Origin of the sequence: Kitasatospora sp. NPDC087315 (assembly GCF_044744345.1) — a bacterium.
In the GTDB taxonomy this organism is placed as follows: domain Bacteria; phylum Actinomycetota; class Actinomycetes; order Streptomycetales; family Streptomycetaceae; genus Kitasatospora.
Genome location: NZ_JBIUYD010000006.1, coordinates 217,932 through 274,220 on the forward strand (window position 1 = coordinate 217,932; position 56,289 = coordinate 274,220).

Consider the following 56,289-nt stretch of genomic DNA (forward strand, 5'->3'; position numbering starts at 1 on the left):
GATAGCCTATTTTAGTGCTCGTTAAACCCCGGGGGGACACCGGTCCCGGGCCCCTCAACACCGGGCAACCTTTGTATTGGGGCGGGGGGCGGGCGCGGCGCGCGCCCGGCCTGGACCGATCTTCATCGCATCATCGGACAACACAATGAACCTACCCGCCGCGGCAGCAGGGCGCTAAGCTGCGAACTTCCGAGCCGGCACCTGACAGGCCGCGCCCCGGTTGGTGCTTCGGGCCGCCCCTCACCCGGATCCAGCCAACCGCGGTGTGCCCCGTCCTCTTCGGTGCCGGGGAACTCTGAAGGGATCTGAAGGAGGGGCGGATGGAGTCACATCTCGCACGGCTGGTTCGGACGGGCAGACGCCGGGCCGACGATTTCTCCCGCGGCTACCGGCGGGTGGCCCCCGGAGTCCTGCGGGTCAGCGTCGGGGTGGTGTACCTCTGGTTCGGGGTGCTCAAGTTCGTCCCGGGAGCCAGCCCCGCCGAGGACCTCGCCACCCGCTGCATGAGCCTGATGACCTTCGATCTGGTGCCGCCCGGCGTCTCACGGCCGCTGCTGGCACTCATGGAGGTCATCATCGGGGCCGGCCTGGTCACCGGACTGCTGCTCCGCGTGGTGCTGGCAGTCTTCTTCGCGCACATGACCGGGGTGTTCGCGACGCTCGTCCTGCTGCCGAACGACGTGTGGGTGCACGGCATCCCGCCCGTCCCGACGCTGGAGGGGCAGTACATCCTCAAGAACATCGTGCTGATCGCGGCCTGCCTGACCGTCGCCGGCCGACGAGAGGAACGGACCGAACCCGGCCCGGCACCCGAGCCGGCCCCGCGCGGCGGTCACCTCGTCGGCACCAGCGCCCGAGCCGACCGACAGGCGATGACGGGCTGACCGCGGACCAGACCGCGGCGGCCCCGGGGAGCCTCGGCCCGTCGCGGCAGGACGGGCTGCGGTGGCGGCCTCGCTCGGGTCGGGCGAAGCCGCCCCGGTCGAGCGCGGTGGTCGGGTTCGCCATCTGGATCGTGCAAGGCCAAGGCAGTGGCACCGGGCCCTGATACCGGTCTTCGCCGTCCTCGAAGACCAGGGCGGAGGCTGCAGAAACACTCTCGCCGTCTTCTGCGCAGGAGGTCGGCTGGGCCGGCTTCCTGCGAGAGGCAGGGGGCGGGGGTGGAGGGTGGAAGTCACCGGCACGCGAAGGGGCCCGCACGTTCGTGGCGAACGTGCGGGCCCCTCCGGGTGTCCGGCTAGCCGACCGAGGAGTAGGCGATGATGCCGCGGCGCAGCCCGTCCACCGCCTTGCGAGCGGTCCGGCGCAGCTCGACGTCCTCGCCGGCCGCGTCCTGGATCTGGCCGAGCACGTCGATCAGCTGCTTGGTCCAGCGGACGAAGTCACCGGCCGGCATGTCGGCTTCGCGCAGGACGGCGTCCAGGCTGTGGCCGAGCGCCCAGCGGTAGGCGACCCAGGCGAAGCCCAGGTCCGGCTCGCGCTGGCCGACGCCCTCGGCGGTGTTGATCCGGTGCTGCTCCTCCAGGGCGTCCAGGTGGCCCCAGATCCGGACCATCTTGCCGAGCGCCTCCTTGGCGCCGCCCTCGGGCACCTTGGGGGCGGCGGCGTCGTCGGCCTGCCGGGCCTCGTAGACCAGCGCCGAGGCGCAGGCGGCCAGTTCGGCGGCGGCGAGGCCGTTCCAGACGCCCTCGCGGATGCACTCGGAGGCGAGCAGGTCCAGCTCGCCGTAGAGCCGGCCGAGGCGCTTGCCGTCGTCGGTGACGGTGTCGCCCTGGAGGTAGCCGAGGTCGGCGAGCAGCCCGCAGACCCGGTCGAAGGTGCGGGCGATGGTGTGCGTACGGGAGCGCATCCTGCGCTCCAGCAGGTCGGTGTCGCGGTGCAGCCGGTGGTAGCGCTCGGCCCAGCGGGCGTGGTCCTCGCGCTCGTCGCAGCCGTGGCAGGGGTGGCGGCGCAGCTCGGTGCGGAGCCGGGTGATCTCCGGGTCGTCGGCGGCGGCGGCCCGGCCCTTGCGGAACCGCTCGGGCTCCAGGTGGCCGGCCTTGGTGCGCAGTGCGGAGGCGAGGTCGCGCCGGGACTGCGGGCTGCGCGGGTTGAAGGACTTGGGGATCCGGACCCGCTCGATGGCGACGACCGGGTGCGGGAAGTCGATCATGGCGAGCCGCTTGACCTGCCGCTCGGCGGTGAGCACCACCGGGCGCGGCCCGTCCTGGTAGTCGGGGTGGCGCGGACCGCCGCGCGGCGAGCGGCTGACCGGCGGCAGACCCGGGTCGAGGACGAGGGCGAGACCGGCGAACTTGCCGGTGGGGACGTGGATGACGTCGCCCGGCTTGAGCTGCTCGATGGACTCGACGGCGGCGGCGCGGCGCTGGCTGCTGCCCTCGCGGGCGAGCTCGTTCTCGCGCTCCTTGAGCTGCCGGCGCAGGCCCATGTACTCGTCGAAGTCGCCGAGGTGGCAGGTCATGGAGGCGCGGTAGCCGTCCAGTCCCTCCTCGTTGCGCTGGACCTGCCGGGCGATGCCGACCACCGAGCGGTCCGCCTGGAACTGCGCGAAGGACGTCTCCAGCAGCTCGCGGGAGCGGTGCCGGCCGAACTGGGAGACCAGGTTGACGGCCATGTTGTAGGACGGCCGGAAGGAGGACTTCAGCGGGTAGGTGCGGGTGCCGGCCAGGCCGGCCAGGGCCTCCGGGTCGAGGCCGCGCTGCCAGAGCACCACGGCGTGGCCCTCGATGTCGATGCCGCGCCGGCCGGCCCGGCCGGTGAGCTGGGTGTACTCGCCGGGGGTGATGTCGGCGTGGGTCTCGCCGTTCCACTTGACGAGCTTCTCCATGACCACCGAACGGGCGGGCATGTTGATGCCGAGCGCCAGGGTCTCGGTCGCGAAGACGGCCTTGACGAGGCCCTTCACGAAGAGCTCCTCGACGACCTCCTTGAACCGCGGCAGCATGCCGGCGTGGTGGGCGGCGATGCCGCGCTCCAGCCCGTCCAGCCACTCGAAGTAGCCGAGGACGTGCAGGTCCTCGTCGGGGATGTCGGCGCAGCGCTCCTCGACGATGGCGCGGACCTGGGCGCGGTCGGCGTCCTTGTTGAGCCGCAGGCCGGAGCTGAGGCACTGCTGGACGGCGGCCTCGCAGCCGGCCCGGCTGAAGATGAAGGTGATCGCGGGCAGCAGGCCCTCGGCGTCGAGCCGGTCGATGACGTCGACCCGGCCCGGCGTCCAGACCCGGCCGGGGCGGCCGTTGGGCATGGAACGGCCGCGGCCGCGGCCGAACTTGTCGCGCGGGTTGCGGTCCAGCTCGGAGCGGGCGAGACGGACCAGTTCGGGGTTGACGGCCTTGGCCGGGTTGCGCGGGGCGTCCTTGGGGCGGCCGTCGCGGTCCGGGTCGGCGAACAGGTCGTACATCCGGTTGCCGGCCATGACGTGCTGCCAGAGCGGGACGGGCCGGTGCTCGGAGACGATCACCTTGGTGCCGCCGCGCACGGTGTCCAGCCAGTCGCCGAACTCCTCGGCGTTGGAGACGGTGGCGGAGAGCGAGACCAGGGTGACGGACTCGGGGAGGTGGATGATGACCTCCTCCCAGACGGCGCCGCGGAAGCGGTCGGCGAGGTAGTGGACCTCGTCCATGACGACGTAGCCGAGGCCGTCGAGGGTGCTGGAGCCCGCGTAGAGCATGTTGCGCAGCACCTCGGTGGTCATCACCACCACGGGTGCGTCGCCGTTGACGGTGTTGTCACCGGTGAGCAGGCCGACCTTGGCGGCGCCGTAGCGCTTGACCAGGTCCCCGTACTTCTGGTTGGAGAGCGCCTTGATCGGCGTGGTGTAGAAGCACTTGCGCCCGCCCTGGAGGGCGAGGTGGACGGCGAACTCGCCGACGATGGTCTTGCCGGAGCCGGTGGGCGCCGCGACCAGGACACCCTCACCGGACTCCAGGGCCTGGCAGGCCTCCAGCTGGAAGTCGTCCAGCGGGAAGTCGTAGAGCTGCTGGAAGCCGTAGAGGGCGGTCGCCTGCTCCTTGGCCCGGCGGCGGAAGGCCGCGTAGGCCTCGGCGGGGCCGAGCTCCTGGTCGTCGTGGGGCTCGGGCACAGGGGTGTTCATCGCCGTCCGGGTGTGATTGGTGTGATCTCGCATCTCAGCGAGAGGTTACCCGTGAGGGCCGACATCGATAGCACCGTTTTTCTGCGCTACTGGATCACTTCTCTCTCAGATCCATAGTTGCAAATGTCTTCAAGCGATCACGAACGCGCCAGCTTCGGACGTCTCCGGTCATCTTCGCTGGAGTACCGCCCACCCTCCCTAGATTCGGACCACAGCCACCACTCACGGGAGGAATGACGATGGCGAACCTGGAGACATCCCTCAAAGAAGCCATGGGCATCGAGGGCGCGATCGGTGTGGCCCTGGTCGACTACGGCAGCGGCATGGCGCTCGGCACCCTCGGGGAGGGCGGCGAGTTCGACCTCAACGTCGCCGCCGCCGGCAACACCGACCTGGTCCGGGCCAAGATGCGGACCATGGAGATGCTCAACCTCCACGACAACGAGATCGAGGACATCCTGGTCAGCCTGACCAGCCAGTACCACCTGGTCCGGCCGCTCACCATGCAGAACGGCCGGGGCCTCTTCCTCTTCCTGGCGCTCAACCGGGCCCGCGCCAACCTCGCGATGGCCCGCCACCAGCTGAAGCGGATCGAGCTGGGACTGGAGCTCTGACCGGCCGGGCAGCGGGGAAGGGGGCGCCGTGGCGGTCGCGCTGTACCAGGCCAAGGCCGAGTTCTTCCGGATACTCGGCCACCCCGTCCGGATCCGGGTGCTGGAGCTGCTGCAGGCCGGACCGACGCCGGTCCGGGACCTGCTCGCCGAGCTGGCGGTCGAACCGTCCAGTCTCTCGCAGCAGCTCGCCGTCCTGCGCCGGTCCGGCATCGTCACCGCCACCCGCGAGGGCAGCACGGTGGTGTACGCGCTGGCCGGGGGCGATGTCGCCGACCTGCTCCGGGCCGCCCGGCGGATCCTCACGGTGCTGCTCGCCGACCAGCACCTGCTGCTCGCCGAGCTGCGCGCCGCCGCGGACCGGCCGGAACAACCGGGCTGACCGAATCAGCCGGAGCAGCCGGGCCGAGCGGGCCCGGCCGCGGCCCGGCGGGGTGCCGCGGGTCAGCCGCGCAGCAGCTCCGGCAGCCGCTCCGCCAGCGTCCGGTACTCGTGCGGCCGGTTGTACAGCTGCGCGCTGACCCGCAGCACCCCGCCGCCCGGCCAGGGGCGCACCGCGATCCGGGCGGACAGCCGCCGCCACACCTCCGCCATCACCGCCCGTGCCTCGGCGTCGCTCTCGCCCACGCCCCGCGGCAGGCGCAGCGCGCGCATCGACAGGCCAGGGGTGGCCGGCAGCGGCGTCAGCCCGGCGTGCCCGGCCAGCAGCCGCGCGCCGTGGGCGGCGAGCCGCTCGTTGTGGTCGCGCACCCGGTCGGCGCCCAGTTCGCGCAGCAGGTCGAACCCGGCCGGGGCGGCCAGCCACGGCGTGTAGTCGCAGGTGCCGCGCCACTCGACGCTGGCGGGGAAGCCCCGGTGGTGCTCCCAGGAGAGCGCGAGCGGGCGGACCCGGCCGGTCCACTCCGGGCGGACCGCGAGGACGCCGGTGGCGCGCGGGGCGAAGGCCCACTTGTGCAGGTTGCCGAACCAGAAGTCGGCCGCCCCGGCCACCGGCGCGGGCAGCATGCCGGGCGCGTGGGCGCCGTCCACCACGGTCGTCACGCCGTGCTCGCGCAGCGCGGTGAGCAGCTCCGGGCCGGCGATCCGGCGGGCGGTGGGCGAGCTGATCTGGTCCAGGACGGCGAGCCGGGTGCGGTCGGTGACGCCGGCGAGGACGGCCTCCCGGACGGCGTCCTCGTCCGGGAGATCCAGCGGCAGGTGGACGGTGTGCACCTCGGCGCCGGTCTCCCGGGCACGCCGCCGGACCGCCTCGGTGACGGCTCCGTAGCCGTGGTCGGTGACCAGGATCCGGTCACCCGGCGCGAGCGGGACGCTGTCCAGGGCGATCGCGACGGCCTCGGTGACGTTGGCGACCAGGGCGAGCCGGGCCGGGTCGGTGCCCAGCTCGGCGGCGATCCGGGTACGGGCGGCGGCGACCCGGTCGGGCAGGTCGGCGAAGAAGCCGTCCGGGTCGCGCTCCTGCTCGGCCCGGAGCAGCTCCTGGGCGCGCTGGACCGGGACGGGCACCGTGCCGAAGGAGCCGTGGTTGAGATGGGCCGCCTCCGGCGCCAGGGTGAACAGCGTGTCCGTCCCGGGCAGCGCGGCCGGGGGCTCGGCTGTCCGCAGGTCCTCGGTCACTGCGCCTCCTAAGTGATGTGTGACATTTCACATGACAGAATACTGGCCGGGCGAGGCACCGCGCGGAGACCATCGGGCCGTGACCATCACCGACCCCTTCCTCTCCCTCAGCGCCCGTACCGGCCGCTTCACCTACGGCGCTCCGCGGGCGATCACCCTCAGCGAGGACGGTACCCGGCTGCTGCTGCTCCGCTCGACCGGCCCGGAGGACCGGGTCGAGCGGCTCTGGCTGCTCGACCCGGCCGAGGGCGGCGAACGCCTGGTGGCCGACCCCGCCGCCCTCGCCCCCGGGCGGACCGGCGACCGGGCCGGCCTCCCGGCCGTCGAACGCCGCCTGCGCGAGCGGATCCGCCTCACCGCGGCCGGCATCGGCGCCTACGCCGCCACCGCCGACCTCTCCACCGCCGTCTTCACCCTCGACGGGCGGCTGTTCCGGGCCGACACCGCCACCGGCGAGTGCCGCGAACTCCCGGCCGCCGGGCCCGCCTTCGACCCCCGGCCCGACCCGGCCGGCGAGCGCGTCGCCTACGTCGCCGACGACGCCCTGTACGTCACCCCCGGCCCCGCCCCGCTCAGCCCGGCCGACGGCGCCCGCTGGGGCGTCGCCGAGTTCGCCGCCGCCGAGGAGCTGGGCCGCTCCCGGGGCCACTGGTGGCGCCCGGACGGCGGCGCCCTGCTGGCCGCCCGGGTGGACGAATCCGCCCTGCCCAGGCGCTACTTCGCCGACCCGGCACGCCCGGCCGAACAGCCCGAGGACTTCGCCTACCCGCAGGCCGGCGGGCCCAACGCCGACGTCCAGCTCTGGGTCCTCGGCCTGGACGGACAGCGGACCCGACTGCACTGGGCCGCCGCCGAGTTCCCGTACCTCTGCGCCGCGCAGTGGGCCGACGAGGGCGAGATCCTGCTCACCGTCGCCGACCGGCTCCAGCAGCACGTACTCCTGCTCAGCGCCGACCCCGCCACCGGCGAGACCCGCGAACTCTCGCGCACCACCGACGAGTTCTGGGTCGACGAGCTGCCCGGCACGCCCGCCCGGCTCGCCGGTGGACGGCTGCTCACCGTCCACGACACCCCCGGGGCCCGGGGCCTGGCACTCGACGGCAAGCCGCTGGACACCACCGGCCTGCAGATCCGCCGCGTGGTCGGCCGGCTCCACGGCAAGCTGCTCACCGAGACCGGCGAGGGCGACCCGGCCGACCAGCACGTCCACCTGATCGACCCGGACGGCGGCGCACCCGAGCGTCTCAGCACCGGCCCCGGCGTGCACAGCGCCCTCGCCGCCGCCGACACCCTGCTGCTCACCTCCGCCGACCCCGACGGCATCCGCCGCCGGCTGCTCCACCACGGCGAGGAGAGCGAGCTCACCGACCTGAGCGCCCGGTTGCCCTACCGGGTCGATCCCCGGCTCGCCCGGGTCACCGAACTCGGCCTGCCCACCGCCGTGGTGTACCCGCGCGACCATGTGGCCGGCCGCCGGCTGCCCGTCCTGCTGGACGTCTACGGCGGGCCCGGCTACCAGGCGGTGGCCACCGAGCCGCGCCGCTGGCAGCTGCGCCAGTGGTGGGCCGACCAGGGCTACGCGGTGGTCACCACCGACAACCGGGGCACCCCGTTCGTCTCGCCCGACTTCACCCGGGCGATCTTCCGGCGCTTCTCCCAGGTGGCGCTGGACGACCAGGTGGCCGCCCTGCGGGCGCTCGCCGACACCCACCCCGACCTCGACCTCGGCCGGGTCGGCGTCCGCGGCTGGTCGTACGGCGGCTACTTCGCGGCGCTCGCCGTGCTGCGCCGCCCGGACGTCTTCCACGCCGCCTGCGCGGGCGCGGCGCCCACCGACTTCCGGCAGTACGACACCGCCTACACCGAGCGCTACCTCGGTCTGCCGCAGCACAACCCGGAGGGCTACGCGGCCGACTGCCTGGTCGGGGACGCCCCGGCGCTCACCAGGCCGCTGCTGCTGATCCACGGCCTGGCCGACGACAACGTCCACCCCTCGCACTCCCTGCTGCTCTCCCAGGCGCTCACCCGGGCCGGCCGCCCGCACGCCGTGCTGCCGCTGCCGGGCGTCACCCACATGACCCCCGGCGGGGTGAACGAGGAGATCACGCAGGCCGAACTCGCCTTCCTGAACGGCGCGCTGCGGTAGCCGGCGGCACGGCGGTGAGCGGCGGCGCTCGGCACCGCCGTGGAGCCCACCGGAACTGAGATCTCGTCACATCAGGGGCGCCGCACGACCGGCCGGGTCGCGCGGCGCCCTTTCCGCCAGCGCCACCCCTTCCACGTAACCCGTGACATGTGAAATATTACCTGCGCCCACCCGACCACCCCTCCGGAAAGGACCGGTCAGTTGCGCAGACTGTCCGCGGCACTCGCGGCCGCGCTCACCACGAGCGCGATAGCGGCCACCCTCCTCGGCACCCCCGCCCAGGCCGCCTCCCCCTCCCCCGTCACCACCGCGGCCATCGCCGCCCGGAGCGCCGAGGCCGGCGGCGCCGAGGCCCCGCCCGCACCGCTCGCGCCACAGGAACGCGAACGCCAGGCGCTTCGCACCAAGGCGCTGGAACAGCTCAACAAGGGCGCCGTCGCCAGGACTCCGGACCGGCGGACGCCGGCCAAGGTGAAGATCGGCAACGACTACGTCCAGCTCGCGCAGGAGCGCAAGGACAAGGTCTTCGTCATCCTCGCCCAGTTCGGCGACCAGGTGGACACCACCACGCTCCACAACGGCCAGCCCCGCTACGGCGGCACGCCGGGCCCGCGCCACAACACCATCCCCAAGCCCGACAAGAGCGACAACCACACGCTCTGGAGCGGCGACTTCGACCGCGACCACTACCAGCGGATGTTCTTCGACGACCGGCCCGGCGCCGTCTCGATGCGCAACTACTACCGCACCCAGTCCTCCGGCCGGTACGACGTCGAGGGCACCGTCAGCGACTGGGTGACCGTGCCGTACAACGAGGCCCGGTACGGCAGCAACAAGGGCCCGCAGGGATCCGGCGCCTGGACCCAGGCCCAGGAGTTCGTCCAGGACGCCGTGAAGGCCTGGTACGACGGCGAGATCGCCAAGGGCCGGACGGCGGCGGACGTCAGGAGCCAGCTCGCCCAGTACGACGTCTACGACCGCTACGACCACGACAAGAGCGGCACGTTCAGCCAGCCGGACGGCTACCTGGACAACGTGATCGTGGTGCACGCGGGCGTCGACGAGACCTGGGGCGGCGGCGCGCAGGGTGCCGACGCGCTGTGGGCGCACCGCAGCTGGACCTTCCCCGACCCGGCCGGACAGACCGGCCCGACCGGCAACCGGATCGGCGGCGTCCCGGTCGGCGACACCGGGCTGTACGTCTACGACTACGTCCAGGCCGGCGAGAACAGCGGAGTCGGCCTGTTCGCCCACGAGTTCGGCCACAACCTCGGCCTGCCGGACCTCTACAGCACCGCCGGCGGCGACAACAGCGTCAACTTCTGGTCGCTGATGGCCTCCGGCTCCTACCTCGGCAAGGGCAGCAACACCACCGGCGGCTACCCCGGCGACCTCGACGCCTGGAGCAAGCTGCAGTTCGGCTGGCTCAACTACGACGAGGGGCAGGCCGCCACCCGCTCCAGCCACGCCCTCGGCGTCAGCGGCTACAACACCGACCAGGCCCAGGCCCTCCTGGTCCACCTGCCGGACAGCACCACCACCACCGAACTGGCCGACCCCTACCAGGGCGGCAAACAGTGGTGGAGCGACACCGGTGACAACCTCGACAACTCCCTGGCCCGCAGCGTCGATCTGCGCTCGGCCGGCGGACCGGCCGCACTGGACGCCGCCGTCTGGTACGACACCGAGCTCGACTACGACTTCCTGACCGTCGAGGCCTCCACCGACGAGGGCCGGACCTGGAAGCCGCTCGGCGGCACGGTCGACGGCGCCCCGATCGGCAACACGAGCGCCAACACCCCCGGTCTGAGCGGCGCGTCCGGCGCCTACCGGCAGCTGCACATCCCGCTCGACGGGTACGCCGGGCAGCAGGTCCGGCTGCGCTTCCACGTCACCTCGGACAACAACACCCACGGCAAGGGCGTGCTGGTCGACGCCGTCCGGATCACCGCCGGGGGCACGGAGCTGTTCACCGACGGTGCCGAGAACGGCGCCAACGGCTGGACGGCCACCGGGTTCTCGGTCATCACCGGGCGCGACGCGGTCAAGCAGCACCCGCGCGCCTACCTGGTGGAGAACCGCCGGTACGCGGGCTACGGCGCCTTCCTGAAGACCGGCCCGTACAACTTCGGGTACACGGGTGTCGCCGGTAAGCAGAACATCGTCGACAACTACCCGTACCAGGAGGGCGTGCTGGTCTGGCTCTGGGACACCGCCTACGGCGACAACAACACCGTGAGCCACCCGGGCGGCGGCCTGATCCTGCCGGTCGACGCGCACCCGGCGCCGATCCGGTTCGCCGACGGCACGCTGGTCAACGGCCGGGCGCAGACCTTCGACGCGACCTTCTCGCTGAAGCCCACCACGGCGTTCACGCTGCACAAGGGCGGCGTCCCGGTGCGGATCCCGTCCGAGCCGGCCGTCCCGGCCTTCAACGACCGCACCGGCGTCTACACCGACCCGGCCACCCCGCAGCTCGGGGTGAAGGTGCCGGACACCAACACGAAGATCGAGGTCGTCCGGGAGTCCCGCGACGGGCGGCTGACCACCGTCCGGGTCGGCCCGGCCTCCTGAGACCGGTACGCAGGCAGGCCCCGGCCCCCCTTCGGCGGAAGGGGGGCCGGGGCCTGCGCGTACTACCGCCTCCGCCTGGTCGCGCGGCACCGTCGAGCTGACGCCGAGGACGACCGCGGCCGGCGTCGGCGGCACCAACGAGGACAGCGGCACCGCACCGGCGCGACGGACCCGGTGGAGCCCGGTGCCACGGGTGGACCCGGCCGGGCGCGGCCCTCGTGAGGTTCCCCGCCGCGCCCGACCGGGGGTCGGTGAGGGGGCGCGGGCGCGCCCCCTCGGAGGGATGCCGTACCACTCGGCGTGGGGGTGACCGAGCGGTACGGCGGCCGGCGGCCCGGGGGCTCAGCCCTCCGGGAAGTGGCAGGCCGCCTCCCGGGCGCCCGGCCCGGCGATCCGCAGCAGCGGCCGCTCGGTCCGGCAGAGCTCCTGCGCCTTCGGGCAGCGCGGGTGGAAGGTGCAGCCGCTGGGCGGGTTGGCCGGGCTCGGCGGGTCGCCCAGCAGCACGATCCGCTCGCGCTCCCGCTCGGCGGCCGGGTCGGGCAGCGGCACGGCGGAGAGCAGCGCCCTGGTGTACGGGTGCGCGGGGCTGCCGTACACCTCAGCCTTGTCGCCGATCTCGACGATCCGGCCCAGGTACATCACCGCGACCCGGTCGCAGACCCGCTTGACCACCGAGAGGTCGTGCGCGATGAACACGTACGCCAGGCCCAGCTCGTGCTGGAGCCGCTCCATCAGGTTGACCACCTGGGCCTGGATGGAGACGTCGAGCGCGGAGACCGGCTCGTCGGCGATCACCAGCCGCGGCGAGGTGGCCAGCGACCGGGCGATGCCGATCCGCTGGGCCTGGCCGCCGGAGAACTCGTGCGGGTAGCGGTCCAGGTGTTCGGGGATGAGCCCGACCAGCTCCATCAGCTCACCGGCGCGCTTGCGTGCGTCGGCCGCGCCGGTGCCCTGGACCAGCAGCGGCTCGGAGATGATCCGGGCCACCGTCTGCCGGGGGTTGAGCGAGGAGTACGGGTCCTGGAACACCATCTGCAGGTCCCGCCGGTGCGGCCGGAGTTCGGCCTGGCTCAGGCCGCCGATCTCGGTACCGTCGAAGGTGACGGTACCCGAGGTCGGGTCGAGCAGCCGGACGATCATGCGACCGGTGGTGGACTTGCCGCAGCCGGACTCGCCGACCAGGCCGAGCGTCTCGCCCTTGCCGACGTCGAAGCTGACGCCGTCCACGGCCCGGACCGGCGCCCCGGCCCGGCCGGTCCGCCCCCGTCGGCCGGGGAAGGTCTTCACCAGGTCCCTCACGGACAACAGCGTCTCCGTCACGACCGGGCTCCTTCCGGCACCAGGGGCAGATGGCAGGCGGCCTGGTGGCCGGGCGCCAGCGGGCCGAACCCGGGGCGTTCGGCCAGGCAGCGGGCGTGCTCCTCGGCGGTGGCGGCGACGGTGCGGGCGCAGCGCGGGGCGAAGGAGCAGCCGGGGGCGGGGGCGATCAGCGACGGCGGGCTGCCGGGAATGGCCCGCAGCGGGGCGTCGTCGGTGTCGTCGAGGCGGGGCAGGGAGTCCAGCAGCCCCCGGGTGTAGGGGTGCGCGGGCCTGCCGAACAGCTGGTCCACGGGGGCCTGTTCGGCGGCCCGGCCGCCGTACATGACGAGCACCTCGTGGGCGACCCGGGCGACCACGCCGAGGTCGTGGGTGATCATGACGACGCCGAGGCCGCGGTCCTGCTGGATGCGGGCGATCAGGTCGAGGATCTGGGCCTGGACGGTGACGTCGAGGGCGGTGGTGGGCTCGTCGGCGATCAGCAGCTCGGGTTCGCAGGCGAGCGCCATGGCGATCATGACGCGCTGGCGCATGCCGCCGGAGAACTGGTGCGGGTACTCGTCGACGCGGCGGGCGGGTTCGGGGATGCCGACCTCGCCCAGCATCTCGATCGCCTTCTCCCGGCCGGCCTTGCGGTTGGCCTTGAAGTGCACCCGGTAGTGTTCGGCGATCTGCTCGCCGACGGTGTAGAAGGGGTGCAGGCTGGACAGCGGGTCCTGGAAGATCATCGCGATCCGCCGGCCCCGGACGGTGCCCAGCTGCCGCTCGGACAGGCCGTTGAGCTCCTGCCCGTGCAGCCTGATCGAGCCGGTGACGGCGGCACCGCGGTGCAGCCCCATGACGGCGAGCGAGGTGACGGACTTGCCGGAGCCGGACTCGCCGACCAGACCGAGGGTCCGGCCGGCCTCGACGGTGAAGGAGATGCCGTCCACGGCCCGGACGGTGCCGCGCGGGGTGTCGAAGGACACCCGGAGGTCGTCGACCTCCAGCAGCGCGCTCATCAGTACCTCACTCTCGGGTCGACGTAGGCGTAGAGCAGGTCGACCAGCAGGTTCGCCGCGACGATGAAGGTGGCCGCGAGCAGGGTGACGCCGAGGATGACCGGCTGGTCGGAGCGGACCAGCGCGTCGTAGAAGAGCCGGCCGATGCCGGGCAGACCGAAGATGGACTCGGTGATGACGGCGCCGGCCAGCAGGCCGCCGAGGTCCATGCCGAAGATGGTGAGGATCGGCGTCATGCCGGAGCGCAGCCCGTGTTTGACGGTGACGGTGCGGGCGGGCAGGCCCTTGGCGCGGGCGGTGCGGATGTACGGCTCGGCCATCGTCTCGATCATCGAGTTGCGGCTCTGCCGGGCGTACATGGCCGCGTACAGCAGGGCCAGGGCGATCCACGGCAGCAGCAGGTTGGAGGCCCAGGAGAACGGGTCCTCGGTGAACTTGGCATACGCCGGGTAGGGCAGCAGGCCGGCGCTCCGGACGACGCCCCAGATCAGCATGATCGAGGTGAAGTAGACCGGCAGCGAGGCGGTGCCCACCGAGAGCACCATCAGCGCCTTGTCGGTCAGGGTGCCCTTGCGCAGGGCGGAGGTGACGCCGGCGCCGAGGCCGAGCACCAGCCAGAGCACGGCCGCACCGAGGGCGAGCGAGACGGAGACCGGCAGGCGGTCGATGAGCAGGTCCCAGACCGGCAGCGAGTAGTCGTAGGAGTAGCCGAGGCAGGGGAACTCGCAGCGGACGGCGCTGGGCCCGCTGCCGTAGTCGCGCCCGGCGAAGATGCCGGTCAGGTAGGAGGCGAACTGCTCCCAGACCGGCTTGTCCAGGCCCATCGCCACCTTGACCTCGGCGACCCGCTCGGCGGTGCAGGTCTTGCCGCAGGCGGCCGCCGCCGGGTCGTTGGGCAGCAGGTAGAAGATGGTGAAGGTGATGGCGCAGACGGCGAGCAGGATGCCGGCCACGCCGAGCAGCCGTCGGCCGAGGTAGAGGATCACGACCGGCCTCCCCTCGGGTCGAGGATGTCGCGCAGCGCGTCGCCGAGCAGGGTGAAGGCGAGCACCGCGAGGAACAGGAAGACCGTCGGGATCAGGAAGTAGGTCGGGTCGGTCTCGTAGTGGTTGATGCTCTCGGCGATCATCTGGCCCCAGGACGGGGTCGGCGGACGCACGCCGACGCCGAGGTAGCTGAGCGCGGCCTCGGTGCTGATCATGCCGGGGATCAGCAGCGTGGTGTAGGCGATGATCGGGCCGGAGACGTTGGGCAGGATCTCCCGGGTGAGGATGCGCCAGGAGCGGGCGCCGCCGACCTTGGCGGCCTCCACGTACTCGCGGTGCTTGAGCGAGAGGGTCTGCCCGCGCACCACCCGGGCGATGCCGGGCCAGCCGAACAGGCCGATCACCAGGGTCATCAGCAGGATCCGGTTGACGTCCTTGGCCACCGACATCATCGCGATCATGAAGATCAGCGAGGGGAAGGACATCGTCAGGTCCATCAGCCGGGAGAGCGCCGAGTCGACGCGGCCGCCGAAGTAGCCGGCGGCGATGCCGGCCAGGGTGCCGGCGGCCACGACCAGGGCGGTGGCGGTGAACGCGATCAGCAGCGAGACCTGGCCGCCGTGCAGCACCCGGGCGAACAGGTCGCGGCCGGTGGCGGGTTCGACGCCGAACCAGTGCCGGGCGCCGATCCCGCCGAAGTCCCCGAGCGGCAGGCCGCCGAGGTACGGGTCGATGGCGCGCTTGTCGAACTCCTCGGGCGTCCAGCCGCCGAGCGCGCTGAGCGGGCCGGCCAGAGCGGCCATCAGCAGCAGGAGGCCGACCATCACCAGGCCGAACCTGGCCGAACCCCTGGCCCAGAGCTGGTCCCAGACCAGCCGCCAGGGGCCGCGGCCGGCGGCCTTCGCGGGGCCCGCCGCCGTGGTGGCCACGGCGGCGGGCTCAGTGGTTGAACTCATGGGTGACGGTCCCTCAGCCCTGGCTCTTCGAAGGGTCCTTGAGACCGATCGTGGCGAAGTCGAAGAAGCCGGTCCACACCGGGTGGCCGAAGGCGCCGGCGATGTTGGTGCCGACCAGCAGCGGGCGGCGCTGCCAGAGGACCGGCACCGCCGGGGCCTTCTTCATCAGGTCCTGGTCCAGCTGGAGCCAGGCGGCGCTCGCCTCGTTGAGGTCGGTCATCGCGTTGATCTGGTCGATCCGCTCCGAGGTGGCCTGGTCCCGGAACTGGCTGTAGTTGCCCTGGTTGCCGGTCTCCTTGATGGTGCGGCCGTCGAAGAGGAAGGGCAGGAAGGTGGCACCGGACGGGTAGTCCGGGCACCAGCCGCTCAGCGACAGGTCGGGGGCGTTCTTGGTGTCACCGATCGTGTCGCTGTAGACCGACGGGTCGGCGGTGTTGATGGTGACCTGGATGCCGGCCTTGGCCAGCGACTGCTGGAGCGCCTCACCGCGGGTCTTGTCGCCGGTGGAGACGGTCAGGCTGACCTTGAGGTCCGACTTCCCGGCCGCCGCGAGCAGTTCCTTGGCCTTGGCCGGATCGCCGGTCGAGGGGATCTTCAGCGGGTCCTGCCGGGCGCCGCCGGTCAGCGCGGGCGGCAGGAAGGAGCTGGCGTAGTCGGTCATCGCCGGGCCGCCGAACGCGGTCACCTGCGAGTCCTTGTCGACGGCGTACATCATCGCCTCGCGGACCTTGGGGTCGTCGAACGGCGCCCGGGAGTTGTTCATGTACAGCAGGTCGGTACAGCCGGTCCGCTCGGCCACCAGCCGCTCCTTGACGTCCGGCTTGGTGAGCACCTTGGCGACGGACTCCGGGCGCATCCAGGGCATCTCGACGGCCGAGGCGTCCGCGCCCTCGCTGGCGATCAGGCGGTCGTCGACCTGGCCGCCCTTGAGGCCCTGTACGACGACGATCTTGTCCGGGTACGCCTTGCGGACGGGGTCGCCGGACGGGTCCCAGTTGGTGTTGCGGACCAGTACCAGCTGCTTGCCGCGCTCGTACGTCTCGATCTTGTACGGGCCGGAGGAGAACGGGCGCAGGTCGTACTGGGTGCCCTTCTCCTGGGACTGCGGCACCGGCGAGAAGGTCGGCAGGGTCGCGGTGTAGGAGAACTCGGCGACCGGGCGCTTGAGATGGAAGATGATCGTCTTGTCGTCGGGCGTCTCGACACTGGCGAGGTGCTCACCGGTGAGCGGGCCCTTGTAGTTCTCGCCGCCGGCCAGGTACTGCGCGGCGTAGTCGGGGCCGCCGGTGAGGTCGGGGGCGAAGGAGCGCTCGACGTTGTACTTGATGTCGGCGGCCTTGATCGGGGTGCCGTCCTCGTACTTGACACCGTCCTTCAGGGTGAAGGCCCAGGTCCTGCCGCCGTCCGAGGGCCGGCCGACGTCGGTGGCCAGGTCGGGGACGATCTCGCTGCCGGCCGCGCCGGGCTCCGCTTTGAAGGTCACCAGGGTGCGGTAGAGCAGCCGGATGCCGAAGTCCATGTTCGGCATGGTCCAGTTGCGGGCCGGGTCGAGGTGGGCGAAGTCCTGGTTGGAGAGCACCGTGAGGGTGCCACCCTTGACCGGCGTACCGCCGACGATGGTGCCGGATGCGGCCCCCGGGGCCTTGGTGCTGCCGGCGGCCTCGCCACCGGTGTCGCTCTTGTCGTCCTTGCCGCACGCCCCGAGACCGAGGGTGAGTGTCGCTGCGAGGGCCGCCGCGAGGGCGGCGTGGGTGCGCCTGGTCATGTGCAACTCCGCAGTGGGGGGCCTGCCGTGAAGGCCCGTGGTCGGCCCCGGGGCTGATCCGGGACCCGGCCGGGGAGGACGACCTCAGGGGGTCTAGCCGCTCCGCGGTGTGACCCGTAACATAGTAATGTGAAATTGCACTGCACAAGGGGTGGCGCATCCCGTTACCGACCTGTGTCCGTGCAGCTCCCCCGCCCCGCATAGGAGTTCCCCCGGTGACCCTCCACCAGCCCGCGCTCAACATCGGCAGCCACGACCTCCCCGTCTCCCCCGCCCTGGACGCCTTCATGGGCACCGCCTGGGCCGCCACCCCGCTCCCCGCCGACCAGCGCGTCCCCGGGTTCGCGGTGCTGCCCGCCCGGCGGACCCGGCTCTCCGCGGCCTTCCCCGGCGAGCGGCTGCTCGTTCCCGCCGGAGAGCTGAAGGTCCGCAGCAACGACGTGGACCACCGGTTCCGCCCGCACAGCGCCTACGCCTGGCTCACCGGCCTCACCGGCGAGGACCAGGTCGGGCACATCCTCGTCCTCGAACCGACCGGGCCCGAGGGCCACGAGCCCGTCCTCTACCTGCGCCCGCGCTCCCCGCGCGGCGGCGCCGGCGCACACGGCTCGCAGTTCTACCGCGACCGCCGCTACGGCGAGTTCTGGGTCGGCCGCCGTCCCGACCTCGGCGAGGCCTCCCGGCTCACCGGCGTACGCACCGAACACCTCGACGACCTCGGCAAGCTGCTGAGCGGCCCGCAGCCCGCCACCCGCGTCCTGGCCGGCGTCGACTCCTCCCTCGACGCCGCCACCGGCCGGCCCGGCGCCCCCGCCCTCGGCCAGGCCGACGCCCAACTCGCCTCGGTGCTCTCCGAACTGCGCCTGATCAAGGACGCCTGGGAGGTCGAGCAGCTCCAGCTCTCCGTCGACCACACGGTGCTGGGCTTCCAGGACGTCGTCCGCGCGCTGCCCGCCGCGCTCCGCCACCCGCGCGGCGAGCGCTGGATCGAGGGCGTCTTCAACCTGCGCGCCCGCGCCGAGGGCAACGGCACCGGCTACGACACCATCGCCGCCTCCGGCGCCCACGCCTGCGTCCTGCACTGGATCCGCAACGACGGCCCGCTCGACCCCTCCGCCCTGCTGCTGCTGGACGCCGGCGTGGAGACCGACACCCTCTACACCGCCGACATCACCCGCACCCTCCCGCTCGGCGGCACCTTCTCGCCCGTCCAGCGCCAGGCCTACGAGCTCGTCCTGGCCGCGCAGGACGCCGGCATCGCCGCACTGCGGCCCGGCGCCCGCTTCCGCGACTTCCACCGCGCCGCCATGCGCGTCATCGCCGAAGGCCTGGCCGACTGGGGCGTCCTGCGGATCCCCGCCGAGCAGGCGCTCGCCGAGGACAGCGGCCTCTACCGCCGCTACACCCTCTGCAGCAGCGGCCACATGCTCGGCCTCGACGTCCACGACTGCGCCAAGGCCCGCGCCGAGACCTACCTCGACGGCGTCCTGGAGGAGGGCCAGGTCCTCACCGTCGAACCCGGCCTCTACCTCCAGCCCGACGACGAGACCCTCCCGCTGGAACTCCGCGGCCTCGGCATCCGCATCGAGGACGACCTCGTCATCACCGCCGACGGCGCCCACCTGATGTCCGGCGCCCTCCCGCGCACCGTCGCCGGCATCGAGTCCTGGATGTCCGACCTGCTCGGCTGATCCCGCGCACCGGCAGGGGGATCAGGCCACCTTGACCGTCCGATCCCCCTGCCGCACGGTCACCTCCACCTCGCCACCGATCGCCGCCGCATAGGCCCGCAGGTTGTCGAGGCTGTCCACCTGCCCGTGCTCGATCTGCGACACCCGCGCCTGGCTCACCCCCAGCAGCCCGGCCACCTCCCGCTGCGTCAGCCCCGCCTTCCGCCGCAGCTCCGCCAGCTCGTACCCGCGGATCCGCGCCAGCGTCTCCAGCCGCATCCGGGCCCGCTCCGCCTCCGCCTCGGGCGTGGCCAGCTCGGGAAACCGCTCCATCACCTCGGCGCGCACCTCGGTCCAACTACGGCCCTTCATGCGTTTTCTCCCTTCCGCTGTTCCTCGACGTAATCCGCGTACCGGGCCTCCGCCAAAGGAATGGACTCCTCGTACCACTCGGACCAACGCCCCGACTTGTCGCCCGCCACAAGAACGATGGCCTCCCGTTGCGTGTCGAAGACGAACAACATGCGCACCTCGCTTCCGCCGGACGACCCTGGCCTCAACTCCTTGAGGTTGTGCAGTCGGCTGCGATGGATACGGTCCACTGCGGGCCGCCCCAGCGTCGGTCCCACTTCGGCCAGCAGGTCGAGCGCATCGAGGATGTTGCTGGCGGTCTTGGGATCGTCGTCGCAGAGCTGCAAGTACCAGTCGTTCACCGGCCCAAGAAGAGTGATCTCCCACATACCCGCTACGTTAAGTTGTGTCTTATACGTTACCGGCCCCTCGCCCGGCTATCCACTCTTCCGGGGGACGACACGGGCTCCGGCCCGCGCCCCGGCGCTCACGCCCCGTCGAGGTGGGTGCGCTGGGCAGGGGTGAGGTCGAGGTCGGCGGCGTCGAGGGCCTCGTCGAGCTGGGCGAGGGTGGTGGCCCCGATGACGGGGAGGACAGGGATGTCACCGCCGAGGAGCCAGGCCAGGACGACCTGGCCCGGGGTGGCGCCGGTGTCGGCGGCGACCTCACGCAGGGCGGCGAGCCGGGCCGCCGAGTCCGGGTGGTCGTACTGCGGGGGCAGCGGCCGGGCCGGGGCCGCGTAGGCGCCGTGCAGCAGCGGGCCGTAGGCGAGCAGGGTGAGGCCGGGCTCGGCGCGGACGTAGTCGAGCAGTTCGGGGGTGACGGGCTGCTGGACCCCGAAGTCCGCGCCCGGCCGCGGCCGCAGGTACGTGTGGCGCTGCTGGAGACAGCTGTACCCGGCCAGGCCCCGGGTGCGGGCCAGCGCACGGGCCCGCTCCAGCCGCCAGGTCAGCTGGTTGCTGCTGCCCAGGACGTCGACCGTGCCCTCCCGGACCAGGGCCCCGAAGGCGTCGACCGTCTCCGCCAGCGGCGCCCGGCGATCGTCCAGGTGCCCGTACAGCAGGTCGATCCGCTCGGTGCCCAGCCGCTTCAGGCTGCCGTCGACGGCGGTACGGACCGCTGCCGCCGACAGCCCCTCCGCGTTGGCCGGCCACTCCCCCGGGCCGGCCGGGCGGGCGCCGACCTTGGTGGCCAGCACCACGGCGTCCCGGTTGCCGCGCGCCGCGAACCACCGGCCGAGCACCAGCTCGCTCTCGTCGCCGCAGGCGCCGTCGTGCCAGAAGCTGTAGTTGTCCGCCGTGTCGACGAAGGTGCCGCCCCGCTCGGTGAAACGGTCCAGCAGCGCGAAGGCGCGGGCCTCGTCGACCCGGGTGCCGAACGGCATCGCGCCCAGGCAGAGCACGCTGACCTCGGGCCCGGGGGTTCCGTCGGCGCGGCGTCCAAGAGTGCGGTGGCGCACGGTTTCCTCCGTGAAGAGCGGTGGGGTTCGTACCGGAAACCCTGGCAGCTGGAGCGCGGTCCAGGTCAACCGGCAACGGTGGCATGATCATTCGCATGAGTGCATCCGGCAGTGAGCTGTTGACGCCCGCGGAGGCGGTGGAGCGGTCCGGGTTCAGCCTGGACACCCTGCGGTACTACGAACGCATCGGCCTGCTGGGCAGTGTGCAGCGCGCCCGGACCGGTCATCGGCGGTTCAGCGAGCACGACCTCGCCTGGCTCGGCATGCTGCGCTGCCTGCGGGACACCGGGATGCCGATCGCCGGCATGCTGCGCTTCGCCGAACTGGCGCGCGGCGGCGACGGCACCGTGGCGCAGCGGCTCACCGTCCTGGAGGAGCACGACGCGCAGGTGGAGGAGCAACTCGCCCACCTGCGGCGGCAGCAGGAACACATCCGGGCGAAGATCGGCCACTACCGCGCCTTTCTCCACGCCGAGGGCGCCGGGGGCGCCGGGGGCGCCGGTCAGGACCGCTGAGCCGCCCGCCACAGCTCCTCGACGATGGCCGCCACCGGACCGGTGCGGGCCGAGCGGTGGCCGGTGCCGGCCCACAGGTGCATGGCGTCGGTGTCCGCCCGCGCCGTCGCCGCCGCGCGCAGCGGCTGGGTGAGGTGGTGCACCTCGGGGTAGGCGGGCGGGGCGTACGGCTCGTACCGCTCGATGAAGGCGTTGCGCAGGCCGCGGGCCGGGCGGCCGGTGAAGGCCCGGGTGACGACGGTGTCCGGGAGTTCGGCGAGGGCGGCCTTGTGCGCGGCCGAGGCGCCGGACTCGTCCGAGCGCAGCAGCGCCGTGCCCACCTGGACGGCCACCGCCCCGGCCCGCAGCGCGGCGGCGATGGCCGGACCGTCGGCGAGGCCGCCCGCCGCGATCAGCGGCAGCGCCGTCACCGCCCGTACGGCGGTGAGGAGTTCGAGCAGCGGGACGGCCCCCGGGCGGTCCGCCACCCGGTGGGTGGCGCGGTGTCCGCCCGCCTCCGGACCCTGCACGCAGAGCGCGTCCATCCCGGCCGCCTCCGCGTGCCGCGCCTCCTCGGGCGTGGTGACGGTGCCGATCTGGTACGCCCCGGCGGCCCGTAGCGCCCGCGCCTCCTCGGGCGAGGGCAGGCCGAAGGTGTACGAGACGACGGGGACGGGCCCGGCCAGCAGCGCGGCGATCTTGGCGTCCCAGTCGTCGCGGTCCGGTGCGATCGTCTCGGGGAGCCGGACGCCCCAGCGCTCGGCCTCCGGCAGCAGGTGCGCCCGGTACCCGGCGACGGCCGCCGGATCGCCGGGCGCGGCAGGGACGAAGAGGTTCACGCCGAACGGCCGGTCCGTCAACTCACGTGTCCGGTGGATCTGTTCGACCATCGCGGCGGCGCTGCGGTACCCGGCGGCGAGAAATCCCAGGGTGCCGGTCCCGTTCACGGCGGCCACCAGCTCCGGGGTGGAGGCGCCGCCGGCCATCGGCGCGGCGATGACGGGAACGGCGAGTTCGTCGAGACGGACGGCCATGAGGGGGTTCCTCCACTCCACACGTACACAAAGCGGTTCGAACCCGGCCCACCCTACGCCCGCCCGGCGGCGGCCGACCGCCGCCCGCACCCGGCACCGGATCAGCCCCCGCGCCGGATCAGCCCCCGCCCGCGCGCCTCCCGCACCGCCGCCGTACGCGAGTCCACCCCCAACTTGGTGTAGATGTGCACCAGGTGCGACTTCACGGTGGCCTGGCTCAGGTGCAGCTGCCGGCTGATCTGCTGGTTGGTCAGCCCGTCGGCGACCAGCCCCAGCACCTCCGTCTCCCGTGCGCTCAGCGCCGCCGAGGGGGTCCGCATCCGCTCCAGCAGCCGGTCCGCCACCGTGGCCGCCAGCGCCGACCGGCCCTCCGCCGCCGCGCGCACGGCCCGGGCCAGCTCCTCCGGCGGCGCGTCCTTGAGCAGGTAGCCGGTGGCCCCGGCCTCCAGCGCGGGCAGGGTGTCCGCGTCGGTGTCGTAGGTGGTGACGATCAGCACCCGGGGCGCGCCCGGCCGGGCGGTGATGGCCGCGGTGGCCTGCGCGCCGTTCATCGTCGAGCCGGGGCCGAACTGCAGGTCCATCAGCACCACGTCGACCTCGGCCTCCGCCGCCAGTTCGACCGCCCGCTCGGCGGTGGCGGCCTCGGCCACGATGACGAAGTCCCGCTCGCTCTCCAGGACGGCGCGCAGCCCGGCCCGGACCACCGGGTGGTCGTCCGCGAGCAGCAGTCGGATCAGCTGGTCGGTCACAAACGCTCCTCGGTCACGGACGCTCCTCGACAGCGGCGACGGGCAGCAGCACGGCGAGCGCCGTCCCCTCCCCCGGCGCGGACTCCACCGCGAAGGTACCGCCCAGCGCCCGCGCCCTCGCCCGCATCGACGGCAGCCCGAACCCGCCGTCCCCCTCCCCCGCCGCCGCGCCGGAGGCGACCGCCGCCGGGTCGAACCCGGCCCCGTCGTCCAGCACGTCCAGCGCCACCTCGCCCTCCATGTAGCTGAGCGTCACCTCTGCGTGCGAGGCCCGCGCATGCCGGACGGTGTTTCCGAGCGCGGACTGCGCGATCCGCAGCAGCGCGACCTCCTGCGGCACCGGCAGCCGCACCGGATCGCCCGCGACATGCAGCCGGACGGGCAGACCGCTGTGCGCCGTCGTGGTGGCGCAGAGCCGTTCGAGGGCGAGGGGCAGGGAGCCGCCCTCCAGGTCGGGCGGGGTGAGCGCGCGGACGAAGCGGCGGGCCTCGGCGAGGCTGTCCTGGGCGGCCTGCCGGGCCTGCTCGACATGGCCTGCGGCGGCCTCGGTGCGCTCGGGCAGGGCCCGCTGGGCCGCGCGCAGCAGCAGCTGGATGCTGGAGAGGCTCTGGGCCAGGGTGTCGTGGATCTCCCGGGCGAGGCGCTCCCGCTCGGCCAGCACCCCGGCGGCGTGGTGGGCGGCGGCGAGGTCGGCGCGGGCCTCGGTCAGTTCGTCGATGAGCCGGCGCCGCTCCTCGCTCTCCCGGTAGAGCGCCTGGTAGCCGAAGACGGTGGCCACCGCGACGGCCCCGCCGAGGGCCGGTCCGATGGCCGCGGCCAGGCTGAGGATGTGCAGGTGCCAGGAGTACGCGGTGATCGCGGCCACCGCGGTGAGCCCGACGGCGACGAGCCCCGACCGGCGGCCGAGCAGGTGCAGCTCCAGGAAGTAGAGCGGGAAGGCCAGCCAGACCCCGTCCGGGGTGGCGATCAGCACCCCGACCCAGGTCACGCCGAGCAGTGCCAGCCAGAGCGCGGCGGCCCGCCGCGACCGGCGGACGGCGCCGACCAGCGGGCCGGCCGCGTAGACGGCGGCCATCGCGGTGGCGGCGGCGATGACGGCCGCCGGGTCGCCGCCCCGGCCGACCACGGCGCGGGCGACGGCGAGCGCGAGCAGGCCCGCCACCAGCAGGTGCAGGCAGACCTGGAGTACGCGGGCGACGGGGGTGGTGCGGAATCGTTCGGTCGCCATCCGTCCAGCCTAGGATCCGCACCCGTCCTCAGGCATCAATCAAAAGGTTGAACTCCGCTTCTCACCTTTGATGCCGGGGATCCAATCCCCCGGGCGATGCCCCTCCGGCCCCTCCTCCGCCACTGTGGTGAGCGTCGGGGAAGAGCCTCACGGAAGAAAGGGCCATTCGTGTTCGTCGCCTGGAGGGATCTGGGGTTCGCCAAGGGGCGGTTCGCCCTGATGGGGACCGTCATCGTGCTGATCACCGTACTGGTCGGCCTGTTGTCCGGTCTGACGGCCGGGCTGGGGCGGCAGAACATCTCCGCGATCACCGGCCTGCCCGCCGACCACCTGGTCTTCTCGAAGCCGGCCGACGGTCAGAAGCTCTCCTTCACCGACTCCCAGGTCACGCCCGAACAGTGGCAGGGCTGGGCCCGGACGCCCGGTGTCACCGCCGCGGAGCCGCTCGGCATCACCACCACCAAGGCGGCCGCCGACCGGCGCACCGCCGCGCTCTCCGCCTTCGGCGTCCCGGACGGCTCCGGGCTGGCCCCGCAGGGCGCGCTGATCGCACCCGGTCGCGCCGTCCTGTCCGAGGCCGCCGCCGAGGACCTGGGCGGCCTGCGGCCCGGCGCGAACTTCAGCCTGGCCGGCCACCCGCTCCAGGTCGCGGCGGTGACCGGCGAGGCCTCGTACAGCCACACCCCCGTCGTCTGGACCAGCCTCACCGACTGGCAGGCGTTCGCCCCGGGCGGCGCCGGGCACGCCACCGTGATCGCCCTGACCACCGCCACCGGTGCGGACCTCGCGACCGCCGACGGCCAGTACGGCACCGAGACCCGCGGCCGGGACGACGCGCTCGCCGCGATCGGCTCCTACACCTCGGAGAACGGCTCGCTGCAACTGATGCGCGGCTTCCTGTTCGCCATCTCGGCCCTGGTCATCGGCGCGTTCTTCACCGTCTGGACGATCCAGCGCAGCGGCGACATCGCGGTGCTGAAGGCGCTCGGCGCCTCCACCCGCTATCTGCTGAAGGACGCGCTCGGCCAGGCCGTCCTGCTGCTGGTGCTCGGCACGGCCGTCGGCACGGCGCTGGCGGCGGCCGTCGGCGCGCTGATCGGCTCGACCGTCCCGTTCGTCCTGGACGCGCCGACCGTCCTGTTCCCGGCCGCCGTGATGATCGCGCTCGGCGCGGTCGGCGCGGCCCTGTCCATCCGCCGGATCACCTCCGTCGACCCGCTGACCGCCCTGGGGAGCGCCCGATGAGCCTGCACCTCGACCACATCACCCTCACCTACCCGGACGGCGACGGCCGGCTCACCGCCCTGGACGAGGTCTCGCTCACCGTCCCGAAGGGCTCGATCACCGCGGTGGTCGGCCCGTCCGGCTCCGGCAAGTCCAGTCTGCTGGCCGTCGCCGCGACGCTGATCACCCCGGACTCCGGCCGGGTGGTGGTGGACGGCGTGGAGACCACCGGCCTGGGGCGGGCCGAACTCACCGCGCTGCGGCGGCACCGGATCGGCATCGTCTTCCAGCAGGCGAACCTGCTGCCCTCACTGACCGCCGCCGAACAGCTCCAGGTGATGGCCCACCTGGACGGCCGCTCCCCGCGCGCCGCTCTCCCCCGGGCCCTCGAACTCCTCGACGCCGTCGGCCTGCGCGCCCAGGCCGCCCGCCGCCCGAACCAGCTCTCCGGCGGTCAGCGCCAGCGCGTCAACATCGCCCGCGCCCTGATGAACGACCCCACCGTGCTGCTGATCGACGAGCCCACCAGCGCCCTGGACCACGAGCGCGGCGCCGCCGTCATCGACCTGGTCACCGAGCTCACCCACCGCCGGGCCACCGCCACCGTCCTGGTCACCCACGACCGCACCCACCTGACCGCCGTCGACCAGATCGCCGAGGTCCACGACGGCCGCCTCACGACTCCGGCGGTGGCGTGACTACTTCTTCACGGCGAGGACGTCGTCCACCGACAGCGTCACCGACGCCCCGATCGACTCCGGCAGCGTGAACGACTGCCGCCCCCTACCGCGCCCGCAGGCGCAGCGCCGGACGGTCCGCCTCGGTCTCCTCCTGGCCTGCGGCCCAGAGGGAGCGGACGTGGCCGAGGTGGCGGGCCATGCAGGCCTCGGCGGCGTCGGCGTCGGCGGAGATCATGAGGTCGAGGAGCTCCAGGTGCTCCTCGGCGGAGGAGACCAGCTCGCCGCGCTGGTCGAGGCGGTTGAGGCCGTAGAGGCGGGAACGCTTGCGCAGGTCGCCGACGACCTCGACCAGGCGGGCGTTGCCGGCCAGACCGAGCAGGTCGAGGTGGAACTGGCGGTCGGCCTCCAGGTAGCCGATCAGGTCGTGCTTGCGGGCGGCGGCGACGATCGCCTCGGCCTGCGGGCGGAGCCGCTCCAGCTGCTCGGGGGTGGCGGTGCGGGTGACCCGGCCGACGGTGGGGACCTCGATCAGGGCGCGGATCTCGGTGAAGTCGTCGAGGTCGCGCTCGGTGAGTTCGGTGACCCGGAAGCCCTTGTTGCGGACGGCCTCGACCAGGCCCTCGCGGGCGAGGTCGAGCATCGCCTCGCGGACGGGGGTGGCGGAGACGCCGAAGTCGGCGGCGAGGGCGGGCGCGGAGTAGACCACGCCGGGGCGGAGTTCACCGGAGATCAAGGCGGCCCGGAGGGCGTGGGCGACCTGATCGCGCAGCCGCTCCTGGACGGAGATCAGAGTGCGGGGTTTGAGGTCGGCCATGGTGTTCCTCCGGAGGTTGCAGAACACCAGTGTACAATGTCACGTTACGTTGAGTGTGCAACAGTCCGCGATTCGGGCGGCCCACCGGACGGCCCGGCACACCGGCCACCGACGCCATGGTGGCAGCGGCCGCCGCGCGTGGCAACGGACGATACCGCACTCCCTGCCCCACCCCTCCCCGAACAGCCCGACCCGCTGCCCGGCATCCGCCGCCGGGCCGGTGGAACGCGGAAGCGGCCGGCACGGCGGGGGATCCCTCCCCACCACACCGGCCGCGGCCTCCGGCCGTCCCGTACAACACCGAACCACCACCCGGGGTAACGGGCCCGGGCGTCAGCCGGTGGCGGGGCCGCGCCTCACGCGTTCATCACAGCCCGATCCGGTGGACCGCCGCCGCGACGGCGAGGTCCTGCCAGGCCATGCCGACGCTCTTGAAGAAGCGCGGCCGGTCCGACGGCACCGGCACCTCGCCGCGCACCAGCTCGGCCAGGTTCCAGAGCGGTTCGTCGCCCGTGACACCCGCCATCAGCAGGTCGCCGGCCTCCCGCAGCGCGGCGGCCCGCGCCTCCACGTACAGCTCGGCGCGGCGGACCAGCACGCCGTCCACCTCCCGCGCCTGCGGCTCGTGCGAGCCGACCGCCGCCACGGCGGCGTGGTCGGGCACCAGCGCCCCGTCGAACAGCGGGGTACGGGCGGTGGTGCAGCAGACCACCAGGTCGGCCTGGGCCACCGCCTCGGGCGTCCCCACCGCGGCGTCCAGCCCGCGCGCCCGGGCGTACCGGGCCAGCGCCTCGGCGGGCGCCGCACTGCGGGCGACCACGGTGAGCCTGGTCAGCGACCGGATGCCGAGCAGCGCGTCCAGATGCCCGTACGCCTGCGGTCCGGCGCCGAACAGCACCAGGTGCGCGGCGTCCGGCGCGGCCAGCCGGCGCAGCGCGACGGCGGTGACGGCGGGCGTGCGCAGGGCGGTCAGGGCGGCGCCGTCCAGCAGGGCGACGGGCTGGAGGGTCGGCCCGTCCAGCAGCAGGTAGCTGCCGGTGATCCGGGGCAGCCCGATGCCGGGGTTGGCGGGCGCGACCCCGGCGATCTTCACCCCGGCGTACTCCGCCGAGGCCGCCGGCATCAGCAGCAGCTCCCCGGCGGGCACCGGCACCGCCGACCGGGCGGGCGCGGTCTCCGGGTCCAGCCCGTCGAGCAGCACCCGCTCGATCGCGTCGGCGGCCTGGGTGGGCGTCAGCCCGGCGGCGCCCGGCGCGGCGTACTGGAGCGGCTCAGCCGCCGCGCCGGACAGGGTGGGGGCCTCGCGGCGGTCGGCGGTCACAGCAGGAACCCCGTTCCCAGCGTGTCGTCCCCGTCGAGCAGGAAGCGGTGCTCGCCGGTGCGGTGGGCGGTGCCGGTGACCTCGGTGACGACGCCCCCGGCCCGCGGGTCGCCGCCGGGCAGGACCCGGCCGGTGAAGACGGTGCCGATGACCGACTCGTGCCACAGCTCCTCGCCGGGCGCGAGCCGCCCCTCGGCGGCGAGCACGGCGAGCCGCGCCGAGGTGCCGGAGCCGCACGGTGAGCGGTCGATCTGGCCGTCGGCGAAGACCGTGACGTTGCGCTGGCTCAACCGCTTGCCGACGTCCGGCAGTTCGTCGTACAGGATGACCCCGTAGACGCCGGACAGCCGTGGGTCCTCGGGGTGGGCGACGGCCTCCGAGCCGGCCAGCGCGGCCCTGATCTCCCGCCCCACGGCGGTGAGTTCGGGCAGCAGCCCGGGCTCGACCGACAGGCCGAACGCCGCCGCCGGCACCGAGGCGTAGCAGGCCCCGGCATGCGCGACCGCCACCTCCACGGTGCCGCGCGAGGTCTCCACCGGCAGCTTCAGCGCGCTCACCCGGGTCGGCACGTTGCGGAAGGTCACACCGGTGGTCCGGCCGCCCGCACGGTGCACCAGGGCGGTGACCCGCCCGGACGGGACGTCGATCCGCACCCGCGCCACGCCGTCCTCGGGCGCCGCGACGAGCCCGGAGTCCACCGCGAAGGCGCCGAGCGCGATGGTGCCGTGCCCGCAGGCCGTGGAGTAGCCGTCCTTGTGCCAGAACAGCACCCCGAGGTGCGCCTCGTCGTCGTCCGGCGGCACCAGGAACCCGCCGTACATGCCCGCGTGCCCGCGCGGCTCGCGGGTGAGCAGTTGCCGCACCTGGTCGAGCGCGCTCGGCCGGGGCGCGGTCGCCGTACCGCCCGCGCCGATCGCGACGGCCCGCCGCTCGGCGACGCCGTCGCCGGGGATCACCGGCGCCCCGCCCACCACGATCCGGAACGGCTCACCGGCCGTGTGGTAGTCGACCGTCTCCACCACGCCCTCCACCACGCCGGTCATCACGCACCCCCGGCCGGGAGCAGGGTGACGGTCCGGCTCGCGGTGTAGAAGTCCAGTGCGGCCCGGCCCTGTTCGCGGTCGCCGTGGCTCGCGCCCTTGGCGCCGCCGAACGGCAGGTGGAAGTCGACGCCGCTGGACGGCGCGTTGACCCGGATCATGCCCGCGTCCAGCCGGTCGGCGGCGGCGAGCGCGGTGTCCAGGCTGCGGCTGTGCACCGAGGTGGCCAGGCTGTGCGGGGTGTCGTTGGCCAGCGCGATCGCCTCGTCCAGGTCCGCGGCGGGCAGCAGGACGGCGATCGGGCCGAAGAACTCCTCGCGCCGCAGCGGGTGTTCGGCGGGCACGTCGGCGAGCAGGGTCGGCTCGACGTACCAGCCGGCCCGCTCGGGCACCGCCCCGCCGGTGAGCACGGTGGCCCCCTCGGCGCGCGCCGAGGCGACGGCTCCGGTGAGCCGGTCGCGGGCGGCGGCGGAGATGACGGGCCCGCAGGCCGTGTCGTCGACCAGGCCGAGCGCCTTCACCAGCGCGGCGCGCAGCGGCTCGTACGCCTCGCCGACGGCGATCACCCGGCTGGTGGCGGTGCACTTCTGCCCGGCGTACCCGGCGATGGCGGCCGCCAGATGGGCCGCGGCCTGCTCGATGTCGGCGTCCGGCAGGACCAGCGCGGCGTTCAGGCCGCCCAGTTCGGCCTGGACCGGCACCCCGCGCCCGGTGGCGGCGTGGACGACGGCCCGGCCGACCCCGGTCGAACCGGTGAACGACACCACGTCCGCCGCGTCGACCAGCGCCTCGCCCTCCTCCGCTCCGCCCGGCAGCACCGTCAGCACGCCCTCGGGCAGGCCCGCCGCCGCGGCCAGCTCGGCCAGCCGCAGCGCGCACGCGGTCGCCTCCGGCGCCGGCTTGAGCACGGCGGTGTTGCCGACGGCCAGCCCCGGCGCGGCCTTCCAGGTCGGGATCGCCAGCGGGAAGTTCCACGGCGTGATCAGCCCGGCGACACCGTACGGGCGGCGCCGGGTGAGCAGCAGGCCCGGTCCGGCGGCGGGCTCGTGGACGGCGCCGGACGGCTCGAAGGGCGCCTGCGCGTAGTAGCGCCAGATCGCGGCGGTCCTGGCGACCTCGCCGCGCGCCTCGGCGAGCGGCTTGCCGACCTCGCGGACGATCAGCGCGGTCAGCTCGTCGGCGTGCGCCTCGACGGCCTCGGCGATCCGGGTGAGCGCGGCCGAGCGGGCCGCGGCGCCGGCCGCGTGCCAGCCGGCCTGCGCGGTCCTGGCCCGTCCGACGGCGGCCCGGACGGCCTGCGCGCCGGGCGCCTCGACCGCGAGGACGAGGTCCGCGGGGTCGGCGGGGTTGAGGGAAGTGATGGTCACAGCGGGAACCCTTCGGTGGTTCAGAGCAGGAACCCGGCCGGGAACGGGTCGCTCGGGTCGAGGAAGTACTGGGCGGTGCCGGTGATCCAGGCCCGCCCGGTGACGGTGGGCACCACGGCGGGCCGCCCGGCCACCTCGGTCTCCTCGACCAGGCGGCCGGTGAAGGTCGTCCCGATGAAGGAGTCGTTGCGGAAGTCCTGGCCGAGCGGCAGCTCGCCGCGCGCGTGCAGCTGCGCCATCCGGGCGGAGGTGCCGGTGCCGCAGGGCGAGCGGTCGAACCAGCCGGGGTGGATGGCCATCGCGTGCCGGGAGTGCCCGGCGGTGGAGCCGGGGGCGAGCAACTGGACGTGGTGGCAGCTGTGGATGGACGGGTTCTCCGGGTGCACCGGCCGGTCGGGACCGGCGTTGACGGCGTCCATCAGGGCCAGGCCGGCGTCCAGGATCTCCTGCTTGCGCTCGCGCTCGAACGGCAGCCCGAACTCGGCGAGCGGCAGGATCGCGTAGAAGTTGCCGCCGTAGGCGAGGTCGTAGCCGACCGTGCCGTAGCCGGGCACCTCGATCTTGCGGTCCAGGGCGACGGAGTAGGAGGGCACGTTGCGGATGGTCACCGCCTTGGCGGCGCCGTCCTCGACCAGCACCTCGGCGATCACCAGCCCGGCGGGCGTGTCCAGCCGGACGGTGGTGACCGGCTCCACCACCGGCACCATGCCGGTCTCGACCAGCACCGTGGCGACGCCGATGGTCCCGTGGCCGCACATCGGCAGCAGGCCGGAGACCTCGATGTAGAGCACGCCGTAGTCGGCGTCCGGGCGGGTCGGCGGCTGCAGGATGGCGCCGCTCATCGCGGCGTGGCCGCGCGGCTCGTACATCAGCAGGGTGCGGAAGTGGTCCAGGTGCTGCTGGAAGTGCACACGCCGCTCGGCCATGGTGGCGCCGGGGATGATGCCGAAGCCGCCGATGATGACCCGGGTCGGCATGCCCTCGGTGTGCGAGTCGACGGCGTGGAACACGTGGCGGCTGCGCATGGGTGGCGACTCCCGTCGGGGTGGGGTGGGTGGGCCGGGGGCCGGCTGCCCCCGCAGCCGGCCGGTCCTTGGGGTGTTCGTGCTACGCGAGGCCCTCGGCCAGCGCCTTCTCGGTGGCCGCGCGGACGGCCGCCTCGATCTCCGGGGTGAGCGGCAGGCGCGGCGCGCGGGTCGGGCCGCCGGGGCGCCCGGCGATGTCCATCGAGAGCTTGATCGCCTGGACGAACTCGGTCTTGGAGTCCCAGCGCAGCAGCGAGTGCAGCGCCTTGTAGAGCGGCAGCGCGGTGTCCAGGTCGTGCTCGACGGCGGCCCGGTAGAGCGCCACACTGGCCTCCGGCAGGGCGTTCGGGTAGCCGGCGATCCAGCCGACGGCGCCGGCCAGGGCCAGCTCCAGCAGCACGTCGTCGGCGCCGATCAGCAGGTCCAGGCCGGGGGCCAGCTCGGCGATCTCGTACGCCCGCCGGACGTCGCCGCTGAACTCCTTGACCGCCACGATCGAGCCCTCGGCGTGCAGCTGCGCCAGCAGCGCGGGCACCAGGTCGACCTTGGTGTCGATGGGGTTGTTGTACGCGACGATCGGGATGCCCGCCCTGGCCACCTCGGCGTAGTGCCCGCGGACGGCGGTGTGGTCCGCGCGGTAGGCGTTCGGCGGCAGCAGCAGGACGGAGCCGGCGCCGGCCTCGGCGGCCTGCTCGGCCCAGCGGCGGGACTCGGCGCTGCCGTACGCGGCCACACCCGGCATCACGCGGGCGCCGTCGCCGGCGGCCTCGACCGCGACCTCGACGATCCGGACGCGCTCCTCGTCGGTGAGGGTCTGGTACTCGCCCAGAGATCCGTTGGGGACGACGCCGTCGCAGCCGGACTCGATCAGCCAGCGGACGTGGTCGGCGTAGGCGTCGTAGTCGACGGAGAGGTCCGGGCGCAGCGGGATCGTGGTGGCGACCATGACGCCGCGCCAGGGACGGGTGGCGTCGTACGCGGTGTTGGACACAGATGACTCCTTGGTGAGGTGTGACATTTTATTAGAGGGCGACGCCGGAGGCAAGAGCCCCCGGCGGCGAGTTCGTCGGTCCGCCGGCGCTCAGCCGTCTTCGGGCCCCGGCCCGGCGGCGAGCTGCGAGAGCGGCACCGGGCAGGCCAGCGGTCGCCGGTCGGCCGGCACCTCGCCGCCGCCCGAACCGCCGTCCGAACCGCCGTCCGAACCGCCGTCCGGACCGCCACCGGCCAGGCAGGCCACCGCCGGACCGCACATCCGGCCCTGGCACCAGCCCATCCCGGCCCGGGTGAGCAGCTTGACGGTCCGCGCGTCCCCCGCGCCCAGCTCGTCCACCGCCTCGCGGATCGCGGCGACGGGGACCTCCTCGCAGCGGCAGACGTCGGTGTCCGGGCGCAGCCACTCCGTCCAGCCCGGGCCGGGGCGGTGCGCGGCGGCCATCAGCCCGGCGAAGGCCCGCAGCCGGGCGCGGCGGCGCAGCAGCGCGGCGCGCACCGGGCGGTCGGCCACCGCGTGCGCGGCCAGCTCGCCCTCGGCGATCGCCAGGTCGGCGCCGCCGACGCCGCAGGTCTCGCCGGCCGCCCAGAGACCGGGGACGGTGGTGCGCAGCCGGGCGTCGACCTTGAGCGCGGCCGTACCGTCCGGGGTGGTCCTGGTCTCGGCGCCCAGCTCGGTGGCCAGTTCGATCTGCGGCAGCAGGCCGTGGCCGACGGCGAGGGCGTCGCAGGCGATCCGCCGTTCGGTGCCGGGCACCGGCCGCCAGTCGGCGTCCAGCCGGGCTACCGTGACGGCGGTGACCCGGTCGGTCCCGTGCGCCTCGACCACGGCGCTGCGCCGGCGCAGCCGGACGCCGTGGCGCAGCAGCGCGGCGCCGTGGCCGGCCCCCTCGACGAGCTTGGCCGGGACGGCGGCCAGCACGCCGGGGCGCCGGGCGTAGCCGAGGTAGTCGGTGGCCTCGACCACCGCGGGCACCTCGGCCCCTGCGGTGACCAGCGAGGAGGCGGCCGCGAGCAGCAACGGTCCACTGCCGGCCACCACGATCCGCCGGCCGGGCAGGACCAGGCCGGCCTTGAGCATGGCCTGCGCCCCGCCCGCGGTGACCACCCCGGGCAGTGTCCAGCCGGGGAACGGCAGCTGTCGCTCGTACGCGCCGGTGGCGAGCAGCAGGGCGGCGGCGCGGACGGTCGCCCGGTCGTCGGCCCCGGGCCCGAGGGTGGCGTGCAGCACCCACGCCGTGTCGCCGGCCCGCTCGGCCGCCCACACCTGGTGGCCGCCGAGGAAGTCGACCCGGCCGGCGGTCTCGTGGGCGGCGAGCCGGTCCGCCAGGCCGGTGTAGACCGACCAGCCGTGGTGCAGCCGGTCGGGCCGGGCGGCGCCGAGGCCGGGCGCGGGGTGGCGGTAGTACTGGCCGCCGGTGCGCGGGCCCGCGTCCAGCAGGGCGCAGCGCAGACCGAGGTCGGCGGCGGTCACGGCGGCGGCGAGCCCGGCCGGGCCGGCCCCGATCACGGCGAGGTCGTAGGACCGCTCCTGGCGGTCAGACGGCGAGGTCGGCACGGCCGTTGCCCTCCTGGGTGGTGACGGTGGTGCCGGGCTCGGCGGGGAGCAGGCAGGTGCGCTGGTTGGGGCGGCCGTCCACGGTGGCCAGACAGTCGAAGCAGGCGCCGATCCCGCAGAACGCCCCGCGCGGCCGGCCGCCCACCCGGGTGGTGCGCCAGGCGAGCACGCCGTCGGCCCAGAGCGCGGCGGCGATCGACTGTCCCGGCAGTGCGGGGACGGGCCGGCCGTCGAACTCGATGGTGTGGGCGGGGCCGGGTTCCGCCCCGACCAGGGCGGCGGGGGTACGGCGCATCAGCGGGTTCTCCGTTCCAGGTTCTCGGTCTCGGCTCAGCGGCTCAGCGGCTCGGCTGTTCGGCGGGTTCGCGGCGGTTCGGGCACGGCGCGAGGTGGTTCCGGTCCGTCGCACGGTTCACGAGGCGGCCGGGAACCGGTCGGCCCGGAACGGTTCGAGGTCCAGCCCGGGCCGTTCGCCGGTGAGCTGCCGGCTGATCAGCAGCCCGGTCGCCGGAGCCAGCCCGATGCCCGCGCCCTCGTGGCCGCAGGCGTGGTACAGCCCGGGCACCCGCGGGTCGGCGCCGATCGCGGGCAGATGGTCCGGCAGGTACGGGCGGAAGCCCCGGTAGGCGCGCAGCACGCTGACGTCCGCCAGGACGGGGAACAGCGCGGCCGCCTGCGCGGCGAGCCGGTGCAGCACCTCCACCGAGAGGGTCCGGTCGAAGCCGACCCGCTCCCGGCTGGCGCCGATCAGCACCGGCCCGCCGGGGGTGCCCTCGACCACGGCGGAGGTCTGCAGCGCGGCCGAGCCGCTGGCCACGTCCGCGACGTAGTCGGCCGCGTAGACCTTGCGCCGGACGATCCTCGGCAGCGGTTCGGTCACCAGGACGAAGCCGCGCCGGGGCAGCACCGGCAGGTGCACACCGGCGAGCGCGGCCAGTTCGCCGCCCCAGGTGCCGGCGGCGTTGACCACGGCGGGCGCGTCCAGCCGCCGCCGGTCGGTCTCGACGCCGAGCACGGCCCCGTCCGTTCCGGTCCGCACCGCCCGGACGGTCTCGCCGGTGTAGAGCAGGGCACCGTCCCGCCGGGCGACGCGCAGCAGGTGGGCGGCGGCCAGCGCGGGCTGGACCTGGGCGTCCTGCGGGTAGAGGAAGCCGCCGGCCAGCCCGGGGGCGAGGTGGGGTTCGAGTTCGCGCAGCCGCTCGCCGGGGATCTCCTCGGCGGTGACGCCGGCCGTCGCCTGCTTCTGGGCGAAGGCCCGCAGGGCGTCCTGCCGGGCCGGGGTGGCGGCGACCACCAGGCCGCCCTTGGGCTCGTACTCGACGGCGGGGCCGAGGACGGGCACCAGCTCCTGCCAGAGCCCGGCGCTGAACAGCGCGAGGTCGAGCTCGGGGCCGGGCTCCTTGTCGGAGACCAGCAGGTTGCCCTCACCGGCACCGGTGGTGCCACCGGCGACCGGCCCGCGGTCGACGACGGCGACGGCGAGTCCGGCGCGGGCGGCGTAGTACGCGCAGGCGGCGCCGACCACACCGGCACCGACCACGAGGACATCCAGGGGAGGTCTCTGGGACTTGGACACGGCAGTAATATGTCACATGCCATCGAACCTGCCAAGAGCCCCCGCCGTCCGGCCACGAGCAACCCGGCCGACCCCGCAGCAGAGCCCCGGCCTGCGCGAACCCCCCGGCCGACGCAAGAGCCCCGGCCCGCCGGAAGACGGCGGACCGGGGCTCAGGGCGCGTCAGGGCCTCAGGTGATGTCGTCCATCTGCTCGTGCCGGGCGGCCGGTACCGGAGCCCCGGCGACCGGCGTGACGGACGCCTCCACGGCCTCCGCCCCGGCCACCGGCTGCACCGAGAGGTCCAGCTCCGAGGCCTCCTCGTCGCTCAGCCCGAAGTCGGGGTTGCGACGCGCCTTCCGCCGGTCGTTGATCATCGCGATGGCCACGGCGACGAAGTACAGCCCCCAGATCGGCGCGGCCAGCGCCAGCATGCTCAACGGGTCGGCGCTCGGCGTGGCGAAGGCGGCGAACACCGTGATGCCCATGATCATGCCGCGCCACCAGCCCAGCAGGCGCTTGCCGGTGACCATGCCGACCATGTTGAGCATCACGAGCAGCAGTGGGAACTCGAAGGCCAGGCCGAAGACCAGCACCATCCTGGTGGCGATGTCGAAGTAGTCCTCGGGCGGCAGGATCGGGGTGGTGCCGTTCGGGGTGAACGAGATCAGCACCTCGACCGTGGTCGGGAGCAGCAGGAACGCGCAGCCCACACCGGCCAGGAACAGCGGCGCGCCGCAGGCCATGAAGATGACGGTGTACTTGCGCTCGTGCCGGTGCAGACCGGGCGCCACGAAGGCCCAGACCTGGTACAGCCAGATCGGCACGGTGGCGACCACGCCCGTCGTCAGCGACACCTTGAGCATCCAGGTGAAGCCGGCGGTGAGACCGATGTTGGAGACCTGGGCGCACTTGCCGTCGTACTTGAAGGCCGTCTCCGGCGTGCACTGCGGCAGTGGCTTCAGCAGGAAGGTCTCGATCTGCTTGTGGTAGATCGCCGCGACGATCGTGATCAGCACGATCGCCAGGACCGACTTGACCACGCGGTTCCGCAGTTCCCGCAGGTGGTCGGCGAGGGCCATCCGCCCCTCAGGATCCTTGGGCGCCTTAGACGCCTTGGAGAGCTTGCTCAACCCCGGTCCTCAACTCGTGCGTCGAGGCCCGCCGGTCGACGGGCCTCCCATGATCGCGTGCGTCGCGCGCCGCTCAGCGCGGCCGGCCGCCGTCGGCCGTCGGCTGGGCCGCCTGCCCCGGGACCGATTCGGTCACCGGCCGGGCCGTGGCGGACGCCCCGGGAGCGGCCTGGATGGTCTTCGCCGCGCCGGATTCGACGCTCACGGCGGGCGCGGGCTGCGCCGGCGCGCCCTCGTCCGCGGCACCGTCCGAACGCATCGCCTTGGTCTCGCTCTTCAGGATCCGCATCGACTGGCCGAGCGAACGCGCCAGATCGGGCAGTCGCTTGGCACCGAAAAGCAGAATGGCAAGAACGACGACCACCAGGATCGCAGTCGGCGAGATCCGCATGCTCGACCACCTTCAGTCATGGCGGCACCGGTGGGCCGCCCGCTGCGGGGATGGTAACCGCTGCGGGTGACGCCCTGACGACGGCCGCCCGAACAGGACAGCGGCCCCCAGTCGCACTTCAGGAGCCATCTGAGAGCGTAACGCGCCGCCGCCCCCGCGCAGCAGCCCCGTGCACCAACGGCCGTCCCGGACCGGGGCGGGTCCGCGGGCGGTTCAGCGCCCCGGCACCGCCGCCGCGAGGTCGCCGGCCGCCTCGGCCAGCGCCCGGGAGGCGGCGTCCACCCCCTTGGCCAGCGTCCGCACGTCCAGCCAGAGCCGGATCGCGAGAACGCCGAGGACCAGCAGCCCGGCGGTGGCGAGCAGGACGGCGGCGACGAGCATCCAGGACATGGCCACCACCCTATCCGGCCGCGCGGGAGGCCCCGCTCAGCCCTCCACCGGGACGAGCCGCATGGTGCGCACCCCGGCGCCGGTCAGCGCCGTGACGATCTTCTCCCCGGCCGGCTTGCGCACCGCCGCCCCGCAGAGCGGGCAGCTGAAGCTGTAGTGCGCCTGGGCCGGGGTCCGACCGAGGGTGAGGCGGAACTCGTCCGCCGGCAGGTCCACCTTCTCGCGGCACTCCGAGCAGTACACCTTGAATCTGGTACCGGGCTCCACGGCTCAGACCTGCCCCTCCCGGTAGCCGGCCAGCGCCTCCAGCGCCGCCGACCGCGCCTGCTCCACGAGCTCCGGCGGGGAGACGATCCGCCCGTCCCGGCCGAGCCGCAGCGCCAGCGGGCGCAGCTGCGACGGGTCGGCGCTGCGCAGGGTGATCCGCAGGCCGCCGTCGGGCAGTTCCTCGGCCCGGTCGTGGGTGTAGTACTCGGCCACCCAGCGCCCGCCGGAGGAGACCTCGACGACCACCTCGGGATCGTCGGCGGACGGGTTGACCAGCCCGCCGGAGAGGTCGCGCGGCTCGCGGCGCGGCGGGTCGGAGGGGACGTCCAGCACCTTGATCTCGGCGACCCGGTCGAGCCGGAACATCCGGTGGTCCTCGGAGGTGCGGCACCACGCCTCGAGGTAGGTGTGGCCCTCGGTGAGCAGCCGGATCGGGTCGACCTCGCGCTCGGTCATGCCGCCGCGCCCGTGCGAGTAGTAGCGCAGCCAGAGCCGGCGGCCCTCGCTGAGCGCGCGGTCGATGTCGGCGAAGACGTGGCTCTCGGCCTCGAAGGTGACCCCGACCCTGGCGCTGCCCTCGGCGCTGTCCCCGGCGGCGTTCTCGATCTTGGCGACGGCCCGGGTGAGCGCCTCCCGGTCACCGGCCCGCAGGCCGGGCAGGCCGGCCACCGCGCGGGCGGCGACCAGCAGCGCGGTCGCCTCGTCGGCGGCCAGCCGCAGCGGCTGGGCGACGTCGTCGACGTTGTGCCACCAGATCCGCTCGCCGTCGGTGTCGATGTCGAGCAGATCGCCGCCGCGGAAGCTGGTGCCGCACATCGGCAGCACGTTGAGGTCGCCGATCAGCTCGCGCTCGGTGATGCCGAAGGCACGGGCCACCTCGGCCACCTCGGCGCCGGGGCGCTCGCGCAGATAGGTGACCAGCGAGAGCATCCGGCGGGTCTGGTCGATGGCGTTGCTCATGCCCGCACTCCTTCGGTGGCGGCCGGGCCGGTGGCGGCCGGGTCGTTGACGGCCTCGGCGCCCGGTCCGGCGACGGCGCTCAGCCGGTCGATCACGTCGGCGCGCAGTTCCTCCGGGCCGACCACCAGCACGTCAGGACCGAACTCCGCGAGGTCGGCGCCGAGCCCGTTGCCGTACGGGATCTCCAGTTCGTCCCAGGTCCCGTCGACCCGGCGGCTGCTCAGCGCCTTGGTGCGCAGCGGGAACCCGGCGCCGCGGCGGACCCGGACGGCGGCGGTCGCGGTGGCACCCTCGCCGGCGAACTTGGCGACGGTGGCCCGGACGTCGACGTGCTCGGGGACGGTGCCGAGGAAGGCGCCCGAGCGGGCGCGGACCCTGCCGGTCATCCGGCTGAGCCGGAACACCCGGGCGTCACGCCGGTCGCGGTCCCAGCCGGCCAGGTACCAGTGGCCGCGCCAGCACTCCAGGGCCCAGGGCTCGACCGTGCGCTGCTCGACGGCGGCGGCACCGGCCTTGCGGTACTCGAAGGTGACCGGGCGGCGGTCGCGGGCGGCGGTGAGCAGCGGTTCGAAGGCGCTCTCCCGGGCGGGGATCCGCGGTTCCAGGGCGGTACGGCCCTCGGCCTCGGTGAACGGCACGCCGGCCGCGCGCAGCTTCTGCAGGGCGCCGCTGGCCGCGCCGGACATCTTGGCCTGCTGCCAGACCCGGGCGGCCAGGGTCAGCGCCGCGGCCTCCTCGGCGTCCAGGGCGATCTCCGGCAGCCGGTTGCGGTCGGCGCGGGCGAGGTAGCCGAGTTCGCCGTCGAGGGCGTTCTCGTCCACGTCGATGACCAGACCGAGTTCGCGCAGGTCGTCCTTGTCCCGCTCGAACATCCGGTTGAAGGCGTCCTCGCTGCTGTGCTGCCAGGCCTCGCGGTACGCCTCGATGGATTCCCGCAGCTCCTTCTTGGAGAGCGGACGTCTGGTGTTCATCAGGCACAGGGCGAGATTCATCAGCCGCTCTGCCTTGGCGATCGCCATCGCTGACCCTTCCGGTGTGCCGCGCCGCGCGCGGGGTGCGCCCGCCGGGCATATGTCGACCCGGCGGGACCGACCGTACCGGTAGCGGTACGCGCTGCAAAAGCCGAGTCCGCAAACGCGTGGGGCCGCACCCCGGGTACGGGGTGCGGCCCGGTGGAGCGGCCGGTCTCAGACGCCCAGCAGGTCGACCACGAAGATCAGCGTCGAGCCCGCGGGGATGAGCGGCGTCGGCGACTGGTTGCCGTACCCGAGGTGCGCCGGGATGACCAGCTCGCGGCGGCCGCCGACCTTCATGCCGACGACGCCCTGGTCCCAGCCCTTGATGACCCGGCCGGCGCCGAGCGGGAACTTGAAGCTGCTGCCCCGGTTCCAGCTGGCGTCGAACTCCTCGCCGGTCTCGAAGGTCACGCCGACGTAGTGCACCTCGACGACCTGGCCCGGCTTGGCCTCCTCGCCGGTGCCGACCTCGAGGTCGCGGATCTGCAGCTCGGCCGGCGGCTCACCGATCGGAAAGTCGATCTCCGGCTTCGTCTTGTCGCTCACAACTGCCTCTTCTCACGGTTTGGTTCCATACACGACCAAGCGGCGGGCACCCGCACCCCCGGTCCGTTCCCGGACCACGGTACGGGCGCCCGCCGCCCGTACGGGCCCGGCCACGCGGCCGGGCCCGAAGGTCACACGCACACCATTGTCACCCGAAAGTGGATCAGCCCTGACCGGCATCCAGGATGTCGACCACGAACACCAGGGTGGAATTGGCCGGAATGTCGCCCTGCGCCTGGTCCTTGTACCCCAGCGAGGCGGGGATCACCAGCTCGACCCGGCTGCCGACGGTCTGGCCCTCCAGACCCTGGTCCCAGCCGGCGATGACCTGGCCGCCGCCCACCGGGAAGGAGAACGCCTGGCCCTTGCTCAGCGAGGAGTCGAAGACCTTGCCGTCCTTGAAGAGCGCGCCGGTGTACTGGACGACGACCTTCTCGCCCTTCTCCACCTTGGGGCCGGTGCCCTTGATCAGGACATGCGTCTTCAGCTCGGTCGGGTCGGCCGCGCCGGCCACCGGGGTGATGTCGGCCGGCTTCTTGCCGTTGTCCTTGACCTGCGGGAAGTCCGCGGGCGGCGGGGTGACGGTGCCGCTGACCACGGCGTCCGCCGCGGTGGAGCGCTGGATGTCGATCACGAAGACCAGGTTGTCCGCGGCCCCGATCGACATGCTCGGGTTGCCCTGGGCGCCGAACGCGGCGGCCGGCGGGGCCACCACGAGGATCCGGCTGCCGGCCTTCTTGCCGAGCACGGCCTGGTCCAGCGCCGGGATCAGCGCGTCCGTACCGGCCTGGAAGATCTGCGGCTTGCCCGTCTCGTCGTACGAGCTCGGGATGTCCTTGCCGGTGGTCCAGTCCTTGGCGGTGTAGTCGACCGAGGTCCAGGAGTTCTTCTCGACCTTGGGGCCGCTGCCCTCCGAGAGGACCTTGACGACGAAGGAGCCGTCGGCCTGCTCGGCGGGCACCTCGATGCCGGCCTTCTTGCCGAACTCGCCGGTGACCGTCGGCAGCACCTTGGCGTTGTCCTTGATCGGCGGCACCGGTTCGGCGGTCGGCGTGGGCGGCGCGGACTTGGCCGCGTCGGCGGGCTTGGCGGTGCTCGACTTGGAGTCGTCCCGGTTCACCACGTACAGCGTGATACCGCTGCCGACCAGCAGCACGGCGAGCACGGTGCCGAGGATCACGCCCAGCTTCCCCACCCCGGGCGGGTTCTCGGCGTACCCGGCCTCCGAGGCCTCCTGGCGGCGCACGTTCGAGGCGAAGATCTGCGGGGCCTCGTCGGTCTTCGTCCCGCCCGCCGCCCGCGGGGCCTCGCCGGGCGTGGCCCAGCCGGCCTGCTGCTTCAGGATCGACGGCGGTACGACGATCGACTCGCCGTCGCCCGGAAGCGGACCACCGGGCCGCGAGTCAGCCGGATCACCGGCGGAGTTTCCGTTCGCGGTGCCGGCCCCGCCCGGGCTCGACGCTTTCTCAGACATGACTCCCCATCCATCTCGCCACGAGGTCTTCGAGGTCTACGGCCGGCGTGGTGAGCGCCGGGGTGCTGTCGCACTGCCGCCCGGGAACCGGACGCCGGCGGCGCCTACCACAGTGCGAGGGCAGTATGACAGGTCAGCATGAGGAGGGACGCTTCCCTGTGCGAGTGCCCGCCCAGGCGTACGGAACCGACCGGCCCTCCTCCCGGGCCGCCACAGGCTTCCCGGACCGCCTCGGGCTTCCTAGACCGCCTCAAGAATGTCGATCACGAAGACCAGTGTCGAGTTCGGCGGCACCGAGCCCTGCGCCGCGTCCTTGTAGCCGAGGGCCGGCGGCACGACCAGCAGCACCCTGCTGCCCACGGTCTGGCCGACCAGGCCCTTGTCCCAGCCCTCGATCACACTGCCGGTGCCGATCTGCAGCGCCTGCGCGCCGCCGTGGCTCCAGGACGAGTCGAACTGCTGGCCGTTGCTCCACAGCACCCCGGTGTACTGCACCACCAGGGTCTGCCCGGACTTCACCTGCTTGCCCTCGCCCTTGATCAGCACGGCCTGCTGGAGGTCGGTGGGCGGGGCCTCCCCGGCCGGGAGGGTGATCGTGACGGCGGCCTTGCCGTTGTCCTTCACCTGCGGCATCGTCGCGGGCGGCGGCGTCATGGTGCCCGACAGGGTGGAGTCCTGCGGCAGGCTCTCCATGATGTCCAGCACGAACACCACGGTGTCCCCCGCGGCCACCCCGAGCTGGGTGCTGCCCTGGTTGCCGAACGCGGCCGCCGGCGGGGCCACCACCAGCAGCCGGCTGCCGACCTTCTTCCCGATCACGGTCTGGTCGAACGCGGGCACCAGCTGCCCGCTGCCCGCCTGGTACAGCTGCGGCTTGCCGTTGGCGTCGTACGAGCTGGGCAGGTCCTTGCCGGTCGTCCAGTCCTTCGCCGTGTAGTTGACCGTGACCCAGTCGCCCTTGTTGACCGTGGACCGGTCGCCCTCGCTCACGGTGCTCACCACGAACTGACCGCTGGGCTGCTGCCCCTCGGGGATGGTGATGGTGGCCTTGCTCCCGAACCCGCCCTCCGACAGCGTCGGCATCGGCGAGGCCTCGGTCACCGGGGCCGGCACGGTGGGGGCCGCGGTGGCCGCCGTCGGCGTGGCCGGGCTGGTCGCCTTGGTGGAGCTGCTGCAGGCCACCGCCAGCAGCAGGGGCAGGGTGAGAAGCAAACCCGCGGTGCGGCGCACGGCGTTCCTAACTGTCGGTCAAAGTCGGCTCTCCGGACTCGACGGACAGCGTATGCCCCGGCGGTGCCCGGCCCCGGTAGACACCGCCGGGGCCGGGCACCGCAAAGATCACATTCGCCGTACGGGGGCGACCGCGCAGGTCACATCCCCGCGATGAGCTTCTCCACCCGCTCGTCGACCGACCGGAACGGGTCCTTGCACAGGACCGTGCGCTGTGCCTGGTCGTTCAGCTTGAGGTGCACCCAGTCCACGGTGAAGTCGCGGCGCTGCTCCTGCGCCCGGCGGATGAAGTCACCGCGCAGCCGGGCCCGGGTGGTCTGCGGCGGGATCGACTTGGCCTCGAAGGTCTTGAGGTCGGTCGTCACCCGCTGCGCCTGCCCCTTGGCCTGGAGCAGGTAGAACAGGCCCCGCCGGCGGTGGATGTCGTGGTACGCGAGGTCGATCTGGGCCACCCGCGGGTTGGACATGCCCATCTGGTGCTTGGCGCGGTAGCGCTCGATGAGCTTGTACTTCATGATCCAGTCGATCTCGGTGGCCACGGTGTCCAGGTTCTCGGTCCGGACGGCCTCCAGTGTGCGGCCCCACAGTTCGAGCACCCGGGCGATGGTCCCGGTGTTGATGCCCTTGCGGTCGGCGAAGTCCAGCGCCTTGGTGAAGTACTCCTCCTGGATGTCCAGCGCGCTGGCCTCGCGGCCGTTGGCGAGCCGTACCTGGTGGGTGCCGGTGAGGTCGTGGCTGACCTCGCGGATCGCCCGGATCGGGTTCTCCAGGGTGAGGTCGCGCATCACCACGCCGGCCTCGATCAGCCGCAGCACCAGGTCGGTGGCGCCGACCTTGAGCAGGGTGGTGGTCTCGGACATGTTGGAGTCGCCGACGATCACGTGCAGCCGGCGGTAGCGCTCGGCATCGGCGTGCGGCTCGTCGCGGGTGTTGATGATCGGGCGGGAGCGGGTGGTGGCGGAGCTGACGCCCTCCCAGATGTGCTCGGCGCGCTGGCTGACGCAGTACACCGCGCCGCGCGGCGTCTGGAGCACCTTGCCCGCGCCGCAGATCAGCTGGCGGGTCACCAGGAACGGGATCAGCACGTCGGCCAGCCGGGAGAACTCGCCGTGCCGGGCCACCAGGTAGTTCTCGTGGCAGCCGTAGGAGTTGCCGGCCGAGTCGGTGTTGTTCTTGAAGAGGTAGACGTCCCCCGCGATGCCCTCCTCGTGCAGCCGCCGCTCGGCGTCGACCAGGAGTCCTTCGAGGATGCGCTCGCCCGCCTTGTCGTGCGTCACCAGCTCGACGACGTCGTCGCACTCGGGGGTGGCGTACTCGGGGTGCGAGCCGACGTCGAGGTAGAGCCGGGCACCGTTGCGCAGGAACACGTTGCTGCTGCGGCCCCAGGAGACAACACGGCGGAAGAGGTACCGGGCCACCTCGTCCGGCGACAGCCGTCGCTGTCCCCGGAATGTGCAGGTGACGCCGTACTCGTTCTCCAGCCCGAAAATTCGGCGGTCCATGGCACCTTCTTTCGAAGGAATCACCGGTTTTGGCCGGTAAGCGGATCGGGATCCTGAATTCTGCGGCTCGGCGCCGCAGCAGGCCTTCTAGGCTGATCCCCTGCTTCGGCAGCGGGCAGGGCTTGTCCGGGGCCAGCCGTCAGGCGGGCTTGAAGCCCCATGGTCTGGACCGTCGGGGAGGAGTCACGAGGCGTCCGTTCTCTGAGAGGGCCTCCGGAGGAAGTCCCGCACGACGGCGGGCGACCGCCGTACGGGACCCCTTGGCGCTGCTACTCCGGCGGCGCGGCCGCCGGCTTCTCGTCGTCGTCCGACTCGGCGGACTGGTCGCCGTCGAGCAGGCGGCCGAGCTGGCCGCCCAGGATGCGCTTGAACTTGCGCTGCTGGAAGCGCTGGCGGTCGAGCACCGCCACCTCCAGCTGCTCGGGGGTCAGGGTGCGCGGGCTCCCCCCGTTGGGGTCCCGGGCGAGGGAGTCCACCGCGACCTTGATCGCCTCGGTGAGGGTCAGCCCGCTGCGGTGGCGCTGGCCCAGGTAGTTGCCGATCGAGTCGGCGTTGCCGCCGACCACGACGTAGTTCTTCTCGTCGACGACCGAGCCGTCCGGCGTGAGCCGGTAGATCTGGTCCTCGTCCGGGGTGCGGCCGACCTCGGCCACGATCAGCTCGACCTCGTAGGGCTTCTCGCCGACCGAGGAGAAGATGGTGCCGAGCGTCTGGGCGTAGACGTTGGCCAGGCCGCGGGCGGTGACGTCGGCCCGGTCGTAGGAGTAGCCGCGCAGGTCGGCGTAGCGGACGCCGCCGATGCGCAGGTTCTCGAACTCGTTGTAGCGGCCGACCGCCGCGAAGGCGATCTTGTCGTAGATCTCGGAGACCTTGTGGAGGGCCCGGGAGGTGTTCTCGGCGACGAAGACGATGCCGTCGGCGTAGGTGAGCACGACCACGCTGCGACCGCGCGCGATGCCCTTGCGGGCGTACTCCGCGCGGTCCGCCATGGCCTGCTGGGGCGAGACGTAGAACGGTGTCGACACCGGCGGTCGTCCCTTCCTGTAGGAGTGATGGCTAGAGCAGCGGGGCCTGCGGGCCGTTGGGGTGGGCCAGGCGGTGGTCGGTGATGGAGACGGCGATCGCGGAGACCTCGGCCTCGGTGAGCCGGCGGAAGCCGTCCTCGGTGATCAGCGAGACGATCGGGAAGATCTTGCGGGCGAGGTCGGGACCGCCGGTGGCGGAGTCGTCGTCGGCCGCGTCGTAGAGGGCCTGGACGACCAGCGTGGCGGCCTGCTCGGCCGTCAGGCCGTCCCGGTAGAGCTTCTTCATCGAGCCCCGGGCGAAGACCGAGCCGGAGCCGGTGGCGGCGAACCCGCGGTCCTCGGAGCGGCCTCCGGTGACGTCGTAGCTGAAGATCCGGCCGCGGCCGAGGTCGAGGTCGTAGCCGGCGAAGAGCGGGACGACCGCGAGGCCCTGCATCGCCATGCCCAGGTTCCCCCGGATCATGGTGGTGAGGCGGTTGGCCTTGCCCTCCAGGGAGAGCACGGTGCCCTCGATCTTCTCGTAGTGCTCCAGCTCCAGCTGGAACAGCCTGACCATCTCGACCGCGAGGCCGGCGGTGCCCGCGATGCCGACCGCGCTGTACTCGTCGGCCGGGAAGACCTTCTCCATGTCGCGCTGGGCGATCATGTTGCCCATGGTCGCCCGCCGGTCACCGGCGATCACCACGCCGCCGTCGAACACCGCCGCGACGATGGTCGTCCCGTGCGGGGCCTCGACGACCGCTCCCTCGGGGAGGCTGCGGCGGCCGGGAATCAGCTCCGGCTGGTGCTCCGCCAGGAAGTCGAGGAACGACGAGGACCCCGGGGTCAGGAAGGCAGCCGGTAGACGCCCGGTGCCACGAGTGTTGGCTTCCACACGATTCCTTCCAGGTAGCTTGAAGCGCGCGCTGCCCGCACCCTACCCGCCCGGCGATCACTATCCACCCGTGCAGGGGCCGGACCCGGACGGACGGACGGCCCGTGCCGCCCGCCCGCCCTCGGCGGTCGCAACCGTGAATTCCCTGAATGCCCTGCCGGGGCTACTGGCCGCCCTTTTGCACGAACTGCCGGACAAAATCCTCGGCGTTGGACTCGAGTACTTCGTCGATTTCGTCCAGAACCGCGTCGACGTCATCGCTCAGCTTTTCCTGGCGTTCCTTGAGGTCGTCGGAATTCTGCGCTTCCGCGGCCTGCTCCTCGACCTCCTCGGAGGAGCGGTTCGCCCGCTGCTGGCCGCCGCCGGTGTCCTTGCTCGCCATTTCCCTCACCCCGCTCGAATCGTCTGGCACGGTTTGGTCGTTGCTTGCTGCATCGACCCTATACACAAGGTGCGACTGCTGCTCCCGGTTTGCCGGTGGCACTTCCTGTCCAACACCCGCTGCCACCCCGGATGATTCCCATTCGGCGGACGTTCACCCATGGTGATCGAAAAGTTACCCGCCGGAAAGCACCCGGAGCAGGTCCTCGGCCGTGCGACAGCGGTCCAGCAGTTCCTTGACGTGGTTGCGGGTGCCGCGCAGCGGCTCCAGGGTGGGGACCCGCTGCAGCGAGTCCCGGCCCGGCAGGTCGAAGATCACCGAGTCCCAGGAGGCCGCGGCGACATGCTCGGCGTACTGTTCGAGACAGCGGCCGCGGAAGTACGCCCTGGTGTCCTCCGGGGGCTTGGTGGCGGCCCGCTGGACCTCGTCCTCGGTGAGCAGCCGGTCGAACCGGCCCCGGGCCACCAGGCGGTTGTAGAGGCCCTTGTCGGGCCGGACGTCGCTGTACTGGAGGTCGACCAGCTGGAGCCGGGAGCTGTCCCACTCCAGGGCGTCGCGGCTGCGGTAGCCCTCCAGGATCTCCCGTTTGGCGATCCAGTCCAGCTGCCGGGAGAGCGACATCGGGTCGCGCTCCAGCCGCCCCAGCACGTCCTCCCAGCGGGCCAGGACGTCCACCGTCTGCTCGTCCGCGTCGTTGCCGAAGCGGTCCTCGACGTACTTGCGGGCCAGCTCGAAGTACTCCAGCTGAAGCTGGACGGCAGTGAGTCTGCGGCCGTTGCGCAGGGTGATGAGGTGTTTGAGCGAGGGGTCGTGGGAGACCCGGTGCAGGGTGCGCACCGGCTGGTCCACGGCGAGGTCGGAGGCGATGAAGGCGTCCTCGATCATCGACAGGACCAGTGCGGTGGTGCCCAGTTTGAGGTAGGTGGAGATCTCGGAGAGGTTGGCGTCCCCGATGATCACGTGGAGCCGGCGGTACTTCTCGGCGTCGGCGTGCGGTTCGTCGCGGGTGTTGATGATCGGCCGCTTGAGGGTGGTCTCCAGGCCCACCTCGACCTCGAAGTAGTCGGCGCGCTGGCTGATCTGGAAGCCGTGGGCGGAGCCGTCCTGGCCGATGCCGACCCGGCCGGCGCCGGTGACCACCTGGCGGGAGACGAAGAACGGGGTGAGGTGGCGGACGATGTCGGCGAACGGTGTCGCCCGTTTCATCAGGTAGTTCTCGTGGGTGCCGTAGGAGGCGCCCTTGTTGTCGGTGTTGTTCTTGTACAGGAGGATGTTCTGGCCGTTGGGCAGTTCCAGGGCGCGCTGGGCGGCCGCCGCCATGATCCGCTCGCCGGCCTTGTCCCAGAGCACGGCGTCGCGCGGGTTGGTCACCTCGGGCGAGCTGTACTCGGGGTGCGCGTGGTCCACGTAGAACCGCGCGCCGTTGGTGAGGATGACATTGGCGAGGCCGATGTCCTCGTCGGTCAGCTGGCTGGCGTCCGCGACGTCGCGCGCGAGGTCGAAGCCCCGGGCGTCGCGCAGCGGATTCTCCTCCTCGAAGTCCCAACGGGCCCGCCGAGCCCGGTGCATCGCCGCCGCGTACGCGTTGACGATCTGGGACGAGGTGAGCATGGCGTTGGCGTTGGGGTGCCCGGGTACGGAGATCCCGTACTCGGTCTCGATGCCCATCACGCGCCGTACGGTCATGCGGCCCTCCTTGCCCGGTGCGCCGCCCCCCACGGGCGGAACACGCTGACGTACCGCTGAACAACACCGACGCGGGCGTTGTGCCCGCGAACGGTGGGTCGAGCCTAGAACGCCGCGCCGACGGCCGGGTCCCGAGACGCGCCGTCCGGCTGCGGGGCCGCGAGGCGCCACAGCCGGACGGGATGCGTGCTGTCCCGGGGACCGCTGCCGGCCCGGGTGGTTCGGTTACGGGTACTGCGACTACAGGTACTGCCCGGTGTTGGCGACAGTGTCGATCGAGCGGCCGGACTCGGCGCCCTGCTTCCCGGTGACCAGCGTGCGGATGAAGACGATCCGCTCGCCCTTCTTGCCGGAGATCCGGGCCCAGTCGTCCGGGTTGGTGGTGTTCGGCAGGTCCTCGTTCTCCTTGAACTCGTCCACGCAGGCGGCGAGCAGGTGGGAGACGCGCAGACCGCGCTGGCCGTGGTCGAGGAAGTCCTTGATGGCCATCTTCTTCGCACGGTCGACGATGTTCTGGATCATCGCACCGGAGTTGAAGTCCTTGAAGTACAGGACCTCCTTGTCACCGTTGGCGTAGGTGACCTCCAGGAAGCGGTTCTCCTCGGTCTCGGAGTACATCCGCTCCACCACCGACTGGATCATCGCCGCCACGGTGGCCTCGACGGAGCCGTCGTGCTCCTTGACGTCGTCCGGGTGGAACGGCAGCGAGTCCTTGAGGTACTTGGAGAAGATGTCCTTGGCGGCCTCGGCGTCCGGGCGCTCGATCTTGATCTTGACGTCCAGGCGGCCGGGCCGCAGGATCGCCGGGTCGATCATGTCCTCGCGGTTCGAGGCGCCGATGACGATGACGTTCTCCAGGCCCTCCACGCCGTCGATCTCGGCGAGCAGCTGGGGGACGATGGTGTTCTCCACGTCCGAGCTGACGCCCGAACCGCGGGTGCGGAAGAGCGACTCCATCTCGTCGAAGAAGACGATGACGGGGGTGCCCTCGCCGGCCTTCTCCCGGGCCCGCTGGAAGACCAGGCGGATCTGCCGCTCGGTCTCCCCCACGTACTTGTTGAGCAGCTCGGGGCCCTTGATGTTGAGGAAGTAGCTCTTGCCCTGGGGCCGGCCGGTGACCTCGGCGACCTTCTTGGCCAGCGAGTTCGCCACCGCCTTGGCGATCAGCGTCTTTCCGCAGCCGGGCGGGCCGTAGAGCAGGACGCCCTTGGGCGGGCGCAGCTCGTACTCCTTGAAGAGGTCGGCGTGCAGGTACGGCAGCTCGACCGCGTCGCGGATCAGCTCGATCTGGTTGCTGAGACCGCCGATCTGGCGGTAGTCGATGTCCGGGACCTCCTCGAGGACCAGCTCCTCGACCTCGGCCTTCGGCACGACCTCGTACACGTAGCCGGAGCGGGGCTCCAGCAACAGGGCGTCCCCCGCCCGGATGGTGAGCTCGCGCAGCGGTTCGGCGAGGCGCACCACCCGCTCCTCGTCGGTGTGGCCGATGACCAGGGCGCGTTCGCCGTCCTCCAGGACCTCCTTGAGGGTGACGATGTCGCCGATCCGCTCGAAGGCCATCGCGTCCACGACGTTGAGGGCCTCGTTGAGCATCACTTCCTGGCCGCGCCGCAGCTCGTCGAGGTCGACGTTGGGGCTGACGTTCACGCGGAGCTTGCGCCCCCCGGTGAAGATGTCGGCGGTGCCGTCCTCGTTCTGGTCGAGGAAGACGCCGAATCCGGCCGGGGGCTGTGCCAGCCGGTCCACTTCCTCCTTGAGGGCCACGATCTGGTCGCGGGCCTCTCGCAGGGTGGAGGCGAGCCGTTCGTTCTGGGCGGACACTCCGGCCAGGTTGGTCTGGAGCTCGACGATCCGCTCTTCGAGGATCCTCGAATTGCGCGGCGAGTCGGCGAGCTTGCGGCGCAGAACGGCGATTTCCTGCTCAAGGTACGAGACCTGAGCGGCCTCGTCGGAACCACGAGCGGGCTTGCCGGTGCTGCGGTTGTAGTCGTCATCGTGGGCTGCCACGGTCCTCACCTCCTCCGGGGAGCTGGACGCTTCCAGACCCTACCTGGGACCAGGGGTCCGTAAACCCCTAGATCAAGAAAGATGGAACGGGCGTGTCCGATCTTCGCCCTCGCGTGCTTCCCCTCTGCTAAGGGGATACCCACCGCGCACCGCCCAAAGCGGACCAGATGTATCGTCGAACGAGTCGATATCCGATCGCGACCACGGCCTGGGGTCCGATCGTTGTACGAATGGCGGGAATGCCCTCAACAAGGGGCGACCCGGGACAGAAACGGCAGGAGACCCATGTCGGTGACCGAAGAGGCGACGCCGAGCGAGCCGCTGGAGGTGTGGATCGACCAGGATCTGTGCACCGGCGACGGCATCTGCGTGCAGTACGCGCCCGAGGTCTTCGAGCTCGACATCGACGGCCTGGCCTATGTGAAGGGGCCGGAGGACGAGTTGCGCCAGCAGCCCGGCGAGACCGCTCCGGTGCCGCTGACGCTGCTTCAGGACGTGGTGGACTCGGCGAAGGAGTGCCCCGGCGACTGCATCCACGTGCGCCGGGTCTCGGACCGGACCGAAGTGTACGGGCCGGACGCCGAGTAGCGGTCAGGCCCGTGCCGACGGGGCGGCGGTCTGGGAACGGTCCCAGCCGCCGCTCTTGCGCGTCCAGGTGAGGTCGAGTGAGATGTCCGGGCTGAACCGGGGCACGTCGTCGCTCGAATACCCCTGCGCGTGACCGGTGATGGCGCCGTCGGCGCGCAGCGCGAGCCTGCCGACGGTGAGGTTCTCGCGCTCGGAGAGCAGGGTGGCCAGCACTGCGGGACGGCCGTCGGTGCCCGGTCCGAGCAGGTAGACGGCGTCCGGCGGGGTGCCGTTCTCGGCCGCGCAGTGGGCGGCGGTGACGGTGCCGGGCCGGCCGTCGCCGAGGTCGGCGGCGAAGCTGACGGATATCCGGACCGGGAACGGGCCGCACTCCAGCGGGAGTTCGGCCTTCGCCGGGTCGGGGGCGACGGCCGCCGGGAGGGCCCGGGGCGTGGGCCGGGCGGGCCCGGGGGTGCCGGTGGCCGGGTTGGCCGCCAGCGTGGTGGCCACCACGGCGGCGCAGCCGACGACCGTGAGGGCCCAGTGCCAGGGGGTGGAGCGCGTCTCCCCGGGCCGGGTACGGCCCCGCGGTGTCTGCCTGTCAGCCGTCGCCTTGACCGCGGTCTCCACCAGGCGTCCCCTCCAGTGGTCTGTGTGAGCGAGCATCGTCCCACACGCCCCGGGCCGGCCGGCGACCCGGGTGCGGGAAGCACGAAGGGGTGGTACGGGCGGGCGGGGAGCCCGTCGTACCACCCCTTCCGGCGGTCGTGCGTCAGCCGAGGTCGGTCTCGTCGGCGGGAGCGGTGCGGGCGGCGGCGGCGGCGGCCCGGGCCGCGGCGCGCTCCTGGAGGCTCGGCTCCGGGGTGCCGTTGTCGTAGTCCTCGCCGTAGGCGCCCTTGGCCGGGCGGCGGCGGCGCAGCGGCGGCTCGACGCCGTCGGCGAGGCGGCGGGCGGTGAGCAGGAAGCCGGTGTGGCCGATCATCCGGTGGTCCGGGCGGACCGCCAGGCCCTCCAGGTGCCAGGTGCGGACCATGGTCTCCCAGGCCTGCGGCTCGGTGAAGGTGCCGTGCTCGCGCAGCGCCTCGACGGTCTTCGACATCTGCGTGGTGGTGGCCACGTAGCAGCAGATGAGGCCGCCGGGGACGAGCGCCTCGGAGGCGACGTCCAGGCACTCCCAGGGGGCGAGCATGTCGAGGATGACACGGTCGACGTCGGTCTCGACCAGGTTGTCCTGGAGGTCGCCGACGGTGAGCTTCCACGCCGGGTGCGGCCCGCCGAAGTAGCGCTCGACGTTGCCCTTGGCGATGTCGGCGAAGTCCTGCCGGCGCTCGTAGGAGGCGAGCAGCCCGGTGTCGCCCACGGCGCGCAGCAGGTAGCTGGAGAGCGCGCCGGAGCCGACGCCGGCCTCGACGACGCGGGCGCCGGCGAAGATGTCGGCCATCGCCAGGATCTGCCCCGCGTCCTTGGGGTAGATCACGGCGGCGCCGCGCGGCATGGACAGGACGTAGTCGGGGAGCAGGGGGCGCAGCGCGAGGTACGGGACGTTCCCCGTGGTGCGCACGACCGTGCCCTCGGGGGCGCCGATCAGCTCGTCGTGGGGGAACGCACCCTTGTGGGTGTGGAACTGGTTCCCGGCCTGGAGCGTGAACGTGTAGTGGCGGCCCTTGGGGTCGGTCAGCTGGACCTGGTCCCCGACCTGGAAGGGCCCGCGTCGGCGGGTGGCACCGGTCGGTTCGGACATGCGGACAATCCTAAGGGAAGCCCGCGCTCCGGCCGACCACGGTGATCACCGCCCGGTCCGGCGGGGGCCTCAGCGGCCGGCGACGGCGGCGGTGAGGCGCTGCTCGATGTCGGTGAGCGCGGCGACGCCGTACACCCGGCCGTCGGCCTCGACCACCAGGTACTCCCCGGCGGGGGTGGCGCGCACGGCGCGCAGCAGGTCCTCGCCGGTGAGGTCGGCGGCCAGCCGCAGGCCGGGTTCGAGGTCGCGGGCCAGCGCCCCGACGGCCACCCAGGGGCGACGGTGCTCGGGGACGGCCCGGACGGCGGACTCGCGGACCAGCCCGACCGGCTCGCCGCGGCCGTCCACCACGACCAGGGCGCCGGCCCGGGCCTCACGGGCCTGCCGCAGCGCCTCGCCGAGCGGGGTGTCGGCGGTGACCTCGACGGCCCGGCGGGCGAGGTCGCGCAGCCGCAGACCGGGCAGGGCCTCCTTGAGCCGGGCGTTGCGCAGGCTGCCGCCGGCGCCGTTCCAGATGATCGCGGCGAGGACGGCGGCCAGCACCGCGTCGACCAGGGTGTCGGTGCTGCTGCGCTCGACGCCGCGGGCGGCGCTGAGCAGCGGCAGGCCGATCAGGACGGCGATGGCCAGCACCCGACCGATCCAGGCGGCGGCGACGGTGCCGCTCATGGGCTTGCCGGTGACGCCCCAGACGACGGCGCGCAGCATCCGGCCGCCGTCCAGCGGCAGGCCCGGCAGCAGGTTGAAGGCGGCGACGACGAGGTTGCTGACCATCAGGCCGGTCAGCAGCACCCCGGGCACGGTGGAGAGCTCCACGGCCTGGAGGGCGAGGTAGAAGAGGCCGCCGAGCGCCAGCGAGAGCAGCGGGCCGACGAAGGCCAGCCAGAACTCCCGCCAGGGGGTCTCGGCCTCGTTCTCGATCTCCGAGACACCGCCGAAGAACTGCAGCTGGATCCGGCGCACGCCGAGCCGGTAGCGCAGGGCGACGACGGTGTGGGCGAGTTCGTGCACCAGGACGGAGCCGTAGAAGGCGACGGCGAAGGAGAACGCCACGAGGTAGCGGGCGGCGCCGAGGCCGGGCAGGACGCGGTCGAGCTGGCCGCCGAAGACCCAGGTGATCAGGGCGGCGATGACGAACCAGGAGGGGGTGACGTAGATGGGCACGCCGAAGGGGCGGCCCATCAGGATTCCGCTCCGCCGTTCCGGCTCCTCGGGCGGCGGCCCGGGCTGGGCGCCGCCGCTGTGCGGTGGCTGGTCGGAGGTCTGCCGACCCCTGCTGTCGCTCACCGTGATCCCTTCGGTCGGTTCCCCCGCCGTGCGCCGCGCGCCGGTGCGCCCACGCTACGTGATCGGGGCCGCGGTCCTCCGCGCGCCCCTCTCTCTGCCTTCATACCCAGTGTGGGCCCGCGGGCGGCAGCCCCGTGGCAGCGGGATGACAGCGCAGGGCAATAGGGTCGGGGTATGCAGCAGACCGACACCAGCCGTGCCGCCGTGGCCCCGGCGCGTCCGGCGGCGCCCCCGACCGGCCTGTCCCCGTCGCGTGCGGGGGACTTCCTGACCTGCCCGCTGCTGTACCGGCTGCGGGTGATCGACCGGCTGCCGGAGCCGCCGAGCGCGGCGGCGACCCGGGGCACGCTGGTGCACGCGGTGCTGGAGCGGCTGTTCGACAGCCCGGCGGCGGAGCGGACGCCGGAGCGGGCGCTGGGCCTGCTGCGCCCGCAGTGGGAGCGGCTGCTGGGCGAGCGGCCGGAGCTGCTCTCGCTGTTCCCCGAGGATCCGGACGGGGCGGCGCTGACGCGCTGGCTGGCGGACGCCGAGAAGCTGGTCGAGCGGTGGTTCCGGCTGGAGGACCCGACCCGGCTGCACCCGGTGGAGCGGGAGCTGTACGTGGAGACGGCCCTGGAGTCGGGGCTGCTGCTGCGCGGCTACATCGACCGGGTGGACGTCGCACCGACCGGCGAGGTCCGGCTGGTGGACTACAAGACCGGCCGGGCGCCCTCGCGGGACTTCGAGGCCAAGGCGATGTTCCAGATGAAGTTCTACGCGCTGGTGGTGTGGCGCTGGAAGGGCGTGCTCCCCAAGCGGTTGCAGCTGGTGTACCTCGGCGGGGGCGGGGACGTGGTGAGCTACGACCCGGACGAGGCGGACCTGCTCGCGGTGGAGCGCAAGCTGCGGGCGATCTGGGAGCGGATCACCCACGCGGTGGCGACCGGGGACTTCCCGGCGACCCGCAACCGGCTCTGCGACTGGTGCGACCATCAGGCCAGCTGCCCGGAGTTCGGCGGCACTCCCCCGCCGTACCCGCTGCCGCTGGCCCGTACGTCCGACGAAGACGATCCCACGGGGGATCCGATGAGCAAGGAGTCCTAGGTGACGATCCGAGTGCTGCTGGTCGACGATCAGCCGCTGCTTCGCACCGGTTTCCGGATGATCCTGGAGGCCGAGTCCGACCTGGTGGTGGTCGGCGAGGCCGGCGACGGACAGCAGGCGCTGGACCAGGTCCGGGCGCTCCAGCCCGACGTGGTGCTGATGGACATCCGGATGCCCAGGATGGACGGCGTGGAGGCGACCCGCCGGATCGCCGGGCCGGGTCGGGACGGCCCGGCCAAGGTGCTGGTGCTGACCACCTTCGACCTGGACGAGTACGTGGTGGAGGCGCTGCGCGCGGGCGCCAGCGGCTTCCTGCTGAAGGACGTGCCGGCCGAGGAGCTGGTGCAGGCGATCCGGGTGGTCGCGGACGGCGCGGCGATGCTGGCGCCGAGCATCACCCGGCGGCTGCTGGACATGTACGCCACCAAGCTGCCCTCGGGCGAGGAGGCGCCGCCGCAGGCGCTGAACGCGCTGACCGAGCGTGAGCTGGAGGTGCTGAAGCTGGTGGCGCGCGGGCTGTCGAACGCGGAGATCGCAGCGGAGCTGTTCGTCAGCGAGACCACGGTGAAGACGCATGTCGGCCATGTGCTGACCAAGCTCCAGCTGCGCGACCGGGTGCAGGCGGCGGTGTACGCGTACGAGAGCGGGCTGGTGCGCCCCGGCGCGCTCTGAGCCCGGGCATGACGGTGGCCCGTCCGCTCCCCCTCGCACCCTGGGGGAGCGGACGGGCCACCGTGCCGAGGGTGTCCCGGTCGCCCGGTGCCGTGCCGCCGCGCGGCTACTTGCCGATGCGGCTGATCTCCCAGAAGCGGAAGACGCCGGTGGTGTCGACGGTCGACTCCACGCCGGTGATGTTCGAACGCGAGGCGTAGAAGGCCTTGTTCTGGAACAGCGGGATCAGCGGCGCGTTGTCGGCGGCGATGGTCTGGATCTGGGCGTAGGCCGAGTTGGCCGCGGTGCGGTCGGCCTGCTTGAGGCTGTCGGGGACCAGCCGCTGGCTGATCCGGGTGTCGTCCCAGCCGTGGTGGTAGGCCCCGCCCTCGACCAGGAGCGGCGCGACGTAGTTGTCCGGGTCGGGGTAGTCGGCGAACCAACCGATGGTG

At 72.9% G+C, this 56,289-nt stretch carries 53 protein-coding genes and 1 pseudogene (1 of these 54 cut by a window edge); 12 read left to right on the forward strand and 42 right to left on the reverse strand.

Translation table 11 applies throughout. The features are described 5' to 3' along the window. Positions 1-320: 320 nt before the first annotated feature. Positions 321-884 (forward strand): DoxX family membrane protein, encoded by a 564-nt coding sequence (locus tag ACIO5D_RS11250; protein WP_363608691.1) that lies wholly within the window; start codon positions 321-323, stop codon positions 882-884. A gap of 353 nt (positions 885-1,237) precedes the next feature. Here ACIO5D_RS11250 and ACIO5D_RS11255 read toward each other — a convergent pair whose 3' ends face one another. After that, positions 1,238-4,093 (reverse strand): DEAD/DEAH box helicase, encoded by a 2,856-nt coding sequence (locus tag ACIO5D_RS11255; protein ID WP_363608693.1) that lies wholly within the window; start codon positions 4,091-4,093, stop codon positions 1,238-1,240. A gap of 239 nt (positions 4,094-4,332) precedes the next feature. Here ACIO5D_RS11255 and ACIO5D_RS11260 point away from each other — a divergent pair, with 239 nt between their 5' ends. Further along, complete coding sequence (locus tag ACIO5D_RS11260; RefSeq protein WP_363608695.1) at positions 4,333-4,707, forward strand: hypothetical protein; 375 nt, start codon at positions 4,333-4,335, stop codon at positions 4,705-4,707. Positions 4,708-4,735: 28 nt separating this feature from the next. Beyond that, entirely contained in the window at positions 4,736-5,086 is a 351-nt protein-coding gene (locus ACIO5D_RS11265) for a metalloregulator ArsR/SmtB family transcription factor (protein WP_363608697.1), read from the forward strand. A gap of 62 nt (positions 5,087-5,148) precedes the next feature. Here ACIO5D_RS11265 and ACIO5D_RS11270 read toward each other — a convergent pair whose 3' ends face one another. Continuing rightward, positions 5,149-6,321 carry an aminotransferase class V-fold PLP-dependent enzyme gene (locus ACIO5D_RS11270; RefSeq protein ID WP_363608698.1) on the reverse strand — a complete coding sequence of 391 codons (1,173 nt, stop codon included), beginning with the start codon at positions 6,319-6,321 and terminating at the stop codon, positions 5,149-5,151. Between the two features lie 79 nt (positions 6,322-6,400). Between ACIO5D_RS11270 and ACIO5D_RS11275 the strand changes: the two genes are divergently transcribed. Next, positions 6,401-8,467 (forward strand): prolyl oligopeptidase family serine peptidase, encoded by a 2,067-nt coding sequence (locus ACIO5D_RS11275; RefSeq protein WP_400794831.1) that lies wholly within the window; start codon positions 6,401-6,403, stop codon positions 8,465-8,467. Between the two features lie 201 nt (positions 8,468-8,668). Next, a complete protein-coding gene (locus ACIO5D_RS11280; RefSeq protein WP_400794833.1) occupies positions 8,669-11,041 on the forward strand; it encodes an immune inhibitor A domain-containing protein in 2,373 nt (790 codons plus the stop codon). Positions 11,042-11,383: 342 nt separating this feature from the next. On the opposite strand, the gene ACIO5D_RS11285 is transcribed toward ACIO5D_RS11280, so the two are convergent. From ACIO5D_RS11285 to ACIO5D_RS11305, 5 genes are read right to left on the reverse strand one after another with little or no spacing between them, the layout of a single operon-like run. Continuing rightward, a complete protein-coding gene (locus tag ACIO5D_RS11285) occupies positions 11,384-12,361 on the reverse strand; it encodes an oligopeptide/dipeptide ABC transporter ATP-binding protein (RefSeq protein ID WP_363608704.1) in 978 nt (325 codons plus the stop codon). Further along, entirely contained in the window at positions 12,358-13,359 is a 1,002-nt protein-coding gene (locus tag ACIO5D_RS11290; RefSeq protein WP_363608706.1) for an ABC transporter ATP-binding protein, read from the reverse strand. The genes ACIO5D_RS11285 and ACIO5D_RS11290 overlap by 4 nt, the downstream gene beginning before the upstream one ends. Continuing rightward, complete coding sequence (locus tag ACIO5D_RS11295) at positions 13,359-14,345, reverse strand: ABC transporter permease (RefSeq protein ID WP_363608708.1); 987 nt, start codon at positions 14,343-14,345, stop codon at positions 13,359-13,361. The genes ACIO5D_RS11290 and ACIO5D_RS11295 overlap by 1 nt, the downstream gene beginning before the upstream one ends. Further along, a complete protein-coding gene (locus ACIO5D_RS11300) occupies positions 14,342-15,301 on the reverse strand; it encodes an ABC transporter permease (RefSeq protein ID WP_400653597.1) in 960 nt (319 codons plus the stop codon). The genes ACIO5D_RS11295 and ACIO5D_RS11300 overlap by 4 nt, the downstream gene beginning before the upstream one ends. Before the next feature lie 13 nt (positions 15,302-15,314). Continuing rightward, positions 15,315-17,066 carry an ABC transporter substrate-binding protein gene (locus ACIO5D_RS11305; RefSeq protein WP_400794835.1) on the reverse strand — a complete coding sequence of 584 codons (1,752 nt, stop codon included), beginning with the start codon at positions 17,064-17,066 and terminating at the stop codon, positions 15,315-15,317. A 215-nt stretch (positions 17,067-17,281) separates the two neighbouring features. Between ACIO5D_RS11305 and ACIO5D_RS11310 the strand changes: the two genes are divergently transcribed. After that, complete coding sequence (locus tag ACIO5D_RS11310; protein WP_400653599.1) at positions 17,282-18,757, forward strand: aminopeptidase P family protein; 1,476 nt, start codon at positions 17,282-17,284, stop codon at positions 18,755-18,757. Between the two features lie 21 nt (positions 18,758-18,778). Here the strand turns inward: ACIO5D_RS11310 and ACIO5D_RS11315 are convergent, their stop codons facing one another. The 3 genes from ACIO5D_RS11315 to ACIO5D_RS11325 all read right to left on the reverse strand — a co-directional run bounded on the left by ACIO5D_RS11315 (position 18,779) and on the right by ACIO5D_RS11325 (position 20,546). Continuing rightward, on the reverse strand, positions 18,779-19,108 hold the full coding sequence (locus ACIO5D_RS11315) for an XRE family transcriptional regulator (RefSeq protein ID WP_400653600.1): 330 nt from the start codon (positions 19,106-19,108) through the stop codon (positions 18,779-18,781). Next, on the reverse strand, positions 19,105-19,476 hold the full coding sequence (locus tag ACIO5D_RS11320; RefSeq protein ID WP_400653601.1) for a type II toxin-antitoxin system RelE/ParE family toxin: 372 nt from the start codon (positions 19,474-19,476) through the stop codon (positions 19,105-19,107). The genes ACIO5D_RS11315 and ACIO5D_RS11320 overlap by 4 nt, the downstream gene beginning before the upstream one ends. Positions 19,477-19,574: 98 nt before the next feature. Next, positions 19,575-20,546, reverse strand: coding sequence for an aldo/keto reductase (locus ACIO5D_RS11325; RefSeq protein WP_363608720.1), 972 nt, complete (start codon positions 20,544-20,546; stop codon positions 19,575-19,577). A gap of 95 nt (positions 20,547-20,641) precedes the next feature. On the opposite strand from ACIO5D_RS11325, the gene ACIO5D_RS11330 reads away from it, so the two are divergent. Next, positions 20,642-21,061 carry a MerR family transcriptional regulator gene (locus ACIO5D_RS11330; RefSeq protein WP_400757520.1) on the forward strand — a complete coding sequence of 140 codons (420 nt, stop codon included), beginning with the start codon at positions 20,642-20,644 and terminating at the stop codon, positions 21,059-21,061. On the opposite strand, the gene ACIO5D_RS11335 is transcribed toward ACIO5D_RS11330, so the two are convergent. The 3 genes from ACIO5D_RS11335 to ACIO5D_RS11345 all read right to left on the reverse strand — a co-directional run bounded on the left by ACIO5D_RS11335 (position 21,049) and on the right by ACIO5D_RS11345 (position 24,051). Next, complete coding sequence (locus tag ACIO5D_RS11335) at positions 21,049-22,074, reverse strand: nitronate monooxygenase (protein ID WP_400794837.1); 1,026 nt, start codon at positions 22,072-22,074, stop codon at positions 21,049-21,051. The genes ACIO5D_RS11330 and ACIO5D_RS11335 overlap by 13 nt on opposite strands. A 101-nt stretch (positions 22,075-22,175) precedes the next feature. Further along, positions 22,176-22,823, reverse strand: coding sequence for a response regulator (locus tag ACIO5D_RS11340; protein ID WP_400653604.1), 648 nt, complete (start codon positions 22,821-22,823; stop codon positions 22,176-22,178). A gap of 13 nt (positions 22,824-22,836) precedes the next feature. Beyond that, entirely contained in the window at positions 22,837-24,051 is a 1,215-nt protein-coding gene (locus ACIO5D_RS11345) for a sensor histidine kinase (RefSeq protein WP_363608727.1), read from the reverse strand. Between the two features lie 168 nt (positions 24,052-24,219). Here ACIO5D_RS11345 and ACIO5D_RS11350 point away from each other — a divergent pair, with 168 nt between their 5' ends. Both ACIO5D_RS11350 and ACIO5D_RS11355 read left to right on the forward strand, forming a co-directional pair. Next, a complete protein-coding gene (locus ACIO5D_RS11350; RefSeq protein WP_400757517.1) occupies positions 24,220-25,296 on the forward strand; it encodes an ABC transporter permease in 1,077 nt (358 codons plus the stop codon). Further along, positions 25,293-25,973, forward strand: coding sequence for an ABC transporter ATP-binding protein (locus tag ACIO5D_RS11355; protein ID WP_400653606.1), 681 nt, complete (start codon positions 25,293-25,295; stop codon positions 25,971-25,973). The genes ACIO5D_RS11350 and ACIO5D_RS11355 overlap by 4 nt, the downstream gene beginning before the upstream one ends. Before the next feature lie 85 nt (positions 25,974-26,058). On the opposite strand, the gene ACIO5D_RS11360 is transcribed toward ACIO5D_RS11355, so the two are convergent. The 25 genes and pseudogenes from ACIO5D_RS11360 to arc form a co-directional block, all read right to left on the reverse strand. Continuing rightward, positions 26,059-26,769 carry a GntR family transcriptional regulator gene (locus ACIO5D_RS11360; RefSeq protein ID WP_400653607.1) on the reverse strand — a complete coding sequence of 237 codons (711 nt, stop codon included), beginning with the start codon at positions 26,767-26,769 and terminating at the stop codon, positions 26,059-26,061. A gap of 367 nt (positions 26,770-27,136) precedes the next feature. Next, entirely contained in the window at positions 27,137-28,090 is a 954-nt protein-coding gene (locus ACIO5D_RS11365) for an ornithine cyclodeaminase family protein (RefSeq protein ID WP_363608735.1), read from the reverse strand. Then, entirely contained in the window at positions 28,087-29,133 is a 1,047-nt protein-coding gene (locus tag ACIO5D_RS11370; RefSeq protein WP_363608737.1) for a proline racemase family protein, read from the reverse strand. The genes ACIO5D_RS11365 and ACIO5D_RS11370 overlap by 4 nt, the downstream gene beginning before the upstream one ends. Continuing rightward, entirely contained in the window at positions 29,133-30,497 is a 1,365-nt protein-coding gene (locus tag ACIO5D_RS11375) for an aldehyde dehydrogenase family protein (RefSeq protein ID WP_400794839.1), read from the reverse strand. Before ACIO5D_RS11375 ends, ACIO5D_RS11370 begins: the two co-directional genes overlap by 1 nt. Before the next feature lie 20 nt (positions 30,498-30,517). Continuing rightward, on the reverse strand, positions 30,518-31,522 hold the full coding sequence (locus tag ACIO5D_RS11380) for a proline racemase family protein (protein WP_400757514.1): 1,005 nt from the start codon (positions 31,520-31,522) through the stop codon (positions 30,518-30,520). A gap of 82 nt (positions 31,523-31,604) precedes the next feature. Beyond that, positions 31,605-32,468, reverse strand: coding sequence for a dihydrodipicolinate synthase family protein (locus ACIO5D_RS11385; RefSeq protein WP_400653662.1), 864 nt, complete (start codon positions 32,466-32,468; stop codon positions 31,605-31,607). 135 nt (positions 32,469-32,603) lie between these two features. Then, positions 32,604-34,070, reverse strand: coding sequence for an NAD(P)/FAD-dependent oxidoreductase (locus ACIO5D_RS11390; RefSeq protein ID WP_400794841.1), 1,467 nt, complete (start codon positions 34,068-34,070; stop codon positions 32,604-32,606). Further along, the gene (locus ACIO5D_RS11395) at positions 34,051-34,365 is read right to left on the reverse strand and encodes a (2Fe-2S)-binding protein (protein WP_400653610.1); all 315 of its coding nucleotides are present in this window, start codon (positions 34,363-34,365) and stop codon (positions 34,051-34,053) included. Before ACIO5D_RS11395 ends, ACIO5D_RS11390 begins: the two co-directional genes overlap by 20 nt. Before the next feature lie 117 nt (positions 34,366-34,482). Beyond that, positions 34,483-35,646 carry an NAD(P)/FAD-dependent oxidoreductase gene (locus ACIO5D_RS11400; RefSeq protein ID WP_400757511.1) on the reverse strand — a complete coding sequence of 388 codons (1,164 nt, stop codon included), beginning with the start codon at positions 35,644-35,646 and terminating at the stop codon, positions 34,483-34,485. Positions 35,647-35,816: 170 nt separating this feature from the next. Then, the gene (gene tatC, locus ACIO5D_RS11405) at positions 35,817-36,707 is read right to left on the reverse strand and encodes a twin-arginine translocase subunit TatC (protein WP_363608750.1); all 891 of its coding nucleotides are present in this window, start codon (positions 36,705-36,707) and stop codon (positions 35,817-35,819) included. A 124-nt stretch (positions 36,708-36,831) separates the two neighbouring features. Then, positions 36,832-37,149, reverse strand: a complete 318-nt coding sequence (gene tatA / locus ACIO5D_RS11410) for a Sec-independent protein translocase subunit TatA (protein WP_363608752.1) — start codon at positions 37,147-37,149, stop codon at positions 36,832-36,834. 213 nt (positions 37,150-37,362) lie between these two features. Continuing rightward, positions 37,363-37,539 carry a hypothetical protein gene (locus ACIO5D_RS11415; RefSeq protein WP_363608754.1) on the reverse strand — a complete coding sequence of 59 codons (177 nt, stop codon included), beginning with the start codon at positions 37,537-37,539 and terminating at the stop codon, positions 37,363-37,365. Positions 37,540-37,575: 36 nt separating this feature from the next. Continuing rightward, complete coding sequence (locus tag ACIO5D_RS11420) at positions 37,576-37,806, reverse strand: hypothetical protein (RefSeq protein ID WP_363608756.1); 231 nt, start codon at positions 37,804-37,806, stop codon at positions 37,576-37,578. A 3-nt stretch (positions 37,807-37,809) separates the two neighbouring features. Next, on the reverse strand, positions 37,810-38,766 hold the full coding sequence (locus ACIO5D_RS11425; protein WP_363608758.1) for a WYL domain-containing protein: 957 nt from the start codon (positions 38,764-38,766) through the stop codon (positions 37,810-37,812). Continuing rightward, entirely contained in the window at positions 38,763-39,785 is a 1,023-nt protein-coding gene (locus ACIO5D_RS11430; protein WP_363608760.1) for a WYL domain-containing protein, read from the reverse strand. The genes ACIO5D_RS11425 and ACIO5D_RS11430 overlap by 4 nt, the downstream gene beginning before the upstream one ends. Positions 39,786-39,953: 168 nt before the next feature. Next, the gene (locus ACIO5D_RS11435) at positions 39,954-40,328 is read right to left on the reverse strand and encodes an FKBP-type peptidyl-prolyl cis-trans isomerase (RefSeq protein WP_363608762.1); all 375 of its coding nucleotides are present in this window, start codon (positions 40,326-40,328) and stop codon (positions 39,954-39,956) included. A 163-nt stretch (positions 40,329-40,491) separates the two neighbouring features. After that, a complete protein-coding gene (locus tag ACIO5D_RS11440; RefSeq protein ID WP_400653613.1) occupies positions 40,492-41,802 on the reverse strand; it encodes an FKBP-type peptidyl-prolyl cis-trans isomerase in 1,311 nt (436 codons plus the stop codon). Positions 41,803-42,042: 240 nt separating this feature from the next. Further along, the gene (locus ACIO5D_RS11445; RefSeq protein ID WP_363608766.1) at positions 42,043-43,032 is read right to left on the reverse strand and encodes an FKBP-type peptidyl-prolyl cis-trans isomerase; all 990 of its coding nucleotides are present in this window, start codon (positions 43,030-43,032) and stop codon (positions 42,043-42,045) included. A gap of 140 nt (positions 43,033-43,172) precedes the next feature. Further along, on the reverse strand, positions 43,173-44,534 hold the full coding sequence (gene pafA, locus ACIO5D_RS11450; protein WP_363608768.1) for a Pup--protein ligase: 1,362 nt from the start codon (positions 44,532-44,534) through the stop codon (positions 43,173-43,175). A 269-nt stretch (positions 44,535-44,803) separates the two neighbouring features. After that, positions 44,804-45,559: a proteasome subunit alpha gene (gene prcA / locus ACIO5D_RS11455; RefSeq protein ID WP_363608770.1), complete on the reverse strand. Its 756-nt coding sequence runs from the start codon at positions 45,557-45,559 to the stop codon at positions 44,804-44,806. A 31-nt stretch (positions 45,560-45,590) separates the two neighbouring features. Then, a complete protein-coding gene (prcB, locus tag ACIO5D_RS11460; RefSeq protein ID WP_363608849.1) occupies positions 45,591-46,388 on the reverse strand; it encodes a proteasome subunit beta in 798 nt (265 codons plus the stop codon). Next, positions 46,385-46,462 (reverse strand): annotated as a pseudogene (locus tag ACIO5D_RS11465) (recombination endonuclease VII); the annotation flags it as partial. The pseudogene ACIO5D_RS11465 and the gene prcB, both read right to left, overlap by 4 nt. 134 nt (positions 46,463-46,596) lie before the next feature. Further along, a complete protein-coding gene (locus tag ACIO5D_RS11470; RefSeq protein ID WP_344321819.1) occupies positions 46,597-46,815 on the reverse strand; it encodes a ubiquitin-like protein Pup in 219 nt (72 codons plus the stop codon). A 174-nt stretch (positions 46,816-46,989) separates the two neighbouring features. Next, entirely contained in the window at positions 46,990-48,501 is a 1,512-nt protein-coding gene (dop, locus tag ACIO5D_RS11475; RefSeq protein ID WP_363608772.1) for a depupylase/deamidase Dop, read from the reverse strand. Positions 48,502-48,741: 240 nt separating this feature from the next. Beyond that, a complete protein-coding gene (gene arc, locus ACIO5D_RS11480; protein ID WP_363608774.1) occupies positions 48,742-50,508 on the reverse strand; it encodes a proteasome ATPase in 1,767 nt (588 codons plus the stop codon). Positions 50,509-50,793: 285 nt separating this feature from the next. On the opposite strand from arc, the gene ACIO5D_RS11485 reads away from it, so the two are divergent. Continuing rightward, positions 50,794-51,096, forward strand: coding sequence for a ferredoxin (locus tag ACIO5D_RS11485; RefSeq protein ID WP_363608776.1), 303 nt, complete (start codon positions 50,794-50,796; stop codon positions 51,094-51,096). Positions 51,097-51,099: 3 nt separating this feature from the next. Here the strand turns inward: ACIO5D_RS11485 and ACIO5D_RS11490 are convergent, their stop codons facing one another. The 3 genes from ACIO5D_RS11490 to ACIO5D_RS11500 all read right to left on the reverse strand — a co-directional run bounded on the left by ACIO5D_RS11490 (position 51,100) and on the right by ACIO5D_RS11500 (position 54,109). Next, positions 51,100-51,705 carry a hypothetical protein gene (locus ACIO5D_RS11490; protein ID WP_363608778.1) on the reverse strand — a complete coding sequence of 202 codons (606 nt, stop codon included), beginning with the start codon at positions 51,703-51,705 and terminating at the stop codon, positions 51,100-51,102. Positions 51,706-51,847: 142 nt separating this feature from the next. Then, a complete protein-coding gene (locus ACIO5D_RS11495) occupies positions 51,848-52,816 on the reverse strand; it encodes a tRNA (adenine-N1)-methyltransferase (RefSeq protein ID WP_400794844.1) in 969 nt (322 codons plus the stop codon). Positions 52,817-52,885: 69 nt separating this feature from the next. Continuing rightward, positions 52,886-54,109, reverse strand: coding sequence for a site-2 protease family protein (locus tag ACIO5D_RS11500; protein WP_400653663.1), 1,224 nt, complete (start codon positions 54,107-54,109; stop codon positions 52,886-52,888). Positions 54,110-54,277: 168 nt separating this feature from the next. On the opposite strand from ACIO5D_RS11500, the gene ACIO5D_RS11505 reads away from it, so the two are divergent. Beyond that, complete coding sequence (locus ACIO5D_RS11505; RefSeq protein ID WP_400653615.1) at positions 54,278-55,186, forward strand: RecB family exonuclease; 909 nt, start codon at positions 54,278-54,280, stop codon at positions 55,184-55,186. Continuing rightward, entirely contained in the window at positions 55,187-55,858 is a 672-nt protein-coding gene (locus ACIO5D_RS11510; RefSeq protein ID WP_030299918.1) for a response regulator transcription factor, read from the forward strand. Positions 55,859-55,964: 106 nt separating this feature from the next. Here the strand turns inward: ACIO5D_RS11510 and ACIO5D_RS11515 are convergent, their stop codons facing one another. Then, on the reverse strand, positions 55,965-56,289 hold the end of the coding sequence (locus ACIO5D_RS11515) for an ABC transporter substrate-binding protein (RefSeq protein WP_363608786.1). 1,286 nt of this gene lie beyond the right edge of the window; only the last 325 of its 1,611 coding nucleotides appear in the window; the start codon falls outside the window, past its right edge; its stop codon occupies positions 55,965-55,967.

Bases quoted from the DNA above. Each gene is read 5' to 3' on its own strand.
- ACIO5D_RS11485 (WP_363608776.1), top strand. From the start codon at position 50,794: ATGTCGGTGACCGAAGAGGCGACGCCGAGCGAGCCGCTGGAGGTGTGG.
- ACIO5D_RS11255 (WP_363608693.1), bottom strand. From the start codon at position 4,093: ATGAACACCCCTGTGCCCGAGCCCCACGACGACCAGGAGCTCGGCCCC.
- ACIO5D_RS11355 (WP_400653606.1), top strand. From the start codon at position 25,293: ATGAGCCTGCACCTCGACCACATCACCCTCACCTACCCGGACGGCGAC.
- ACIO5D_RS11345 (WP_363608727.1), bottom strand. From the start codon at position 24,051: ATGGCGACCGAACGATTCCGCACCACCCCCGTCGCCCGCGTACTCCAG.
- ACIO5D_RS11415 (WP_363608754.1), bottom strand. From the start codon at position 37,539: ATGTCCTGGATGCTCGTCGCCGCCGTCCTGCTCGCCACCGCCGGGCTG.
- ACIO5D_RS11370 (WP_363608737.1), bottom strand. From the start codon at position 29,133: ATGACCGGCGTGGTGGAGGGCGTGGTGGAGACGGTCGACTACCACACG.
- ACIO5D_RS11430 (WP_363608760.1), bottom strand. From the start codon at position 39,785: ATGGCGATCGCCAAGGCAGAGCGGCTGATGAATCTCGCCCTGTGCCTG.
- tatC (WP_363608750.1), bottom strand. From the start codon at position 36,707: ATGGCCCTCGCCGACCACCTGCGGGAACTGCGGAACCGCGTGGTCAAG.
- ACIO5D_RS11385 (WP_400653662.1), bottom strand. From the start codon at position 32,468: ATGGTCGCCACCACGATCCCGCTGCGCCCGGACCTCTCCGTCGACTAC.
- ACIO5D_RS11495 (WP_400794844.1), bottom strand. From the start codon at position 52,816: ATGTCCGAACCGACCGGTGCCACCCGCCGACGCGGGCCCTTCCAGGTC.
- ACIO5D_RS11330 (WP_400757520.1), top strand. From the start codon at position 20,642: ATGAGTGCATCCGGCAGTGAGCTGTTGACGCCCGCGGAGGCGGTGGAG.
- ACIO5D_RS11335 (WP_400794837.1), bottom strand. From the start codon at position 22,074: ATGGCCGTCCGTCTCGACGAACTCGCCGTTCCCGTCATCGCCGCGCCG.
- ACIO5D_RS11380 (WP_400757514.1), bottom strand. From the start codon at position 31,522: ATGCGCAGCCGCCACGTGTTCCACGCCGTCGACTCGCACACCGAGGGC.
- ACIO5D_RS11305 (WP_400794835.1), bottom strand. From the start codon at position 17,066: ATGACCAGGCGCACCCACGCCGCCCTCGCGGCGGCCCTCGCAGCGACA.
- ACIO5D_RS11320 (WP_400653601.1), bottom strand. From the start codon at position 19,476: ATGTGGGAGATCACTCTTCTTGGGCCGGTGAACGACTGGTACTTGCAG.
- ACIO5D_RS11315 (WP_400653600.1), bottom strand. From the start codon at position 19,108: ATGAAGGGCCGTAGTTGGACCGAGGTGCGCGCCGAGGTGATGGAGCGG.
- ACIO5D_RS11505 (WP_400653615.1), top strand. From the start codon at position 54,278: ATGCAGCAGACCGACACCAGCCGTGCCGCCGTGGCCCCGGCGCGTCCG.
- ACIO5D_RS11395 (WP_400653610.1), bottom strand. From the start codon at position 34,365: ATGCGCCGTACCCCCGCCGCCCTGGTCGGGGCGGAACCCGGCCCCGCC.
- tatA (WP_363608752.1), bottom strand. From the start codon at position 37,149: ATGCGGATCTCGCCGACTGCGATCCTGGTGGTCGTCGTTCTTGCCATT.
- ACIO5D_RS11260 (WP_363608695.1), top strand. From the start codon at position 4,333: ATGGCGAACCTGGAGACATCCCTCAAAGAAGCCATGGGCATCGAGGGC.
- ACIO5D_RS11300 (WP_400653597.1), bottom strand. From the start codon at position 15,301: ATGAGTTCAACCACTGAGCCCGCCGCCGTGGCCACCACGGCGGCGGGC.
- dop (WP_363608772.1), bottom strand. From the start codon at position 48,501: ATGACCGTACGGCGCGTGATGGGCATCGAGACCGAGTACGGGATCTCC.
- ACIO5D_RS11470 (WP_344321819.1), bottom strand. From the start codon at position 46,815: ATGGCGAGCAAGGACACCGGCGGCGGCCAGCAGCGGGCGAACCGCTCC.
- pafA (WP_363608768.1), bottom strand. From the start codon at position 44,534: ATGGACCGCCGAATTTTCGGGCTGGAGAACGAGTACGGCGTCACCTGC.
- ACIO5D_RS11250 (WP_363608691.1), top strand. From the start codon at position 321: ATGGAGTCACATCTCGCACGGCTGGTTCGGACGGGCAGACGCCGGGCC.
- ACIO5D_RS11290 (WP_363608706.1), bottom strand. From the start codon at position 13,359: ATGAGCGCGCTGCTGGAGGTCGACGACCTCCGGGTGTCCTTCGACACC.
- ACIO5D_RS11360 (WP_400653607.1), bottom strand. From the start codon at position 26,769: ATGGCCGACCTCAAACCCCGCACTCTGATCTCCGTCCAGGAGCGGCTG.
- ACIO5D_RS11440 (WP_400653613.1), bottom strand. From the start codon at position 41,802: ATGTCTGAGAAAGCGTCGAGCCCGGGCGGGGCCGGCACCGCGAACGGA.
- ACIO5D_RS11425 (WP_363608758.1), bottom strand. From the start codon at position 38,766: ATGAGCAACGCCATCGACCAGACCCGCCGGATGCTCTCGCTGGTCACC.